The following is a 56410-nucleotide window of genomic DNA, read 5'->3' as shown; positions in this document are numbered from 1 at the left end:
CGGTTATGCCATGCTGGGCACCGTCATCAGTGCCGATCTGGACGTGGTGGGACAATTACCACCCAATCAGCGCCTTGCATTCAGCGCCGTTGACATGGATGAAGCCTTGCAGGCCAGACAGCAGGGGCAGGCAGCGCTGGAGCGTCTGCGAGCGGCACTGCAAGGCTGAGTGTCAGGCAGGCTGCGCCGCCTGCATCACCTGGTTGCGCCCTGCCTTTTTGGCCGCATACAAGGCCTGGTCGGCGTGGCGGTAAAGCTCGGTAAACGACATGCCCGGCTGCCATACCGCCAGCCCCATGCTGACGCTGTAAGGAATGCTGCCGCCCAGTGAAACCGCCGGTATTTCAGCAGCACGCAAGCGCAGGTTTTCCGCCATGGCCAGCGCTTGCGCCGGCTGCGTTTGTGGCAGCAACAGGGCAAATTCTTCGCCCCCCATGCGGCCGGTCACATCTGTTGGCCGCATGCCCTGACGCAACGACTCGCTGAATGTCAGCAACACCTGATCCCCTGCCTGATGGCCATGCCGGTCGTTGATCTGCTTGAAATGGTCCAGGTCCATCAATACCAAACACAATGGCAAGTTGCTGCCCTCAGCCTGCTGCAACAGCTGCATGCTGCGGCTTTCAAAACACTGACGGGTATTGAGTCCGGTCATGCCGTCGTGTTCCGCCCGCCAGGTGGCATCACGCAACAGGTACTCCTGCACCATGGCTACTGCCAGCATCGACAAGCCGGGCACCAGCGCCGCAGTCAGGCTCATGGAAAACACATTGGGTACGGTGGTGGCAAACAGGTCGCTGATATTGCCGAAGCCGCCACCGTAATAAACAGCACGCCCCAGATGCAGCAATGACGTCACGACACTACAGGCCGCACCCAGCCAGTACACCGTGGCGCGATGGCTGGCAATGCGGTGGCGGAACAACAGCCAGGCCGTGGCGGCAAACACGATGCTGATACCACCCGAGGCAATCACCACCCGCACCCGCATGCTGTCCAGCAGCAGGGTAAAGCCCAGCAAACCGGCGACACCGGCCAGCACCAGCAAGGCCAGTGGCCGGGTATGGCTGGGCCGGCCCAGAAAGCGCGCGCAACCGATGTAGAACATGCTGGCTGCCACCAGGCCAAGGCCATTGCTCAGCACCACACTGAAAATCAGCGGCAGCACCATGCGCAGGCCCAGCGCAGGCAGATAACCCAGCATGGCGGCATTGGCCAGCAGCCAGCTGCGGGTACCGGCGACGCCGGCTTTTTTCAATGACCACAGTTGTACGGTATTGCAGGCGCACAGCAATTCGGTGACCACAAAGACGGGTAACAGGATGGGAATGCTCTGAGTTACCGCCATTGAAATTCCAAACAGATAAAAATGATGTCAATGCTATGCCGTAGTGCACACCAGGCACAAGCGCATTTAAATTACAGCGCACATTTTCAAGCAATATGCGTACCTGGCAAACCGGGCGGACAAAAAAATGCCGGTAGTGGCTGCCAGACATAATGTGGCGGCCGCTACCGACATGGTGTTCTGCCCGTACTTAATGCTGATCCGGCTTTGCTACGCTGGCAGCATCTTCCCAGCCACCACCCAACGCCAGGAACAGATTGACCTGATCCTGTGCCAGCTGGCTTTCGGCCATGGCCACGGCCTGCTCGCCGCTGACCATGGTGCGATCAGCATCCAGACTGGTGAGATAAGGCGCGCGGCCCGCCTGGTACAAGCGGCGGTTTTGCGCCGCAGCTTCACGGGCATTGTCGCGCGCGCTGCGCAACAGCGTCAGGCGTTGCAAGTCCTTGGCATACAGGCTGAGGCTGGTTTCCACTTCGCGCAGGGCATTGAGCACCACGCCGTCAAAATGCGCCAGCGCCGCCGCATTGTCCGCCTTGGCTGCACGTACCCGCGCCATGCTGCCGCTGTCCGGAATGCTCCAGCTGATCAGCGGGCCAAAACCGAAGCGCTGGGTAGAGCGCTTGCCCAGGTCTTCGACAAAACCGGTAAAGCCAGCCGATGCACCCAGGGTGATGCTGGGATAAAGATCGGCCGTGGCCACCCCTATCATGGCGCTGGATTGCGCCAGACGGCGCTCGGCCTGCTTCACGTCCGGGCGGCGCGCCAGCAGCGCCCTGCCATCGCCCACCGGAATGGGCTGGGTCAGCTGCGGCTCTTGCGCGCAGGCCAGTGCGGCAGCGGGCAAGGCTTCAGCCGGTGCCTTGCCCAGCAGCATGGCCAGCCGGTAGCGCGCGGCATCCCGCTGCGCCTGGTAGGCTGGCAGCGCGGCATTCACGCTGTCGCGCTGCGCCTGTGCCCGCAGCACATCGGTGGCGGTCATCCGCCCTGCACTGGCCAGACGACGTGTCAGTTCCAGCTGCTTTTGCTGCAGGCCCAACTGTTGCTGTACCACCTGATAACCATGGTTGGCAGAGCAAATCTGCACATAGCTGCGTACGGTTTCGGCGGTAACGGTAATAGCTGCCAGGTCGCGCGCCGCCGCCACGGCCTCGCTATTGGCTTCTGCCGCCTGTTCGCCACGCTTGAGCTTGCCAAACAAATCCAGCTGGTAAGCCACACGAATGCCTTCGTCCCCCAGATTGGTCACCGGCAGCGGCTCTTCCAGCAGCATGCTCTGGCCCGATATGCGGGCGCGCTCGGCGGACGCCGACATCGCCGCATGCGGGCCGGCTTCGGCATTGACTTCACTGGCTACCGCCAGCGCCTTTTGCAGATTGGCACTGGCCACGCGCAAATCGGTATTGGCGGCCCGGGCCTGTTCCACCAACTGGTTCAGCACCGGGTCGTGATACAGCTGCCACCAGCGGCCGGCCACCGCCTGTGCGCTCGCCAGCTGGCCATCGGCATTGGCAAAACGGCCTTGTGCCGCCGGGCGCTGCATGGCGGCCTGCTCGGGCAGGCGGTAATCCGGGCCTACCGTGGTGCAGCCAGCCAGCACCGAGAGTACCAGCAGGCTGACGGGATAAAAGCGTTTCACTGCTGGCCTCCCTTGCTGGACACCACGGCCACGGTGGCGGTACGACCGGCAATCATGCGGAAGTCGGCCGGAATTTCATCCAGCGTCACCCGTACCGGAATGCGCTGCGCCAGCCGCACCCAGTTGAAAGTGGGATTGACGTTGGGCAGCAGGCTGGCACCGTTGCTGCGGTCGCGGTCTTCAATACCGGCGGCAATGCTTTGCACATGACCGCGCAGCTTGTGCGACTGACCCATGATCTGGATTTCCACCGGCTGGTTCACTTGCACACGGTCCAGCTTGGTTTCTTCAAAGTAACCGTCCACATGGAAGGAATGCGCATCCACCATGGACAGCACGGGCTTGCCGGTGCTGACATAGTCACCCACGCGCGGGGTGCGGTCGTTCAGGTAACCATCCACCGGGCTGCTCACCTCGGTGCGTTGCAGGTTCAGCCGGGCGACATCCAGCGCGGCACTGGCGGCGGCGACATTGGCTTCGTCCTGCTGCACGCGGGCATCACTCTGTTCGACGTTTTCACGCGCCACCAGGTCGCTCAGGCTGTGATTGCGCGCAGCTTCGCGCTTTGCCTGTGCCAGTGCCGCCTTTTGCAGCACCAGTGCCGCTTCGGCCTGTTTCAGCGCCAGCGTGTAGCGGGCATGGTCGATGACAAACAGCACCTGCCCCCGTTTGACCAGCTGGTTGTCATGTACCCGCACCTCGGTAATCAGCCCGGAGACATCCGGCGCAATCTGCACCACATCGGCACGTACATGGCCATCCCGTGTCCACGGTGCATTGGTGTAGTAATCCCACAAGTAGCGCCCCACCAGCACTGCAGCCACTACCGCAATCAGCGTCAGGGCCACCGGGCCCGCTTTTCCTGCCAGCTTTTTCATCATTACCATCCGCGAGTCAGCACGACGAATCCGCCGAGCACAATTACATACAAGGCCACGTTCAGTAGCGAACGGTGCCATACCAGTTTGTAGAAACCCAGCTGTCCCAGCACGGCGCGCAGCACGGCGGTGACGCCAAAGGCCAGCACCATCAGGATCAGCAGGCTGGGGAAATACACCCCGTAGATTTCGATTTCACCAATCACGGTGCAAGCTCTCCATGTTCCAGGGGCAAGGGGGCTGCCGGGGCAAAACTGCCGGCAGCGGGAAACAGGGTGATGCGCAATTCCACCAGCGCGTTAAGCACGGTCAGCACGGCGTGACTGCTGCGCTGGCCGCTGCCCAGTACCTGCCGCAGCGCGGCATCAATGTGTTGCAGCAGGCGGTCATCCGTCCGGGGGGCATGGCGCATGGCCAGCGCCTGACGGTAATGCACGGCCACATCGTCCAGCACCTTCTGCACACCGGCCCCGGCGCTATCCGGCAGCTTGTTTTCATCCCGTTGCAGGTGCAACACGCTGAAGCCGGTACGCAGTTCGCTGAACACCAATGGCAGCTGGTCATGCCCGTTGGCTGCCAGGCGGGGAATCAGCTGGCCCAGCCGGTCCAGCATGCGGGCAGTCAGTTGCGGGTAGTCACCCAGACCACGACCTGATGCCATGCGCGCCAGGTCGTGCCAGCTGGCGCGGCGCAGGCGGCGGATGGCCAGTTCGATGCCGAAGGGGCGGACCAGCAGGCTGAACAGCAGGGCGAAGGACACCCCCACCACAGTGGCGACGTTGCCGTTGAAGAAGGCGGTGAAGTCGGTATCGTAAGCGCCTTGCAGGCTGAGGAAGGTGGCGGTGTTCACCGTCAGCATCATGGCAATCATGGTGAATTGCGGCCGGGTGAACAGCGTGCCCACCAGCAAGAACGGGATGGCCAGCATGGCTACCAGCATCTCAAAGGTATAGGCAGCCGGAATCACCATGAACAACAGCACCGTGGTCAGCACGATGCTGACCAGCGCCCAGATCAGGAAGGTGCGCATCATCGGCGCGGGCTCATCCAGCGCAGCAAAGAAGCAGGAGGCAATGGCCGCCATGATGACCGCACCGGAACCATCGGTCCAACCCAGCTGTATCCACAGCTGCGAAGCAATGAAGATGGCCGCCGAGGCTTGCAGCGAGGAAAACGCCACCATGCCGTAGTCGAAATGGCGGGCGGTGCCACCTACCGGCCAGTGACGGTAGGCCGGTTTCCAGCTGAAAGTGGGGTGTTCTTCGGCCAGCAACTGCTGCAGCAGGCGGCAGTCCAGCCACAGGTTGATCAGCGACTGCAAACGCGCCAGCGCATGGGCCAGCAACAGCGACTGCCAGTCATCGCCACTGGCCATCTCCTGCTTGAGGCTGGCGAGGTCGCGCTGCAAACCCGGCACCGCCTTGCGGCATGCCTCCAGCCGGGGTTCGGCCATCCACTCGGCCACCCGCTGCATCAACACGCGCAAGCCTTCCGGCACACTTTCCCCCTGCTGCACCAGCGCCTGCCGGGTTTCGGTCAGCGAGGACAGAATGGGCAGCAACATGCTCATGCGGCCACGCAGCTCGCGCGCGTTCTTCACCATGGCAAAGCTGGTGGTGTCGTAGGACAAGTGGGAGATGAACTGGTCCAGCGCCAGAATATCCGCTGCCAGCTTGTGACGGCTGGCATGCATGGCCATCGGCTTGTCCTGTCCGCTCGTGGCACCATCCGGCAAGGCCAGCAATTCCCCGGCCCAGCTGCGGGCGTCCTGCATCCAGCTGTCGATCCTTGCCGAAATGATGGGAGCCACCTTGCCCGGCCACAGCAAGGCAGAGACAACACTGGCACAGACAATACCCAGCAGGATTTCCTCGCTGCGCGCCAGCGCCACATCAAAAATGCTTTCCGGGTTGTTCAGCGTCGGCAGTGCAATCATCGGCAAGGTGTAGGCCGACAGCATGAACAGATAGCTGCGCGGAGTGCGATCCAGCAGGGAAATGCTGAGCAGGCTGCCGGTCCACAAAGCCACGACCAGGCTGAGCAAGGTGGGTGCATTGACAAACAGGGGCAGCAGGATGACGGCAGCAGACGCCCCCAGCAAGGTGCCGCCAATGCGGTAAACCGCCTTGGAGCGGGTGGCACCGGTCAGCGGGTGTGACACCACGTACACGGTGGCCATGGCCCAGTACGGGCGCGGAAGCTCCAGCGCCATGGCAATGTACAAGGCCAGCATGGCCGCCAGGAAGGCCTTGGCCGAAAACAGCCAGTCACGCCAACTGGGCAGCTTCATGCTCTTTCCTGACCGGCCAGTGCCGCCAGTTCAGCCACCAGTTCCGGGCGCTGGTAGGCCGCATCCACCGCGGCAAAGACTCGCAGGGTGGCTTGCAGGTCGTCCGGCGAAATGTCCTTGAATACCAGCGCACGCAAGCGCACCAGCTCCACTTCTATCTTGTCGGTCAATGCCCTGCCCGCCTCGGTAAACCACAGGGTGTTGGAGCGGCGGTCCACCTTGTCCTTTTCGCGCCTTACCAGGCCATCGGCAGCCAGCTGGTCTATCACCCGCACCAGTGACGGCCCTTCGATGCCGATCTCCTCTGCCAGGGCAATCTGGTTGATTCCTTCGCCCAGCCGGCCAATAAAGATAAGTGCGGTGGCACAAGGCGCGGTCAGGCCATGGCCGAATACCACGTCCTGCGAAATATGCCGCCATTTGCGCCCGGCCTGCATGATGGCGCTGGTAATGCCAAGGCGCAGTAAGTCCACATTGTCCATAATGATTTGCATGTAAATGATTTGATTGCTAATCAATTATAGAAACAGCCGGGCATGGCGAGCAAGCAATTTCTGCATGCCGGGCAAAAGTTCCGTATCAATGACTGCACTTTCGCCCTGGTCCGTGCTGGCAACAATGGAAAAAGCCCCGAAAACTCGGGGCTTTTTCCGAAAACCAGTATTGCAAAAAGGCAGAGCTACTTGGAACTTGGTCCAGCGCTCACCATCAGTCACGCCAGTGCTCATCACCACGCCAACCACGGTCATGCCAGCCGTGATCACGCCATTCACGCTCATGCCAATGGCGCTCGCGTGCGCGCCAGTCATCATGCCAGTAAGCGGCGGGCGGCGGGCCGTAGCGCACCGGTGCCACATAGGCCACCGGCTGATACACCACCGGTGCCGGCGGCGGCGCACGGAAACGGCGCTCTTCATCACGCTGGTAGGCCAGGGCCGTGCCTACACTGCCACCCACGGCACTACCGATAATGGCCCCATTACGACCACCGATAGACTGGCCAACGGCGGCACCGACCGCACCACCCACGGCACCACCCAGAATGGCAGAGGCATCTGCATGGGCCAGTGAGCTGATAGACAGCGCCAGCAGCGCCGGAACTAGGATTCGGGATTTCATGACTGGACCTCCAGTGCGTTGATACACACTCAGCTTATCCAGCCGCAGGTAACGGCGTGTAAAACAGTGTGAAGAAGCTTTGCAAAATCACCAGTCCGACAACTTTGCTCACATCTGGGCCAGGCGGTAAACATGCCCGGTTCCGCATCACATCGCACAGCCGCAACCATGCCAAACAGCTATAATGCGCATTTTCCGGCTGCACCCCACCATCATGCGTCACAGCTTCCCGCGTAAAATGCTGTTCCTGAGCAGCCTGGTCTTTGCCGCCCTGCTGTTTGGCACTTCCGGCTACATGCTGATCGAGGACTGGAGCTTTTCCGACAGTCTGTTCATGACGGTGATTACCCTGGCCACCATCGGCTATGGCGAAACGCACAACCTCTCACTGGAAGGCCGTTACTTCACCATAGCGCTGATCGTGTTCGGCACCGGCGTGGTGGGTTATGGCATTTCCTCGCTCACCCTGATGCTGTTTCAGGGCGACCTGCCGCTTTATCTGAGACGAAAGAAAATGGAAAAACTGATTGCCCGCATGCAGGGCCACACCATTATTTGCGGCCTCAGCCATACCGGCCGTTATGCGCTGGAAGAACTGCTCAGCACCCAGCACCAGATCGTGGTGATAGAACGGGACGAAGCCAATACCGGCATGCTGCAGGAGCTGGACGTGCCATTTATTGTTGGCGATGCGGCAGAAGACGAAAACCTGTGCGCGGCTGGCATCACCCGCGCGCACGCGCTGATTTCCTGTCTGAGTGCCGATGCAGAAAACGCCTTCGTGGTGGTGACGGCCAAAAGCCTGAACAGCAAGATTCTGGCCGTGGCCAAGGCGGAGAATGAAAGTTCGCGCAAGAAGCTGCTGGCCGTGGGGGCCGACAATGTGGTGATTCCATCCCACCTGGGCGGCATGAACATGGCCAATATCGTGGCCCACCCGGAAACCCTGCACTTCTTTGAACATCTGCACCACCGCTACCCGAATCAGTTCCGCGCGCAGGTGCATGTGCTGGACGAACGCTGGGAAGGCCTGCCGCTGGAGCGCTTCCTGAAAGAGGGCTTCGATGGCAAGGCCATGGTGATTGCACTGGAACGCAGCCCGGGCGAGGTGGAGTTCTCGCCCGGCCCGGAAATCATCATGCACAGCGGGGAATCATTGCTGCTGATCAGCACGCAGAACCCGGCCAGCTAAGCGCGCAGCGCAGGGTTCAGTGCGTGCCGTTGGCTGCGGCAGCGGCCTCACGCGCAGCAGCCGCTGAACGGTCCTGGGTAATGCCGGAATACAGCCATTGGCGGAAATGGTTCAGCGTCATCGGCTTGCCGAAATAAAAACCCTGCAACAACTGGAAACCCTTTACCGACAGGTAGTTCTGCTGTCCCTGGGTTTCCACGCCCTTGACGATCACCTGCACACCCAGCTGGCGCGAGGTGAGCAGCAAGCCATCCAGGATATTGGCCTTGAAACTGTCCTTGCCCAGGGCCGAGACATAGCCCTTTTCCACTTTCAGGTAATCAAAACCCCAGCGCCGCAGGTAATTGCGGTCGGCATGCCCCAGGCCAAAATCATCCAGCGCCAGCTTCACCCCCAACTGGCGCAAGTCCTGCACCACGCGGTGTGTGACCTGATGCTCGGGCAAGGGAAAGCGCTCGGAAACCTCGAGCACCAGCACGGCCTTCTTCTCGCGCAATACCGCCAGTAGCAGTTTGCAGTCTTCCACCAGGTCCGGCATGCCAAGGTGCTCGGCGGCGATATTCACCCCCACCATGAAACCCGGCGGCAGCGCCACCGGCTTGAGCTCCTTGCAGACCCGGCGTAGCAGGTAACGCGTCAGTGGCACGATCATGCCGGCATCTTCCGCCGCCGGTATGAACAGATCGGACCGCACCGCCCCTTGCACCGGATGACGCCAGCGCGCCAGTACTTCCACCCCGACACACTCGCCCGATTCGGCGGTGACAATCGGCTGGTAGTGGGTAAAGAATTCGCGATTGCGTATGCCCTGGGCAATCTCCCAGGAACTGGTGTTGCGTGCCAGCTTGCGCCGCATCAGCGCCCAACCGAGCACCACCCCGGCAGCCAGGGCCAGCAGCATGGTATCCAGCCGGTGCAGCAAGGAGCGCTGCAACACCGTCCCCCAGCTTTCCTGCACCACCACATCCAGCGCGCCACCGGACAGGCTTTGCCGATGCAGCAGGCCGCTATCCGGCACTGCACCCACCTCGGCCACGCCATCTGCCAGGCTCAGGTATCGCGTGCCCCACACCAGCCCCACCTGCACCCCGCGGGTCCGGGTTTGCAGTTGCTCCAGCAGCGGCACGGCATTCAATTCCAGCACACTGTGACCATTGGCATGATGTGTCAGCACCAGGCCGTAGCCGCCACCCGGCACCTGTTGCAGCGACAGCTGCTGGGCCGGTACTGCCTCGGTACGGGATGGATTCGCACTGCAACGGCGACCATCCGCCCATTCACGCATGGCATGGCGGGCATGCGGCACGGATTGCACAATGGCGGCCAGCCCTGCCGACGCTGCCATGCAGCCGGCTTCTGCAGGAATGCCATCCATGCGCGTCAGCGCCATTTCACCTTGCGTCAGCTGCAATTCCAGCTGGCGTGCCGCGGATTCGGCCTGCCACTGCAGCTCGGATTTTTCCTGCACGATGGTTGCCAGCAATGCCAGCAGCCAGCCCGACAACAGGCACAGCGACACCGCGACGGTGTAAATCACCGCCGGTCTGGCAGACAAAACATGGCGCGACCACCACACGCTCACCCGCTTAAGCATTCAATTAATCCAGTCACCATAGTGTTTACGCCCGGGCAAGCAGCACACATACCTGCCGTGCCGTTGCTCTGCTTAATAGTCATCATAGCTGCTAATCCCCCTAACCCAAGGCAGGAAGGCGGCAAGGATACCCGCGGAAGCCATGCCGGGAAAGCCTGTTTTGCCTGCATGGACGGCCGGCAAATAATGACAAACGCAAAGCGCAGTGTAACGCAGGAAAGAAGGCCTGTAGTGCATCTCGTACAATTCGCGCGCCAGATCACCTGCTCACACAGTCAGCACCGACAGGCCAGAATGCAAAAACCCGGCAGCGCCGGGTTCGGGATGATGCGGTCGGCCAGATCAGCCGTAGTGACAAACGTAGTGCAGGGTTTCCAGCACTTCAATCTGGAAAGAGCTGTCAGCCGGCACATTGAAGCTTTGACCGCCTTCGTAGCTGATGGCCTCGTTACTACCTGCCAGCGTAATGCGGCACTTGCCTTCCAGCAGTTCCATGATTTCCGGCGCACCGGTATTGAACAGCAGCTTGGACGGCAGAATCACCCCGACCGACTTGCTGGTGCCATCTGCCAGCGTGATACTGTGGCTGACACACTTGCCATCAAAGTAAACATTGGCGCGCTTGGCGACGCTGACGTTTTCAAACTGATCCATGATCATCCTTTGTGTGTGTTTTTGTTATCAACAATAAATTGATCGGCTAGGATACCGGATTCCTGTCTGGCGGCAAGATGCAAACCGCCAACTTTACACTTACCGAGCCAACCGATCCGGAGTGGACACTCATGAGCATTCTCCAGCGCGGCGGCATGCTGCTGGCAGCCATCATGCTAAGCGCCTGCACTACCATGGCAGACCGCCTGCAAGGCAGCATTACGCCACCTCCCGGCTATGGCTATGTCATTGCCTCCCTGACCGCCAAGGCCTTTGACCAGGATTCTGCCAACGTCGGCCTGCATATCCAGGACCAGAACGGTGACACCATCGCCAACAGCCGTGCCAGCATGAATACCGATACGGTTTTTGGTGAGGAAGGCATGAGCCCGGTGGATGGAAAACTGTTGTTGCTGGCCCTGCCACCCGGCCACTACCAGGCATCCGACGCCTGGGGCAACTGGATAGAGGAATCCGGCTGGGGCAGCCAGTGGCGCTCGGTCACCCTGCCCATCCATGCCGGCTTTGACGTCACGGCAGGAAGCAGCACCTATCTGGGGGAAGTGTTTCTGGACCTGTCGATGCGGCCGGAACTCCGGCTGAGCAATCAGCAAAAACGTGACTTCGGCCACATGCGTCGGGTATGGAAGGTAAACAATCTGTCCGACATCCAGATCAAGCCGCTGCAAAAAGACTCCGCCTTGCCGGCAGCGTCGGCTGCCAGCCATTGACTACCCCAAACGTGAGGTCCACAAGCGGGTGAGATAAGCCGGTTTCACTGCTGCGGTGGCTGCGGCCACCGGCTCCACCACCCGGTAGGCGGGTTGGCGACTGTCCCGCAGCAGGACATCGGCGTAAGGCGGGCCATCTACCTTGCGCAATGCTGCCACGCGCGGCTGGTTTGCCTTTTCCCCGCTATGGGTCACCACACCGATTTCATGACTGGCCAGCCGGACAAAACTGCCCGGCGGATAAATCCCCATTTCCTTGATCAGCAAGGACACCAGCGCTGGCGGAAACTGCCCCAGCTCGCCGCGAAACAGGCTGGCCATCACCTGGGACGGCAACAGCGCGGCATCGCTGTAAAACTGCTCGCACAGCAAGTCCACCAGCCCCAGCAAGCGGGCATCCGGGTGGATTTCATCCGCATGCAAACCGGCCGGATAACCCTGCCCGTCGTCCTGCTCGTGATGGGTTTGCACCAGCAGGTGCCAATGCTCATCCGTCACGCCAGCCTCTCGCAAAATGGCAGAACCCAATACCGGGTGGGCCACCATTTCCTCCTGCTGCGGCAAGCTCATGGGCTGACGCTGGCTGGCCAGCTGGTTCAGCAACTGGCTGATTGCCACATTCATCGACAGGCCGGCACCGACCAGGCTTTTCAGCCTTGCCGGCTCCATGCCCTGCCGTCGCCCCAGCAGCGCCAGCAAGGTCGCCACCCGGAAGCTGTGCGACTTGACCGGCAGCAGAAACAGTGACGCCAGCATGCCATCGCGAAAACGCTGGGTCAGTTGTATCAGCTCTTCAGCCATGTCCTCCAGCCTGCCGGCGAGCCCCGGCACGGCCAAGCCGTGCAACAGCACCGCTTCCAGCCGTCCGGCCATGAACCCTGCCTCCACCAGCGGGTTTTTCGGACTGCTGGCCGCGGCTTCGCGTTCACGCTGGGCGGCGCGGTCCAGCCGCTCCCGCTCCAGGCGCACCGCCACCTCTTCCACATCGCCATGCGCCACGTCCATCAGGCGTTCGCGCTGCTCGGGGGTCAGGACGTAATGACCCTTCTTCAGCAGCAAAAAGCCGTTCTTGGCATAAACATCGACCGGGACTTGCTCACCCACGCGCAAAAAACGGCCGGGCAGCTTGATTCTGGAAGGAGGCTGGGACATGGTGATGACTGGAAACACGAATCTGGACTACAGTTTAGTCAAATAGCCGCCGACACGCCGACAATACGCACGCCAAAGCAACTGGAGAGCGGCATTGTCGCCAAGCCCGTCACAAACCTCAAGCCCTGGGTGCCACCTCGGCACCCCACTCCGGAGGCAGCATTCCATGCATCGCTTTGACCCACCGCGTCGCAACTTTCTCAAAGAGGCACTGGCAACCGGCTTTGCCCTGGCCGTACAGCCGATATCCGCCGCCAGCATCATCACGGACAGCCACGATCTGGATACCGGGCTGGCCGGCATTGCACTGGATGACGGCATATTGCCGGCCTATTTTGCCAAGCCACGTGTACAGTCAGGCAAGCTGCCGGTGATGCTGGTGGTTCAGGAAATTTTTGGCGTGCACGAGCATATTCGCGATATCTGCCGCCGCCTGGCCAAACTGGGTTATCTCGCCATTGCGCCGGAGCTTTACTTCCGCCAGGGCAATCCGGCCGAAGCCAGCGACATCCCCACCATCATCAATACCATTGTCAGCAAGGTAGCTGATGCGCAGGTGCTGCAGGATCTGGACGCCACGCTCGCCTGGGCAAACCTGCATGGGGGCGATGCCAAACATGCAGCCATCACCGGTTTTTGCTGGGGCGGACGCATTACCTGGCTGTACGCCAGCCATAACCCGGATCTGAAAGCCGGGATTGCCTGGTATGGCAAGCTGACAGGCGAGCACGGCCCGCTGACGCCCAGTCAGCCGGTGGATATCGCCGCGAGCTTGAAAGTACCGGTGCTTGGACTGTACGGCGGCAAGGATGGCAGCATTCCGCAGGACAGCGTCAACAGCATGCGCCAGGCACTAGGCCAGGGGCACAGCCATTCGGAAATCGTGGTGTACCCCGATGCCGGACATGCCTTCAATGCCGATTACCGACCGTCCTACAATGCCGCCGCTGCGCAGGACGGCTGGAAGCGCATGCTGGACTGGCTGGCCAGTCATGACATGAAGACGCATTGAACCGCTTATTGCGCAGCCTGCTCCAGCATGCGGCGCACTACTTGATTGAAAGGATCAAGCCAGGCCCGCTCGAACTGATCGTCCGCCGCGTTCAGTTCGGCGGCAGCACGCAGCATGGAACGGCGCTGACCGCGGTGGGCGTGCTTGAGCATCACCGCTTCGAATGCATCCACCAAGGCCAGAATGCGTGCCCCCTGGCAGATTTCCCCCGCGACAAGACCATAAGGGTAGCCTTCGCCATCCGGCGTTTCATGGTGCTGCATCACCATCAGTGCGGCCTCCTCCCAGCCTGGCATGCGGCCCAACAGGCCAGCCACCCAGGCCGGGTGCAACACCATCAGCCGCCGCTCGTTGTCGCTGATGCTGCCGGTTTTCAGCCATAGTGCTTCTGGCAGGAACATCATGCCTACATCGTGCATGTAGATGGCCGCCTCCAGCTGCTCGGCATCCACCCAGTTGCCCGCCTGTCGATTCACCTCCAGCGCCAGCCTGAGATTGCGTTCGGTCCGGCCGACGAATTCCGGCATGCGCTGCTCCAGCTGCAAGGCCAGGGTACGAAACAGCAGCATGTCCTGCTGCCGCGTCAATACCTTGCTGGCACCGGATGTACTAGCCGCAGGGGCCTCGCTTTTGCCCTGTGCGCCTACCATCGCCGCCACTAGGCGCGCACAGCTGGCCGTGACAGAAGGCGCCGGCAGGGTTTCCAGCGAACGCAAGGCTTCCAGCAGGGTTTGCATCTGCACCCGGTCCACCTGTCGCGCACTGGCGATCTGCCCCATCACCAGTTCCAGCCGGTCCAGCACCAGCAATAACACATCGCCCATCACTTCCTGATACACCAGCTCGCCGCTGCGCAAACGCGCCAGCAGCCCCTCCAGCGCGTGAGCATAGGGCACGACAAACATCACCCGGCACAAACCGGCATCCCCCTTGATGGTGTGCATCAGGCGGAACAAATCGCCAATCAGCGTGGCAGACTGCGGATTCTGCCCCAACTGGGTGGCCAGGCTTTCAATCTGGGGGGCATAGTCGGACAACACATCGCGGAAATCCTGAAAGCCTTCCGGGTCCTCCCGCACAAATTCCAATTGCGCTTCATCACTCATGACGTGCTCGCTGTATGGCCTGATGTCATTGCACTATAAATCATTCATTTGCAGGAAGTACCTGCAAATCCTTGCCCCCGGACAAACGTGGCGGCGTATCATGAGCGCTTTCCCAAACCAACACGAAACCCCTTGCCGTGACTACCCCGTTCAGCATCTTGCAAAAACAGATCGACTTCATTCTGGAAATCGACAAGCTCAAATCGGTCTTGCGCAAGACCAAGCCGGTGGGGCTTGATCGCTATGAAAACTCTGCCGAACACAGCTGGCAGGTTGCCTTGCTCGCGCTCACCATGGCGGAACATGCACCGGTGAAGCTGGACCTGGACAAGGTCATCCGCATGTTGCTGATCCACGACCTGGGCGAAATCGATACCGGTGATGTGATTGTCTACGCCGCCACCGACAATGCCGAGCGCGAAGCCGAAGAACTGGCAGCCATGCGCCGTATCTGCGGCTTGCTGCCAGAACCGCAGGCTGCCGGGCTGGTGGAGCTGTGGCAGGAGTTCGAAGCGCGCCAGAGCGCCGAAGCCTGCTTTGCTCGGGCAATGGACCGGCTGATGCCCATCCTGCTCAACCTGAACCGTCAAGGCCAGAGCTGGCGTGAAAACGGGGTCAGCAAGCAACAAGTGGTGTCCATGGCAGCCAGCAAGGTCAGCGATGGCTGCCCGCTGGCCGGCGAATGGCTGCTGCAGGCACTGGACCGGGCAGAAGCGCAAGGGTTTTTCGGCGCCTGAGACAGTATCATGCCGACGAAAACCATTTCCAAAACAATGTCTTTGGCATGACCGGCTTGGTGGACAGGGTCAGGATGTGCAGAAAATGCTTGCCAACCCGCACAACAATGGGCAGTATGCCTGCCTGCAGGATGCTCAAGTTGTGGATGTGTAGTTGTCGTAGTGGCATTTAGTCCGTACCTCAGTCGCCATTTCCCTTGAACTTCATGCGTTTTATCAACTTGCTCGTTTTGAGGATAAACAAAATGGCAACCGGTACCGTTAAGTGGTTCAACGACTCCAAAGGTTTTGGCTTCATCACTCCGGATGAAGGTGGCGATGACGTATTCGCTCACTTCTCCCAGATCAATGCCAAAGGCTTCCGCACCCTGGCCGAAAACCAGCGCGTAAGCTTCGACATCGTCGATGGCCCGAAAGGCAAACAAGCCTCCAACATCCAGCCGCTGTAATCTTTTTTAAAGATTACCCGCTGATAAAAACCCGGACTCGTCCGGGTTTTTTTGCTTTTGCGGCAGCCTGCCGCCCCCATACCCTTTGCCCTGCGGAATCAGCACCATGCAAACGCCAAGCCACGAAGAAGCCATTGCCAGCACCCGCCTATGGCTGGAAAAAGCCGTCATCGGCCTGAATCTCTGTCCTTTTGCCAAGTCGGTTTACGTCAAGAACCAGGTTCGTATCGTTGTCAGCGATGCCACCGAACCGGCTCAACTGGCAGAAGAGCTGGCGCGCGAACTGCAGTTGCTGGCCGAAACCAGCCCCGAAGAAACCGACACAACCCTGCTGATTCATCCTTATGTGCTGCAGCGCTTTCTGGATTTCAACGAGTTTCAGGACATCGCCGACGCCATTGTGGCCGAGCTTGATCTGGACGGCGTCTTGCAGGTAGCCAGCTTCCATCCCAAGTTCCAGTTTGAAGGCACCGGCATCAACGACATCAGCAACTATACCAACCGCTCGCCCTGGCCTACCCTGCACCTGATTCGCGAAGCCAGTATCGATCGTGCAGTGGAAGCCTTCCCGGAAGCGGAAGCCATCTTCGAGAAGAACATCGACACCGTCACCCAACTGGGTGTGGATGGCTGGCAGGCACTGTTTGCCACCAAATCCTGAAGCCGACAATTCTTGCCTGACATCAGGCAACAGGGTAAAACAAGGCCTCATCCCCGCTTAATGCAAGGCATGCCCCACCATGCAGATGCTGCGTTTTACCCTGCCCTTGCTGGCCGGCTTGCTACTGACCGCATGCAGTAGCGAGCCAATCAAAAAGCCGGTAAAGGGTGAAGATTTCAACTCGGCAGAACTGGGCCAGACAGCCAGCAACCGCATGGCCAACCTGGCCATGCGCGACAATCTGGCCAGCCTGCAAACCTTGCTGGACAAACTCTACCGGCGCAACCCCGCCCAGTGGCGCAAAGGCGGCCATGACAGCCGCGAGACGGCCGTGCGCCAGATCATGCAGGCTATCCGGCTGAATCAGCCTCTGCCGCAACTGGGCAAAGTACGTTCCACTGCCGCACTCACCACCGCATTTGACCCGCAATTCGCTGGCGACCGCGCCGGCACCCTGGTGTTTGGTCTGGGCAGCATGCTGGTGGATGTCTACGGTGGCCGCACCGAGCTGTACCTGGTCCATGGCCTGAATGCCCAGCAACTGGAGAACGCTGCCTACAACGTGGAGGTGGCAGCCTGGCTGCTTGGACACCGTCAAAATGCCGATGGCAGCCCGATGTTGCTGGCCAATGAAATCAACCCGCAACAGCGCAATCTGTCATTCGAACGGGAAATGTCCAAGATCATGGCCAGACTGGAACTGCTTGCCGAAGTGTCCGATGAGAAGGTCCGTCGCAGCGCCATCGATTTTGGCCAATCCCTGCTGGCCGCACCGCTGCTGCAATTCATCCCGGTACAGGCCGCCACATCGGCAGTCCCCGCCCCCTGAATACCCGAGATGCAAAAAGCCCGCGGCAATCTGCCAGCGGGCTCTTTTTTGTATGTCGCGGTACTTGGCGCGACTAAGCACAGCGCAATATCCCTGGGGCAAGGCGCAACGCCGCAACAGGATTTTTTGCGCGGCGCTTATTGCTGATCCGGATACTTGCCGGTCTTGTCCTGGTAAAACGCGCGTATCCTGGGCATGTCCGCCTCGATATCACCGCAGGGATAAAACACCGGACCAAAACCGCACTCCTTGCGGGCATAGTCCATATAGGCCAGTACCACCGGCACCTGTGCGCCACAGGCAATGTGATAAAAGCCGGTTTTCCATTCTTTTACCCGCTGGCGGGTTCCTTCCGGCGGAATGGCCACTACCAGCTTGTCGGAGCGCTGGTAAACCTCCACCATCTGCTGCACCAGCGAGTTGCTGCGACTGCGCCGCACCGGAATGCCACCCAACCAGCGCATGATCGGCCCCATCGGCCCCCAGAACAGCGTGTGCTTGCCCATCCAGTACAGCTTGGCGCGCAAGGCAAAGCAAACGCCCAGCGTCAGCGGGAAATCCCAGTTGCTGGTATGCGGTGCGGCAATCAGTACATATTTGGGCAGATCGGGAAATTGTCCTGCAATGCGCCAGCCGCGCAGACGCAACAGAAAAATGGACAAGGCGCGCATCAGGTCGCGCAGGATTGGCGTGTCGAAAATGGTGTAGTGCATGAATCCGGCAAGCGGCAGCACCAGTGCAGGACGGCCGGCAGGCCTCCTGTCAGAGGCCTGCCTTGACGTTGGAAAAAACGGACTGTACCGGATATGGCCAAACGGGTAAATCACAATCACGCAAGCATTTACCCGACAGGCCAATGACTTGGCTGGCTGCCCTCTGCAGGCATCAACCGCGCTGGAGGATTTCCTTCAGGTCTTTTTGCACATCCCAGTAAGTGACATCTGCATCGTAAACCCCCAGGCAAGTGGGTTTGGCGAGATATCGCTGGGCGTTGCGGCTATCCATGGAGCAGAACAACAAGCGTTCTTTCTCCCAGATCACGATGCACTGGCCTTTTTTGGAAAGGCGGTCAATCAGGGTGCTGATCTGCTCGCTGATCACCCGTGCCGATAGATTGCTGGCTGGCTTGCCAGGTTTGGACAGTTCTGTTTTCATCTCTTCGGACAATCTTTTCAGGGTTGTTCAATGACGACTCACCCGACGTATTATCCTCAGCGCCAAAACAATACCTATCAGAAGTTTCGGAAAGATAGCCAGAACCTTTAACCGAAACACTGCCCTACCCCGTATTCAACAAACCGTCAGCCCACGTGCCGCAAAAACCGTTCGCGCTGCGTCCACTGCCGCAGCCGTAGGTGTTGGCGTCGCCGCCAGCGGATAGTGCAGCCCGAGCTGCGCCCACTTGTCAGCCCCCATCTGATGAAAGGGCAGCACTTCCACACGTTGCACGATGCTGCCAAGACTGGCTGCGTAATCTGCCAGGCGGGCGATATCATCGGCACCATCTGTCAGTCCCGGCACCAGTACATATCGCAGCCATATCGGCTTGCCCAGCCGTTTCAGCCGCTGGGCAAAATCCAGCGTCGGCTGCAAGGCCTGGCCGGTAATTTCCAGATAGCGCTGCGGGTCGCTGTGCTTGATGTCCAGCAACACCAGATCGACCTGGTCAAACCAGGCATCATCCACATTGGCATGCAGAAAGCCCTGGGTATCCAGCGCGGTGTGCAGGCCGTAGCGCTGCTTGATGGCGGTGAATAGCGCACCGACGAATTCCGCCTGCATCAGCGGCTCGCCACCGGATACAGTCACGCCTCCGGCAAATTTGAGAAAGCCGGCATAAGGGGCGATTTCCGCCACTGCCTGCTCCATCGTCAGCTGGCGACCGGCATGCAGCTTCCAGGTATCCGGGTTGTGGCAGTACTGGCAGCGAAACTGGCAGCCGGACATGAAATAGACAAAGCGCATGCCCGGCCCATCCACTCCGGCACCGCTTTCGGTGGAGTGGACATAGCCGGTCAACTCACCCTGACTGAGCGGGGCATGCACCACATGCTGCTGGGTCATGAATACTCCTGATGAAAAAACCGCCCGTCAGCATCTGCCGGCGGGCGGGTGGATGGACAAACCGCGACGGGCTTACAGGCTGCCGTGGAAGGTACGGTTGATCACATCCAGTTGCTGTTCACGCGTCAGTTTGACGAAGTTCACCGCATAGCCGGACACGCGGATGGTGAGCTGCGGGTACAGCTCCGGGTGCTCCATCGCGTCCAGCAGGGTTTCACGGCGGAACACGTTCACATTCACATGGAAACCGCCGGCTGCGGCAAAGCCGTCCAGACAATGCGACAGATTGGCAACGCGATCCTGTGCGGTATGGCCCAGCGCATCCGGCGTGGCCGATGCGGTCCAGCTGATGCCATCCAGCGCCGCGGCATACGGCAGCTTGGCCACCGAGGCTCCGGCCGCAACAAAGCCATGCACGTCCCGACCGTTCATCGGATTGGCACCCGGCGCAAACGGCTCGCCAGCACGACGCCCGCACGGCGTGTTACCGGTTTTCTTGCCATACACCACATTGGAGGTGATGGTGAGTACCGACTGGGTGGGCGTGGCATTACGGTAGAAATGCGGCTGGGCCTTGATCTTGTTCATGAAGGTTTCAGTCAGCCACACCGCCATGCTGTCCACCCGGTCGTCGTTATTGCCATAGGCCGGGTAGTCGCCCTCAATGCGGTAGTCCACCGCCAGACCGTCTTCATTGCGGATGACATGTACGCGCGCATGCTTGATGGCCGACAGCGAATCCGCTGCCACCGACAGCCCGGCAATGCCGCAGGCCATGGTGCGCAGGATGTCACGGTCGTGCAGCGCCATTTCGATGCGCTCGTATGCGTATTTGTCGTGCATGTAATGGATGCAGTTGAGCGCCTTCACGTAAGTGGCAGCCAGCCAGTCCATCATCTTGTCGAACCTGGCCATCACCGTGTCAAAGTCCAGCACATCATCGGTAATCGGCTCGAAACCATGCGCTACCACGGCACCGCTCTTTTCATCGCGACCACCGTTGATGGCATACAGCATGGCCTTGGCCAGGTTGGCGCGGGCACCAAAGAACTGCATCTGCTTGCCGATACGCATGGCCGACACGCAGCAGGCAATGCCGTAATCGTCGCCCCAGTAAGGCCGCATCAGGTCGTCGTTTTCGTACTGGATGGAGCTGGTGTCGATGGACACCTTGGCGCAGAAGTCCTTGAAACCCTGCGGCAATGCGGTAGACCACAATACGGTAAGGTTGGGCTCTGGCGCCGGGCCCAGGTTGTACAGGGTATTGAGGAAGCGGAAGCTGTTCTTGCTGACCAGCGTGCGGCCATCCTCGCCCATGCCGCCAATGGATTCGGTCACCCAGGTAGGGTCGCCGGAGAACAGCTGGTCGTATTCCGGGGTGCGCAGGAAGCGCACGATGCGCAGCTTGATCACCAGATCATCAATCAGCTCCTGCGCCTGTGCCTCGGTCAGTACACCGGCGGCCAGATCACGCTCGATATAGATGTCGAGGAAGGTGGCAATGCGGCCCAGCGACATGGCAGCACCGTTCTGCTCCTTCACCGCAGCCAGATAGGCAAAGTAGGTCCATTGCACGGCTTCGCGCGCATTCACCGCCGGACGGCTGATGTCATAACCGTACTTGGCCGCCATTTCGCGCAGCTCGTCCAGCGCGCGGAATTGTTCGGACAGTTCTTCACGCTGACGCAGCACGTCTTCGGTGAACACCGCGTCGTCCAGTTCGTGGAAGGCTTGCTGGCGTTCCTTGCGCAGGAAATCGGTCCCGTAGAGGGCGACACGGCGATAGTCGCCGATGATGCGGCCACGGCCATAGGCATCCGGCAGACCGGTGATGATGCCGGATTTACGCGCGGCCAGAATTTCCGGGGTATAGGTATCGAACACACCCTGGTTATGGCTCTTGCGGTATTTGCTCCAGACTTCCTTGATCACCGGGTCCAGGGTAAAGCCATAGGCAGCCAGCCCGGCTTCCACCATGCGCAAACCACCGTTTGGCATGATGGCGCGCTTGAGCGGGGCATCGGTTTGCAGGCCGACAATCAGTTCCAGCTTGGGATCGATATAACCCGCATCGTGAGCAGTAATGGAAGTGCCACGGTCAGCCGACACATCCAGCACGCCCTTTTCCCGCTCCTGTTTCAGCAATTCGCCCAGCGCAGCCCACAAGGCCTGGGTACGCTCGGTAGCGCCAGCCAGGAACGTGGCATCGCCAGCATACGGTTGGTAATTGAGCTGGATGAAGTTGCGTACATCGACGCGGTTTTGCCAGTCACCGGCGGCAAAACTCCGCCAAGGGTCTGCCTGTACGGCTTGTTGAGCAATCGATTCCATGACTATCTCCTGAGTTGAAGCCCGAAATGTTCTCTATGGAAACAATACTACATTCGATATCGAAAATAAGAGCTTGATGCAGATCAAACTAGGACCGCACAAAGCACTCTGACAGGCTAATAGGGAAAATCCAGCCCCCGCCAGAGCGGCAAGACATCAGTCAACACACAGACAGACCTGTTGATAATCAACACCATAGCAGCAAAACAGGCAAAGTGCCTGCCTTGCCGCCGCCCCTGCCGTCTTTTGCCACCAAAGCCACAAGCACCGGCAGCAACCGCAAAGCGTCCCCGCGCACAGAATAAGGTCACTGCACAATGAACAGGCCAGAATGTTCGATTTCAAACATTCATGTTTTTCATAGTGAATGTTACTTACAGGTGATGCGCAACAATAAATGTAGTATTACTACAGTCAAAAAGGAACTCTTGCCGCCCCAGACACTCTGCCATCGTTCACAGAACCAGGAGCCATCATGATCCCGCACAGAAAAGTCATGGCCATGACAGGACTTTGTCTGCTGACTGCCTGTAGCCAGCAACAAAGCGAACAGGCACAGCAAGCGGCCTCAGCCGCCATCGGCGTAGCCCACAATAGCCTGCAAGCCAGCAGCGCACCCCTTGCAGCACTGCGCCAGCAGGCAAGCAATGTGACGGCAGAAGCCAAGCAGCACGCTGCAACACTGCTCACGGAGAACCCGGCACTGGGCAATGCCGTGGCCATCCTGAAACAGGCGTCAGACAAGGTGGATGCCAAGCAGCAATGGCAGGCGCTGGAAAACAAGACAGGAAAGTACCCGGCCGACATCGGTCTGTACCAGACCGGCGTGGTGGCGGAGGCGTTGCGGCAACTGCTGGGCAGCAAATTTGCCGTGTTCCAGCAGAATATGCAGGTCAGCGGCCCGCTAAGCCGGGACCAGCTGCTCTATGTCAGTGGCAACAAGCCGCACGAAGGCGGCAGCGAGATGGCCTACCTGCTGCTGGACCCAGCCAGCAGGCAGCTGGAAGTCGGCCTCATCGAACAAGGAAAACTGACGGTGTATCGAAGCGGCCCGGCCCTGTATCGCCCGGCGGAAATCACCACCATGCTGAGCAATATCGATGGTCAGCCCTGACAACGACTGGCAGTGCTAGCGTGCCAGCCCGCGGGGCCACAGTCGGCCGGTGTCCTGCATATACTGGCGATAGGCATCACCCAGCCACTGTAGCAACAGGCCCTCCTCCCGCCTTACACTGCGCCCATAGCTGAACAGCAGAGCAAGCACACCGCCGCTGCCCGCCAAGCCATCCTGCACCAGCAGGAACTGGGCCAGCGCCGCCAGCCACAAGGCCGCATACAGTGGATGGCGAATACGCTGATAAACCCCGCCCGGCCATGGCTTGCGCTGTGCATTACCCGACAGCACATCAAGCTGACTACGCCAGAACAGCCAGCATGCATACGCCAGCATCAGGCAGCCCACCGGTCCGGCCAGTGGTGACAGTGCCAGCGAAAACCGGTGCGGCCAGCCCGGGAGCGAGGCCAGCAAGGGCAGGATCACCATGCCAAGCAGCACAGGCCAGCGCAGGATGCACTGCCCCACCAGCAGGTGACTGCTACGCCGCAGCAATGGCCGGTATGCAAACCGCGTCAGCACCATTACCCCCACTCCGCATAGCTGAACGATTGCCCACGACATGACATCACCTCGCTCATTTGTTAATGACAATCATTATCATTAACATGCACAATCATCGCAAGCAGATTTTATGGGATCAAATCCCCCCTCTGGGCTGATCGCACGGCAAGGGCGACTTTGCGACAGGCTCTTGCTATTGTTGCTGGCAGCATCCGGCTTGTGCCGTTGCGTCCCGGAGAAAACCCATGCATGTCCGTCACCTGCTTATCCTTGCCTGCCTGATGCTGCCCCTGTCGGCGCAAGCTGCTGAACGCTGCCCTCAGGCTGCCCCACCCGGCATGCACGTCCTGCCCGGCCTGTGCGCCGAAATCATTGCCAGCGGCCTGAAAATGCCGCGTGGACTTGCCATTCTTTCGGATGGCAAGCTGCTGCTGACCGAAATGACACGCTGGGATGCCCCGCAAGGTCGGCTGCTGCAACTGGAAGCCAGGAACGGCAGCTGGCAGCAGACTGTGCTGCTAAAAGGCCTGGACCGTCCGCACGGCGTGGTGCAAGGACCGGATGGCAAGATTTACGTGGGTGAAGTGGGGCGCATCATCCGCTTTGACCTGGCAACGCCACAACAACGCGAAACCGTCATCAGCCTGCCACTACGCCAGCGTCACCCGCTCACTACCTTTGCCCTGGCCGGCAACGGCGATCTCTACGTCAATATCGGCAGCTCATCCGACAATTGCGAAACCGCATCGCCAGCCGAACAGGCAAGCGGACGCTGCCCCGAAAGTGAGCAGGACCGGGCCGGCGTGGTGTGGCGCTATCACATCGATAACAATGGCAAGGTCAGCGATCTGGGCGTATTCGCCCGTGGCCTGCGCAACAGCATGGCACTGGGCGTGCATCCGCGCAGTGGCATCCTGCTGCAGGCAGAAAACAGCCGCGACGCCATCCAGCTGAAACTGCAGTTGCCCAACGACAATGAACTGCCACACGACGAGCTGAATCTGCTGCAAGCCGGCAAGCACTATGGCTGGCCCTTTTGCTACGACAAACAGGTAGCGGCACCGGAGTTTCCCGCCTACGACTGCAGTCAAACCACTCCCCCCTACCGCCTGTTACCTGCACATGCCGCCCCATTGGGACTGACCTGGTGGCTGGGGCCCAAGGCCGCGCCACGCTTTGCCGGCTGGCTGATTGTCGGATTTCATGGCTATCGCCAGCATGGCCACCGCCTGATGGCCTACCCGACCGACCGCCAGGGCCTGCCCACCGGCCAGGGTCTGGAACTGATCGGCAACTGGAAAGACAACAAAGGCCCCGGCGGCCCGGTTGAAATCCGCGCCGGTGCCGACGGCGCACTCTACATGACCGAAGACCGCCACGGCCAGTTGATCCGCCTGTATGCAAGGCCCTGAGCGGCAAGCTGCTTTTCCCCGGGCGGCAAAGCCCATATCATCGCTACATCCAACCTGCCACGGCCTGCCATGACCCAGCACCAGCAACAACAATGGACTGCCCTGCTCTCCACCCAGCGCTTCAAGGTGGTGCAAGGGGAAATCAAACCCACCCGTACCCCGGCTACCGATGAAGGCAGCGCAGGCTTGCGCAGCGACTTTCATATCGACCACGACCGGGTGGTGTTTTCCAGCGCCTTCCGCCGTCTGGGCCGCAAGACCCAGGTGCACCCGCTGGCCCAGAACGACCACACCCACAACCGGCTGACGCACAGCGTGGAAGTGGCCAGCGTGGGCCGCAGTCTGGGTAACCGGGTGGGGGTGATGATGCAGCACGCCGGGGTCATGCCGCCCGGTTACAGCCCCTTCGATATTGGCGCGGTGGTTCAGGTGGCCTGCCTGGCGCACGACATCGGCAACCCGCCGTTTGGCCATACCGGCGAAGATGCGCTGCGCGACTGGTTCCGCGATGCGCGCAATGCGCATTTCCTCACCACACTGGATGCCGCCCAGCTGCGCGACGTGCAAACCTACGAAGGCAATGCTCACGGCCTGCGCATGCTGGCCACACTGGAAATGTACAGCCACGAAGGCGGCATGCGCCTGACTGCCGCGGCACTGGGTGCGCTGATCAAGTATCCGTGGACATCAGATGCACCCAAGGCGCTTGCGCGCGACAAGTTCAACATCTATCGCACCGAACTGCCCTACTTCGAGCGCATTGCCACCGAGCTGCAATTACCGCGCAAGGGAGAACTGGAGTGGAGCCGCCATCCGCTGTCTTACCTGATGGAAGCGGCCGATGACATTTGCTATGCCATTCTTGACTTGGAAGATGCAGTCGAAATCGGCATTCTGGATGTACGGGAATTCGAAGGCCTGTTCGCCCGCTTTACCGAATACGAAAAGGTGTGGAATCTGCACGACGTGAAGCAGAAATGCGCCACCTTGCGCGGCATTGCCATTGGCCGCTGCGTGGCCGAAGTGGCGCAAAAATTCATGCTGCACCACAACGCATTGCTGGCCGGGGAATTCCCGGCCAAGGACCTGATCAACCTGACGGATGCCGAGGTGCAGGAAGCGCTGATTCAGGCCAAGGAGCTGGCCAGTAACAAGGTGTACCGCCATCGCACCAAGCTGGTGACCGAACTGGCCTCCTATCCCTGCGTCGCCACCATTCTGGATGTGCTGGTGCCAGCGGTACATGCCTATATCACCCGTGGTGCAGAACAGCTGACGCCGCGCCAGCATCTGGCCATGGGGCTGCTGGAACAACACATCAAGCCAGAGGACAGCCTGTATCAGGCCTATATGAAAGTACTGGATTTTGTTGGCGGCATGACCGACAACTACGCCGCCAACCTGGCACGCGAAATCTCCGGTGTCGGCATTCTGTAATTTCCACCCCCGCTCAACCATCCGGACACCCACATGCCCACCACCCGTTTTTGCCTGATCCGCCACGGTGAAACCGACTGGAACCGCGAGCGCCGCCTGCAAGGCCATCTGGATATCCCGCTCAATGCCCGCGGCCTGCAGCAGGCCGAACAGCTGGCCCACGCACTGGCGCAACAACAGCTGGAATTCAGCGCGCTGCATGTCAGCGAACTCACCCGCGCCCGCCAGACCGCCAGCGCCATCAGCCGTCGGCTCGGCCTGCCATTGCAAACCCATGCCGCGCTGAAAGAACGGCATTACGGTGCTTTTCAGGGACATACTTTCGAAGAAGCACGACAGCACATCCCCCACGTCTACCGGCTGCATCAGGAGCGGGATGTCCACTTCGATCTGCAAGGTGGTGAAAGCCTGCACGGCTTTCAGCAGCGCATCATGCAATACATGCAGCAACTGGCGGAACACTATGCGGGAAAGCAGATTCTGGTAGTAAGCCATGGCGGCGTGCTGGAAATGGTGCACCGTACCGCCAGCGGCAAGGGACTGAGCGGCGCACGCGACTTTCCCATTCCGAATGCCGCGCTCAACTGGATTCGCTATCGGGATGGCGAGTGGGAAATTGAAAAATGGGCAGACCAGTCCCATCTGGACAGCAGTCTGGACGAGCTGTAAGCCCGGCACTGACAGATTGCCCCACCTGCCGCGACCAATACAAAAACCACCCGAGGAATGATCATGGACAAGCCAAGCTCCATCAGCGACGCCGACTGGCGCGCCCGGCTCAGCCCGGAACAATACCGCGTTGCCCGTCAGGGCGGCACCGAACGCCCGTTCAGCGGCGAACATTACCTGCGCACCGAGCGCGGCGATTACCATTGCATTTGCTGTGGCAGCCTGCTGTTTCACTCGGATACCAAGTTTGATGCAGGCTGCGGCTGGCCCAGTTTCTGGGCGGAAGCTGCCGGCGAACGCATCAAGCGCCTGCGCGACACCTCGCACGGCATGATCCGGGTGGAAGTGCGCTGCGCCAACTGCGACGCCCACCTGGGCCATGTATTCCCGGATGGGCCGGAACCCACCGGCGAGCGCTATTGCATCAACTCGGTGTGCCTGAGCTTCAAGCCTGCGGAATGATGGACTTATCAGGCCAAGGCCGTGTTTGAAACAGCGCCCTGGCTGATTTGTACCCGGTTGCGACCGGTGTTTTTGGCTTGATAAAGCGCCTGGTCGGCCCGGCGGCATAGCTGATCGAAGCTTTCGCCACCCTGCCAGGCAGCCACACCGATACTGATGCTGTAGCGGCACTCACCAAACCGGCTGCTCACCGGCCGCTGCTGGGCATGCAAACGCAGCCGCTCTGCCACCAGCCAGGCAGCTTCAATTGGGGTATCCGGCAGCAGGACGGCAAACTCCTCCCCCCCCAGCCGTCCCAGTGCATCAAGGCTGCGCAAGTGTCCGCGCACCATCTCGGTAAATGCACACAGCACTTCGTCACCAGCAGCATGGCCAAAGGTGTCATTGATGTTCTTGAAGTGGTCCAGGTCGATCAGCAGCAACACCAGTGGCCGGCGGTTAGCCGCCGCTTGCAGGATCAATTGCTGACCGGTGGCAAACAGATGCTTGCGTGACAGCGCACCGGTCATGAAATCACGATTGGCCGCATCTTCGGCTTGCGTTTGCAGCGACTCATGCAGCATCAGCACGGCCGCCATGGACAGGGCCGGCATGATGGCAGCTCCCAGGCACAGCAGGATGATGTTCCAGCCACTGGCCAGCATGATGCTGGTAGGCACCGGATGCAGTTGGTAAAAATAGATGGCACGCACGACCTGCGTCACCGCCAGCAGGCAGGACAGGCCAGTGAGCAAACGATAATGAACACTGCTGCGGTGACCGCGATAATGCGACACCATCAACCATGCCGTTGCCAGGCACACCAGCGCGGCATAAATGGAAATGGCCATCACCCGCATGGGCAGGCTGTTATCGACATAGCGCCAGTAAGTCACGCCCAGCACTTGCAGAATTGCCCCGCCAAGCAACAGGCGCCAGCGCGGCGGCCGACCCAGGAAAGAGGCGCAGCCGGCATAGTACATGGCCAGGGACAAGGCCTGAACGCCATTGGCCACTACAATGGAAATGCTGTCCGGCACCATGCCGCGCAAGCCAAGCAAAGGCAGATAGATGACAACCGCACAATTGGCCACCAGCCACTGCCAGACCCCGGGCAGGCCGCTACGCCGCAGCGAAGCAAACGCCATGCACAGCGCCATGCTCAGCAATTCGGTGGTCAGGAAGATCGGTGCCAGCACCAGTGTGGGGTCGATAGTCATCAAATGGATTAGTGTGCCAACATCTGCCGCTCTGGTGGCACGGGACGCCGCCGAGGCAGGATACAATCCAGCTTTATACCAAAAATGACAGCTGACAGCAGCATTTAAAACAAATATTCACATTCAGACGGCATGCGGGCACAATCCGTACAACACATGCCACGTGCAGGCCATGCCATGCCCCCGACTGCAGATTCAACAAGCAAACGCGTCCATTGCCTGGATTGCCAGCACTACCATATCAGCCATGATGTCCGCTTTCCTTACGCCTGCCGCGCACTGAAGATCAAGAGCAAGCGCCAGCCCTGCCAGGATGTGCTGGAGGCTTCCAGCCAGCCTTGTCTTTACCGGCGACAGAAAACCGCAGCCAAGCCTTGAAAGGCGGCGCCCGCGTCTCCATTTGACTATGCTGATTCCGGTTTTCCTTTTCCCAGCCCTTGCTGCGCATTACCATGCATGACCAAGGAAGATCACCGGCAGCAAACCTGCGCCGTTTGCCACATACATCACGGATTAACAGCGGCTGGTGCCGGGCCTATCCTACTGACCAAAGTAAGTAGGGGGACAGTGCCAGCCATCTAAGATAAAGGCCAAAGCCACCATGAGCAAAACGGATTCCAACGCCAACACCCCAGACAGCGTTTCTTCCCGCATACGCTATCGTTTGCAGAATGCCGGCGTGCGCTTTCACGCCAACGACAATATTGCCGACTTCATCAAGGACGATGAGCTGGACCTGCTGCAACAAGAAGTGGCAGAGAAAATGCAGGGCGTGCTGGAAAGCCTGGTGATTGACACGGTAAACGACCACAACACGCAGGACACCGCCCGTCGCGTGGCCAAGATGTTCGTACGTGAAGTGTTTCGCGGTCGCTATGTGGCCAGCCCGCCCAATACCGAATTCCCGAATATCGAACAGCTCAACGAGCTGATGATTGTCGGCCCCATCACCGTGCGCAGTGCCTGCTCGCATCACCTGTGCCCCATTATGGGCCGGGTATGGGTGGGGGTGATGCCGAACGAACACTCCAATCTGATCGGCCTGTCCAAATACGCCCGCCTGATTGACTGGGTGATGACCCGCCCGCAAATCCAGGAAGAAGCAGTGATGCAGATTGCCGACCTGCTGATGGACAAGCTGCAACCGGATGGCCTGGCCATTGTCATGGAAGCGGATCACTTCTGCATGCACTGGCGTGGCGTGAAGGACAACAACTCCAAGATGACCAACAGCGTGATGCGCGGCTCCTTCCTGCGCGACGCCAATCTGCGCCGGGAATTCCTGTCGCTGATGCACAGAGGAAACTGACATGCTCGTTCGCCTGATTTATGCCAGCCGCAGTGCCACCCCCATCACCAGTGAACTGGTACGACAGATTCTGGATGCTGCACACCAGCACAATACCGAACGCGGCATTACCGGTGTGCTGTGTTATGGGGACGGTGTGTTCGTACAGGCGCTGGAAGGCGGGCGTGCCGAAGTGAACGCCCTGTACCAGCAGATTTGCCGCGACAACCGGCATCACGATGTCACGCTGCTGACCTACGAAGAAGTCGACCAGCGCGAATTTGCCTGCTGGTCGATGGCACAGGCACCGCTGGACAAGAAAAATGCCGCCTTGTTGCTGCGGCATTCATCCAGCCCGGTGCTGGACCCCTTCCGCCTCAGCGGCCAGACCACCAGCCGTTTGCTGAGCGAACTGGGCAACTCCGGCGGACTGCGCTCCAAAGGCTGATCCGCAACAGGTAGCGGACCTAGCAGTCCGCTACTGCCAGCGGCAGGGTGATGCTGACACACAGCCCGCCCTGCGGCAGATTACTGGCGCGAATCCTGCCCTGATGGGTGTGCACGATACGTTGCGCCATAGCCAAGCCCAGGCCGTAGCCTCCCGGCTGGCTGTTTTGCTCGCTGCGGAAAAAAGGCTCGAAGATGGTTTCCAGTTCGTGCTCCGGCACACCAGGGCCACAGTCACTCACTTCGATGTTGACCTCGTTTTCTGTGCGTCTCACCGCCAGCGACACCGCACTACCCTTGCGCGTATGGTGAATGGCGTTGCGGATGACATTCTCCAGCGCACGGGACAGCAATTCCGGCTGCATCATCACCTCGGCCATATCACATTGCAGTAGCACGATGCTGCAGTCGTTGGCCTGCGCCTCGAACTCGGCATCCGGAATCAATTCTTCCAGCACAAAGTCGAGCGGCAAGCGTTCCGGCGGATGCTGCGCGCCCTCGGCATCCAGCCTGGCCAATGCCAGCACCTCGCCCACCAGGGTATCCATGCGGCCGGATTCGCGCTCGATGCGCCCCAGCCATGTTTCCAGTTGATCCGGCTGCTGGCGCGCCAGATCAATGGCGGCATTCAGCCTGGCCAGCGGCGAGCGCAATTCGTGCGAAACATCATGAAACAGGCGACGCTGACCGATGATCAGCTGCTTGAGCCGCTTGGCCAGACTGTCAAAATCACGGCCCAGATCGGCCAGCTCGTCACGCCGCCCCCCCATCTTGCCTGCCAAATTGACATCCATCTCGCCCTTGGCCACCGACTGGAACGCTTCACTCATCAGGTGAATCGGCTTGGACAGATAACGCGCCAGAATGGCACCAAACAGCAAACTGGCCAGCAAGGCTGCGAAAATCGGTACCAATGGCACCGGACCAGGCTCTTCCGGTGGACGTCCCGGCATGCCAGGAGGCTGGCCGGGACGGCCTTCAGGCGGTGGCCCCGGTGGCAACAACACCAGCCGGTAGTGCGTGCCATCGGCCAGGCTGACTTCCCTTGCCGGACGATGATTGAACAGATCCGGCCCAGGCGCGGCGCGCCCCAGCAATTCATGCCCCTGATCATCCAGAATGTACAGATAATCACGACCACGCGATTTCATGCCCTCCAGCTGCTGGCGCAAGCCGGCAGGGCCTTCATGACGCAGCAAGGCGGCGGCCATGTCCAGCACCGTCCCGTCCATCGGGTGATGCTGTTCAATGGCAGCCGCCGTTTCGCTGCGGTGCTTGAACCAGAAAACCGCCCCCACGCCAACCACGGTGCAGATTTGCGCCAGCCATAGTATGAGGAACAGCTTCCAGAACAAGCGTCCCATCTCAGGCCTTGATGAACTGGTAACCGCGGCGGACCACGGTCTGGATGCAGATACGGCCCGGCGCAACCCGCGCCAGCTTCTGGCGAATGCTGCTCATGTGCACGTCGACACTGCGATCGAAGCGTGCCAGCGGCCGTCCCAAGGCCTGCTTGGACAGGATATCCTTGCCGACCGGCTGACCGGCATTGCGCACCAGCAGCTCCAGCAAGCTGTATTCGGTGCTGGTGAGTTCCAGCACGGTGTCACCCCATTGCGCCCGGCGCTCGCCCGGCCACATGGTGAGTGGGCCTTCACGCAGCATGTCTATTTCGTGCGCAGGCTGTGCCTGATTGCCGATGCGGCGCAGGATGGCACGTATGCGGGCCAGCAGTTCGCGTGGCGTGCAGGGCTTGGGGACATAGTCATCTGCACCCAATTCCAGACCCAGCACCCGGTCGGTATCGTCGCCACGGGCGGTGAGCATCAGGATGGGCAGCATGCTGTGCTCGCGCACCCGGCGCAGCACCTCCACTCCGCTGATGCCGGGCATCATCACGTCCAGCACCATCAGGTCAAACTGCCCTGACAGCGCCTGCACCACGGCACTGGTGCCATCGCTCACCTTGTGCACCTCACACGCCTCACGCTCCAGATAGCTACCCAGCATGTCGGCCAACTCAATATCGTCATCCACCAGCAGTATTCGCATTTTCCATCCTGATTATTCTGTCGCCCCCCTCTCCCGGAGGCTTTCGGCAGACATGATCCACATCACGACACGGCGCGGGTGAAGTTTTACCGCCATTTACACCGCTTGATGGCGCTTTACACCGGGCTAACCGTTATTAACAGTACAAGCGCGCATCATGCATGACGGTAGCCGCTTGCTTGCCCTGCCCGGGTCCCTCTCTCATCTGCGGCGGCTACCACCCTTTACAGCGGCAGAATTTGCCTGCCTGCCGGACAAAAACGCCGGCAAGTCACTGTAAGCCATGGATTCCGGTCATCTCTGCAGCACGCTGCCCAGGCGGTGGCGGCAATTATTTCCGCCACTACCACCAGGAAAACAGCGCAATCAGGCGCAACCTTAGCAGAATGCCGGCGCTTTTCCGCACGCCCCCACATTCGCTAACATTTCCTAACATTTATTTACGTCTTTACCGTTATTTACTGGCCTGGAACTTGCCTGTTACCCGGCATCGCGCCCGCCTGCAGCCATTGGGCATGACTGGCGACTGCGCACCGCTCACGCACTCGGATCAGGAGCCATCATCATGAGCATCTCGGGCATCAGCAGCAGCACTTCCATTTACGGGCTCACCAGCAGCCAGTCCTCCGGCAGTACCTCCGGCACCGGCGAAACCCGTCACCATGGCAAACACCGTGGCAGCGGTAGCGACGCCTTCATGCAAAGCGTGGAGCAGGCATTAAGCCAACTGGGCATCACCCTGCAAGCGCCGACCAGCAGCAGTGCCAGCAGCAGCAACACGAATAGCAACAGCAATAGCGCACTTGCCAGCCTGCAAGCCCCTCCGCCGCCACCGCCGGATGACGATGGGGACGACGACAGCGTCAGCAGCACGGGCAGCACGCAAAACCCCAGACAGGCCATGCACACTTTCATGCACGACCTGTTTGCCGCGTTGAAGTCCAGCAGCAATAGCGATAGCAGCAGTGACAGCAGCACGGCCAGCACTTCCACTTATGGCAATGCGGAAAGCCAGTTGCAAAGCCTGATTCAGCAGCTATCCAGTGGCACGTCCAGCAATTCCGGCACCTTGAGCACCCTGCAGAACGACTTCAACAATCTGCTCTCCAGCGTGCAAGGCAGCAGCAGTACCAGCGCCAGTGACTCCAGTACCTCCGGCAGCAGCACTTCGGCCAATCTGCAATCCTTCCTGACTGCACTGCTGCAAAACCTGCAAAACAGCCAGACCAACCAGTATGCATCTTCGGTAGGCAGCCTGATCAGCACCCAGGGCTAAGCGGCCTTACGGCAGCGCCGCGACATGGTGTTGCAGGCGCTGCTGCAGGAATTCGCGCAGACGCACCACCAGCGGCGACAGCATCATCCGGTGCGGGCATACCAGATAGAGAGGAGCCCGCTCGGTCTGGTATTCCGGCAGCAAGGCCTTCAAGGTACCGGCCCGCAGATCGTCCATCACATCCAGTCTGGACTTGTAGGCAATACCAAGCCCGGCCAGTGCCCAACGACGCACGATTTCCCCGTCGTCGCTCTTGAACCGTCCATCCACCGGCACACTGACCCACTCTCCCTGATGGCCAAAGCGCCAGCGCTCGTGCAAGGCATCCCCCAGCACGAAACGCAGGCAGGCATGCGCGGACAGGTCTTCGGGTTTGAGCGGATGGCCATGACGGGCCAGGTAGTCCGGTGCAGCACACAGCACGCGGCGGTTATCCGGCAGCAAGGGTAGTGCCACCAGGCTGGAATCTTCAGGTACGCCATAGCGCAAGGCCAGATCCACCGGCATGCGGTACAAATCGGCCAGCCGGTCACTGATATGCAGTTGCAAGCGTACGGCGGGGTGCTCGGCCAGAAACTCATCCAGCCACGGGCGCAGCCGTTGCCGGCCAATATCGGATGGCATGGACAGGCTGAGCAGCCCTTGCAGCGCCTCCCTGCCGGCAGCCAATGCCTGGGCACCCGCCTGCAAGGCTTCCAGCGCCACCGTGGCATGTGCCAGATAACGCTCTCCGTCAGCAGTCAGCCGCAGGCTGCGGGTGGAACGCACCAACAGACGACAGCCCAGTTCCTGCTCCAGACGCTTGAGTGCTGCACTGGCCACCGCCGGGCTGATATCCAGCGCGCGTGCAGCGGCAGACAAGCTGCCCAGCTGCGCGGTTTGCAGCAGAATCTGCACATCCTCCAGCCTGACCATGCATCCCCCGGAAAAATTCAGAATCAAACACCGCACACAGCGGACTGCCAGCCCGCCCGGCAACGGCCCGGACAGCCTGAAGCAGGTTCAGGGCAGAAAGGATTTCATATTGTATTTCTGCACCAGCTGCTGGTAAGCAGCACTCTGACGGTAACGGCGCAGCGCATCCACATAAGCGTCTATCCGCCCGGTCGGCATGGCCTTGCGGGAAAAACCAAGATAGAAATCCCCTATCAGCCAGTGCGGCTGACGCAGGGCCACCACCTGGGAGGACAAGCCCGGCATGGCCACTTCCAGCGACTGCAGTGAAGTACCATAAGCCACGGCAATGTCGATGCGCCCGGCCAGCAGCTTGGAAAACACTTCTTCCTTGGAGCTGGCATTCATGTCGATCTTCCAGCACTTCTGCATGGCATCCTGCACGGTCTGCCCATAGAAATAATTGCTGGCCGCGGCCATGCGAAACCCGGCATAACGGCAGGGGTCATGGCTGTCGGGAAAGCGCTGCTGCTGGTTGCGGCGGACAAACAGGCCGGCATATTGCCGGTGCTGGATGGCTGCCGGCAGGAACACCGCGAAGCGTTCACGCTCCGCCGTGCGGGCCAGATAACTCAGCGCATCCACCTGCCCCAGCTGCAAGCTGCGCAAAGCGCGTTGCCAGGGCATGGGCTTGTAAATCACATGCCAGCCCAGCCGTGTAGCCACCTGGTCGATTTCTTCCAGATGAAAGCCACCATGGGCCTTGCCATCCCCCTGCACATACTCAAAGGGATGGTTGTCCGACTCCTCGACGGCGACGACAAAATCCTGGCCCAGGGCAACGCCGCTGGCGCACAAGCCAGTCAGCAGCAGCAACAGGCAAACGCAGGCCTGTACGGCCTTACTGTGCCTCATGACAGAAAAATTCCGCTCAGCCCGCCGTTCCGCCCACTGTCAGGCCGCCATCGATGCGCAAGGTGGGCTGCCCCACGCCCACCGGCACGCTCTGACCTTCCTTGCCGCAGACGCCCACACCCTGATCCAGCGCCATGTCGTTACCGATCATGGAAACATGGCCCAGTACATCCGGCCCGTTACCGATCAGCGTAGCGCCCTTGACCGGATAGGTGAGCTTGCCGTTTTCGATACGCCAGGCTTCCGAAGCGGAAAACACGAACTTGCCGCTGGTGATGTCCACCTGACCACCACCAAAATTGGCGGCATACAGGCCGTCCTTCACCGAGGCGATGATCTCTGCCGGGTCATGCTGGCCACCCAGCATGTAGGTGTTGGTCATGCGCGGCATCGGGATATGCGCATAGGACTCGCGCCGGCCATTGCCGGTGGGTGCCACCTGCATCAGCCGGGCATTCATGGCGTCCTGCATATAGCCCTTGAGGATGCCGTCCTCGATCAGCACGGTACGGTTGGTCTGGTTGCCTTCGTCGTCAATGGCCAGCGAACCACGACGGCCATCCAGCGTGCCGTCATCCACCACCGTCACGCCCGGAGCAGCCACACGCTGACCCAGTTTGCCGGAGAATGCCGATGTGCCCTTGCGGTTGAAGTCGCCCTCAAGGCCATGACCAATGGCTTCATGCAGCAACACCCCAGGCCAGCCGGAGCCCAGCACCACGGTCATTTGCCCGGCAGGTGCCGGACGTGCCTCCAGATTGATCAGGGCCTGATCCACCGCCTGACGCACATATTGCTCCACCAGTGCATCGTCAAAGCGGGTCAGGTCGAAACGGCCACCGCCGCCGCCAGAACCCTGCTCGCGCCGGCCGTTGTGCTCGACGATCACGTGGACCGACAGCCGCACTAGCGGACGCACATCGGCAGCGCGTACGCCATCATGGCGGGCCACGTACACCACATCGTATTCCGAGGCGACGCCGGCCATCACTTGCAACACGCGCGGGTCCATGGCGCGGGCCAGTTTTTCCACCTTTTCCAGCAAGGCCACCTTGGCTGCGGCCTCCAGGCTGTAACACGGGTCGATGGCCGGATAAAGGTCACGCGCGCGCTGCGGCGACTGGCGGCCGGCACTGCCATCCCCACCGGCCAGACCGATGGCGCGGACCGCATCAGCGGCGCGGGTAATGGCATCCACTCCGATATCATCGGAATAGGCAAAGGCTGTCTTGTCGCCTGCCACCGCCCGCACGCCCACACCCTGATCGATGCTGAAACTGCCGGATTTGACAATGCCCTCCTCCAGGCTCCAGCCCTCGCTGCGGGTGTACTGGAAATAGAGGTCGGCGTAATCCACGGCATGCTGGCGCATGCGGGAGAAGGTTTTTTCGATCACGGACTCATCCACGCCAAAAGGCGAGAGCAGCAGTTGATCGGCAATGGTGAAAGCGTCTTGCATGGTGGGTCTTTCTGTCAAAGCACACGGTGCGCCAGCGCGGGCAGGCCGCTACGCACCGATTGCAGCAATGCGGGGTCGAGTTCGGCCAGCACGACACCTTCGCCGCTGGCCTGTTGCGCCAGAATGCGCCCCCAGGGATCGATAATCATGGATTGGCCATGGGTCTTGCGGCCATTCTCGTGGGTCCCCCCCTGGCCAGAGGCAATCACGAAGCACTGGTTTTCAATGGCGCGTGCTCGCATCAGCACCTCCCAGTGGGCTTCGCCGGTGGTGGCCGTGAATGCGGCGGGCAATATCATCACGTCAAACGGCGCAAGCTTGCGGAAAAGCTCGGGAAAGCGCAAATCGTAACAAATGCCGCAGGCAACTTCTGCCAGCCCAATATCCACCTTTACCGGCTCATGTCCGGCAACAATGCTGTCCGACTCGCAATAGCGCTCGCCATTACCGGTATAGCCAAACAGATGGATCTTGTCGTAGCGGGCCTGCACCACGCCATCGGGGTCGAACACCAGCGTGGTGTTGAATACCTTGCCTGCTTCGGGGCTCTGCAACGGAATGGTGCCGGCGGCCAGCCACACCTTGTTGTCACGCGCCATCGCGGCCAGGGCAGTCTGCAAGGGGCCACTGCCCATTTCTTCGCAGATGGCTACCTTGTCGCCATCTTTTCTGCCCATCAGGCAAAAATATTCCGGCAGCACCACAAAAGCCGCTCCTACGGCAGCGGCCTTGGCCACCAGCGCTGCGGCACGGGCCAGATTGGCTGCCACATCGGTACCGGACACCATCTGCACGGCAGCTGCTATAAATTTCTGTTTCATGGTGTGATGATCCGCTTGCTGTTTCTCAAAGGTTCCACGGCCCGTTTCTCCACCTTCGGGTTGGCAAAGGAACCGGTCAGGTCGTACTCGACCGACAAAATCTTGCCGACCGGATCTTGGAATACTTTCTGTGCCGCCAGTGCTGCCACACCCACCACGGGGTTGAGCAGTGCTGCACCCGCAGCCAGCGCCACGCTCTCGGCCAGATGGGGCTGTACCTTGATGTGGACATCCTGGGTTTCGCTGGCCAGGTTCACCTGCCCGCTGAGGAAGACATCCGCTGCCGGCCCTTTCAGGTGCACATTATCAGAAACGAATACACCCTTGCTGATGCGGGCATCTCCGGTAATGGAGTCAAAGGCAAAACCGTCACTGAATACATCGGTGAAATCCAGCTTCACCCGGCGGGTAAGCGATTGCAGGCTCAACACCCCGAGCAGACGGGCTGCACCCGGGTCCACCTTGGCAAAGCGGCCGTTCTTCAAAGACAGGGTCATGTCCCCGGACAGCTGTTTGACACTGAGATCGAACAAGCCGCCCGGCCAACGCATATTGCCCGCCAGCGTGCCTTCGCCCTTGCGGAAAGTGTCCTGCAAGCCCACGCGGGCCAGCAGTTTGCCTACATCGGTACTGTCTACCCGGTAACGGGCATCCACTTCCTTGCCATCCTCGCTGCGCCGCACCCGGACGCTACCCTGCAAACTGCCTTCGGCCGCATCCAGCCGCAAGGGATTGAGCAACCAGTCACGCCCTTCGCGACGCGCCCGCACATCCAGCTTACCCACCGAGCGGTTCTGGTACACTAGGTCGCCCACATGGATATCCAGTGCCGGCCAGTCGCCCTTGTCCGACATCGTGTTGTCGCCATCCGCCGCACTGCCTTTTTCCGGCGGATTGAGCAGCGCATATGCCAGATTGGCGCGCAGCAGGCCGTTTCCTTCCGGCAAGTATTCAATATTGCCACTCATTTCATGCGCCCGGACATCCAGCGACCAGCCGTGGCGAATCCGCCGGTTGCCAAGGCTGGCAGTCACCTTGTGCAGACTGCCAGCCCAGCTGTCCAGCTGCGGTGTTTCCAGATCAATCTGCAAAGGCAGGTCAATCTGCAAGGACTTGCCCGCAGTTGCCGCATTGCCATGCAAACCGGAAGGCCCGGCAATGGCATCCACCCAGGCGGGCAAATCCACCTTCGGCGCAGCCAGACGCAATAACAAGCCCTCATCCGGTTGCTTGCCCACCGGGCGACCGGAGGCAATTACCCCGGTTTTCAGATTGCCGTGCTCATCCAGCAACAGGCTGCCGCTGGCCACGGTGCCGACATCCAGATCCAGCCGTACCGGCTGTTGTGCCGTCTTGCCAGGCGTCACCCGCAATGACAACGGCAGCACGTCCGCCGCCGGTTTGCCTGCCGGAGCCGGGGCCAGAATGCTGACGCCCTGCAAGCCGGACTGCACCGTCAGGTTCTCCAACCCTTTTTGCACGGCAAACTGGATGCCGAACGGCGCATGACCACTGACGTAAGGGGACAGCACCGGCAGATAGCGGTCCAGCGCCAGCTTGCTGTCGGCCTCGCCACGGATATCAAAATTCATGCGTCCGGCCGCTGTACTGGCTGCCTTCAATACAAAGGCTCCGCCCAGCGCCTTGAATGCCACGCCACTGGATTCCACTCCATGTTCGGTAAAGGTCAGCGTGCCTTGCGCCTGCGACAGCGGCGGAATCGGCAGCGTCCGGAAACCCAGCTGATTGCCGGACAGCAGGATATCGCCACGCACCTTGGGCGTTTCATGACCCGAGAGAGGAATACCCAGCTTGAGATTGAGCGCAGCGTTGCCACCAGCTTGCAGATTGCCGGTAAAGCCATCCAGCCAGCCGTCCACCGGACTGGCAGTAGTGAACTTCAACATGCTGGCCAGCGGCCCTTGCGCCCGCCCTTGCACCGTCAGCACCGGCGGGGTGGCACCCAGATTGTCTATGCCCACCTGCACGGCTGACAAAGGCACACCCAGCGTGCTGGCTGAACGGGCGGCAATCAGCATTTTTTCGTTATGGAAACCCAGATCGGCCTGAATGTTGTCGATGGTGGGCCAGCCTTTTTCATACAGCAGCTTGCCCTGCTCCACCTTGGCGTCCACGCTGAACTGCCCGCCCTTGCCACCGGCAAAGGGGAAGTCGGCCAGATCGCCTTTCAGAATCATGCGCACATCACGCGCAGTACCACCCAGCAAGGCCTGCTTCAGCCAGCGCAGGGTATCCTCTCCCACCGCATGCGGCAGATAGGCCGGCACCCGTTCAGCCGCCACCTGATCCACACTGGCGGTGAAGTCCACCACGCCGGGGCCGCTTTCACCGTGGTGATAATGGCCGCCAAACCGCCCCGTCAGGTCGGCATTGGCAAAACTGACATCCTGAAAATCGACATCGGTTTGCTTGCCCTGGTTTTTCCAGTCCACGCGGGCATTGAGCCGGTCAAAATTCAGCAGCTGCGGAAACACCACCGGATAATTCAGCGTGGCATGACGGCTATCCAGTTGCAGGCTGCCGCCCTGCTCGCCAAAACGCAGTGAGCCACTGACACCGCTGATACCCGGTACCGTGGCAAAGGCCTGCCAGGCCAGCGAATCAAAACGGGTGGCCACCGTATATTGACGCGGCGACTGCAGCGGCCCGGTCCAGCCTAGCGACAGGTTTTTCAGCTGGCCGCTGGGTGCAAAGCGGGAAAACAGCGAATTGCCATCCCCTCCCAGCGCACGGATGAACGGCGTCAGATGGGCCACATTGACATTATCCAGCGTCAACTGGCCATGCCCTTGCTCGCCCGGCAACCAGTCGCCACGAATACTGGAATTGTCGAAAGCCAGCCCACTGGAACTGGCAAGGGTCAGATTGGACGCATTGATGACATACGCCCCCTTGGCCGAGCGTTCCAGCTGCAACTTGCCGCTGATCACAGGCAGAACCAGTGTGTGGGCATCCCGCGGGGTATAGGCGGCATTGTGAATGCTGACATCGGCCTGCAAGCTGTTGATATGGCCGTCGGAAAAATCAGCCTCCAGCGTGCCACTGCCCTCGCCACGATTCACCAGACCGACTTTTTCCATATAGCGCGACAACATGCCGGCCTGCGCGCCATTGAGCCGCACCCGCGCATTACCCGACCAGTCACGCCACTGGCTGAAATCATTGCCACGCCAGGACAATTCCATGTCAAAGCCTTTGCCCAGCGTCACCACCGGCCGGCCGGACAGCGTCAGGCGGTGGCCCAGCAGGGTTTTGCCCAGGACCAGCTGGCCACCTTGCAAGTCCAGCCGTGGCAGGCCGAACATTTTGTCTTCCCAGCTGATATGCGCCTGGCTGATTTCAATACGGCGCTGGCGCAGCAGCCAGTTGGCGGAGGGCTCGCTCCCGGCAGCTTCCGGGCGGGCCGGACTGGCCGACAAGTCAAAACCGTTGAGCAGGATGTGACCATCGACATTGCGCACCAGCGCCACACTGGGCCCCTGGATCACAATGCTGGAAAACAGAGGTTGCCAGGACAATAGCGACAACCAGGAAGGCAGCACCGTCACCTGTTGCAAGGTCAGCGCATCGCCGCTCACCGGGTTGGCAATGCGCAGCCCGCCCAGTTGCAGCTGCGGAGCCATGTCCTGCCACTGCCACTGCCCGGACAGGGCGGCAATGCTGACCTGCCGCCCGCTGGCTTCGGACAGGCTGTGTTCCAGCTGCGGGCGAAACTGCTCCAGCCGGGGCAGAAACCACCAGTTGAACACGGAAAATGCGCTGCCGATCATCAGGATTGCCAGCACCAGCAACAGGCCGGCGATGCGCAGGACTCTGCGCAGCAAGCGGATGACGTGGATTCTGGCAAGCAGATACAGGGGCTTTTCCAAATGAGCTAAACCGATACAATGAAGTGTTATCAGGACCAACCAGCGAGTGCAGCGCCATTATGCCAGCAAACCCGGAGCATGCCATTGCCCAGAGCCGTGCCTTTTCACTTTATCTGGACCGCCTGCTGACGGCACGGCCAGAGCAACTGGCGTTGTTGCAAGCACGCCTGCTGCATCCGTTTGATGCTGCCGAAATGGCAGGCTTTGCACCGTGGGACGCACTGGACAGCCCGGAAGACATGAGCGCCGCTCTGCGACGGCTGCGCCAGGCGGTGATGGCCCGGCTGATCACCCGGGACCATAACGGGCTGGCCAGCCTCGACGAAGTGGTCAGCACCATCAGCCAACTGGCCGAATTTGCCGTTCAGCAGTCACTGGCTTCAGCCTGTCGCGCCTTGCCGCAATACGGCCAGCCCATTGGCGAGGACAGCGGGGAAGTCCAGCAACTCATCGTCATCGGCATGGGCAAGCTGGGTGGTGGCGAGCTGAATGTATCGTCCGACATCGACCTGATCTTCATCTACCCCGAAGGCGGCGAAACCAGTGGCCCGCGCAAGATCAGCAATCACGAATACTTCAGTCAGGTCGGCAAGCGCATCATCAGCCTGATCAACGATGTCACCCTGGACGGCCAGGTATTCCGCGTCGACATGCGGCTGCGACCGTATGGCGATTCCGGCCCGCTGGTGATGAGCTTCCCGGCGCTGGAAAACTACCTGCTCACCCAGGGCCGGGAATGGGAGCGCTACGCCTGGATCAAGGCCAAGGCACTGACCGGCGATGTGGCCGGCCTCGCTGACATGGTGCGTCCCTTTGTCTATCGCAAGTATCTGGATTACAACGCCTACGGTGCCATGCGCGAGCTGCACGCCCAGATCCGCCGCGAAGTGGCCCGGCGCGACATGGCCGACAACATCAAGCTGGGGCCGGGCGGCATCCGCGAGGTGGAATTCATCGCACAGGTGTTCCAGCTGATTCGCGGCGGCCGCGACAAAACCCTGCAACTGCGCAGCACCCGCGCCACGCTGGACCGGCTGGCCGAATTGCGCCTGCTGGAACCGGCCGCCGTGGCCGAGCTGCAAGAAGCCTATGCCTTCCTGCGCAATCTGGAACATCGCCTGCAATACCTGGACGACCAGCAGACCCAAACCCTGCCCGGCAGTGAAGAAAACCAGATCAAGATTGCCCACAGCATGGGCTATCAGAACTGGCCCGCCTTCCTGGATGCGCTCAACACCGAACGGCGCAAGGTAACGCGTCACTTCGAGCAGGTTTTCATCCTGCCCACCGAAACCGCGCCGGACCATCCACTGTCCTGCCTGTGGAATGACATTGGCGAACAAGACCCCTCCCCCCAGCTCACCACCCTGGGGTTTGACGATGTGCCCGGCGTCACCGGGCAGTTGCGTGCACTGGCACAAAGCCAGCGCTACCAGCAGATTCCACTGGCGGGTCGCAAGAAATTTGATGCACTGATGCCTCCCTTGATCGAGGTATCCACCCACTTCCCCAATCCGGCAGCCACCCTGTCGCGCATCATCGGGCTGATGGAAGCCATCAGCCGACGCGCGTCCTACCTGGCCCTGCTCACCGAATACCCGCAAACCCTGCAACGCCTGGCCACACTGTGCTCGGCCAGCGCCTGGGTATCCACCTACCTGACGCGCCACCCCATCTTGCTGGACGAACTGCTGGATGCCCGCGTGCTGTACGCGACGCCCGACTGGCCTACGCTCGCGGCCCAGCTGGAACAGCAAATGCAGCAATCCGACGGCGACATCGAAGCCAAGATGGACACCCTGCGCCACTTCCAGCACGCCCAGGCTTTCCGCCTGGTGGCACAGGACATTGCCGGCATGTGGACGGTGGAAGCCCTGTCCGACCAGCTGTCCATGCTGGCCGACACCGTGCTGGATGCCACGCTGCGCCACGCCTGGCGCGACATTCCCAGCCGCCATACCGATACACCGTGCTTTGCCATCATTGGTTACGGCAAGCTGGGCGGCAAGGAGCTGGGCTACGCCTCGGATCTGGACATCATCTTCCTCTACGACGACGAACACCCGGACGCCACCGAGCTTTACTCGCGCCTGGCACGCAAGATGTCCACCTGGCTGACCAGCGCCACCAGTGCCGGCATCCTGTACGACATCGACCTGCGCCTGCGCCCCAATGGCGCCAGCGGCCTCCTGGTCAGCTCGCTGCAGGCCTTCCGCAACTATCAGGAAAAACAAGCCTGGGTATGGGAGCACCAGGCACTGACCCGCGCCCGTTACGTCGCCGGCGACAGCACCATCGGCAAGGGTTTTGAAACGATACGTCACGATGTACTCACCCTGCAGCGAGACCACGACACCCTGCGCAGCGAAGTGCTTGGCATGCGCCAGCGCATGCTGGAAAGCCACCCGCCACACGAGCACGACGTCAAACATGCGCGCGGCGGCATCATCGACATCGAATTCATCGTGCAGTACCTGATTCTGGCCCATGCCCGCCAGCTGCCGGCCTTCACCGGCAATACCGGCAATATTGCCCTGCTGGCGGTGGCTGCCGAGGCCGGGCTGGTGAGTCACGCGCTGGCCGAACAGGGTCGCAGCGCCTACCGCTACTACCGCAAACTGCAGCATGCGGCACGACTGAACGAAAGCAGCAAGGTGGAAGTCAACGACACACTGCGCCAGCACTACCAGCAAACCCAGGCGCTGTGGCTACAGGTTTTTGGCGCAGACAGCCTGACCTGACCGGGTTTTTCACCGGTGACGGTTCACAACGGCAACACTGGCGGTATAATCGCCTGCTAACAAAACACAATGACGGAGAGCTCCAAGATGTCGATGGCAGATCGTGACGGATTCATCTGGTATGACGGCAAACTGGTTGACTGGCGCGATGCCACCACCCACGTACTGACCCACACCCTGCATTACGGCATGGGCGTGTTTGAAGGCGTGCGCGCTTACGAAACCCCCAAGGGCCCGGCCATTTTCCGCCTGCAGGATCACACCGACCGCCTGTTCCGCTCCGCCAAGATCCTGGGCATGAACCTGCCCTTCAGCAAGGACGAGATCAACCAGGCTCATCTGGACGTGGTGAAAGCCAACAAGCTGTCCTCCTGCTACTTCCGCCCGATGGCCTTCTACGGCTCGGGCAAACTGGGTGTCGCACCCAAAAAAGATGATGTGCAAGTCATCGTGGCTGCATGGCCGTGGGGTGCCTACCTGGGTGAAGAAGGCCTGGAAAAAGGCATCCGCGTGAAGACATCCTCCTTCACCCGTCATCATGTCAACATCACCATGTGCAAGGCCAAGGCCAACGGCAACTACATGAACTCCATCCTCGCCAACAACGAGGCCACGGCAGACGGCTATGACGAAGCCCTGCTGCTGGACGTGGACGGTTTCGTGGCAGAAGGCTCGGGCGAGAACATCTTCATCGTGCGCAAGGGCAAGCTCTACACCCCGGACCTCACCTCCGCCCTGGAAGGCATCACCCGCGACACCGTGGTGCAGATTGCCCAGGAGCAAGGCCTGGAAATCATTGAAAAACGCATCACCCGCGACGAAGTCTACAGCGCCGACGAAGCCTTCTTCACCGGTACTGCCGCCGAAGTCACCCCGATCCGCGAACTGGATCGCCGTGCCATCGGCGAAGGCACGCGCGGCCCGATCACCGCAGCCATCCAGCAAAAGTACTTCAATATCGTGAAGGGCCTGGATGCCGAACACGAACACTGGCTGACCTACGTCAAGTAAACACACCCAAGCAGCAAGGGCCGGCGCTGCCGGCCTGACAAGGAAAGACAATGGCTGAACTCAAAGAAAATACCCGTCGCGTCATCGAAGTCACCGCGAAGGACCTGCCCCTGCACTGCCCGATGCCGGACATGGTGGCATGGAACTCCCACCCGCGCGTTTTCCTGCCGGTACACAAAACCGGTGAAGCACTGTGCCCCTACTGTGGCACCCAGTACAAGCTGGTTGGCCCGGTCGGACACCACCACTAAGCCCAGGCCTGGCCGACGGCATGCGAAAGGTGCGGGCTTCCGCACCTTTTTCGCTTGCCCGCTCACCAAATCAACGCCAGCTTGCTGCCACCCGCCCCCAGGCTGGCGCTGATTTGGAAGCGGAACCCTTCATGAAGAAAAAAATACTGGTCATCGGCCCCTCGTGGGTGGGCGACAGCGTCATGGCCCAGCCTCTTTACCAGCGGCTGCACCAGCGCCACCCCGGCCTGGAACTGCATGTATTTGCCCCGGCCTGGACTCTTCCCCTGCTAGCACGCATGCCGGAAGTAGCCAAAGCACACCTCAACCCTTTCGGCCACGGCGCACTGCGCTTGCGCGAACGCTGGGAAACCGCCCGCAAGCTCAAGGCCGAAGGCTTCGATCAGGCCATCGTGCTGCCCAACTCCATCAAATCGGCCCTGATTCCCTTCTTTGCCGGCATACCGCTACGCACTGGCTTTATTGGCGAATCACGCTACTGGATACTCAACGACACCCGCGAACTGGACGAGCAGGAACTGCCCATGATGGTGGAGCGCTTCTGCGCGCTGGCCGAGGAGCGCAACACCTCCTTGCCTCGCCCAATCGACCATCCGGCACTGGTCACCAATCCGCAAAGCCAGCTGGAAACCGCCCGTCGCCTGCAACTGGACACCAGCCGCCCGATTGTCGCCTTCTGCCCGGGTGCAGAATACGGCCCGGCCAAACGCTGGCCGGCCCGCCATTTTGCCGAACTGGCCAAGCGTTTTGCTGCTGCCGGCTTTGCCGTCTGGCTGTTCGGCTCGGGCAAGGACAAGGAAATCGGCGATGACATCGCCCGCCTGGCCGATGACACAGCCACCAATCTGTGCGGCAGCACCGGGCTGGAGGAAGCCATCGACCTGATGGGCCTGACCCGGCTTGCCGTCTGCAACGACTCCGGCCTGATGCACGTAGCGGCCGCCCTTGGCAAACCGCTGGTTGCGCTGTACGGCTCCTCCAGCCCGGACTTCACTCCCCCGCTGTCGGATCAGGCAGCGGTAGTCAGTCTCAATCTGGACTGCAGCCCCTGCTTCGAACGCAAGTGTCCCTACCAGCACACCAACTGTCTGGAACAACTGGGCCCGGACCTGGCATGGCAGGCTGCACAACGTTTTCTGCCCGAACTGGGCAAGACCACCATTCAACTGACCCGTAGTACATAGGCTGAACCATGAGCGCACAAGACAAGAACAATCAGCCCGAGGAAAACAGCCGCCGCATGGAACTGGTGCGGGCTGCTGCCAAACTGTTTCGCGACCAAGGCTACGAACGCACTACCGTGCGTGACCTGGGCAATGCGGTGGGCCTGCAATCGGGCAGTCTGTTTTATCACTTCCGTACCAAGGAAGAAATCTTGGTGGCCGTCATGGCGCTGGGCATCACCGCCACCACCGAGCAACTGAGCGAAGCCATTGCCCGCGCCCGCAGCCCGCGCGACAAGCTGTCCGCCCTGTTCCATGTTCATCTGAATTCGCTGCTGGGTGATAACCAGGCCGCTTTGGAGGTGATGCTGTACGAATGGCGCAGTGTCTCTGCTGCGGCAAAACCCGGCCTGATCGTGCTGCGCGACCGCTACGAGGCACTATGGCAAGAAGTACTGGACGAAGCTGCTGCAGCCGGGCTGGTCAAGCAGGATACCCGCCTGCTGCGCCGCACCCTGCTGGGCAGCCTGCATTGGTCGGTGCAGTGGTACAAGTCCGAGGGCGAACTGAGTGTGGATGCACTGGCGGAACGCATGCTGGCATTGGTACTGTTGAAGTAATCACACACTTCAGGCCCGGCCTGGTGATTTATCAGCAAACCCTGGACAATTTGTTCTAAAATCACAGAGTTAGCCCATTCATCAGGAGTTGCGCCATGGACAGCATCTCTCGCCTGCAAAGCAGCAGTGCCAGCACCACGGCCAGCCTGTTGCAGCAGAGCCGCAACAGTCGCGCAGCCAGCACCAGCCAGGCCACGGAAGACAGCAGCAGTTCGGCATCCACCCGTAACGAAAGCACTACGCAACAGCTGCAAGCCAGCGGCAGCAGCCAGCAAGCGGTCGTCAGCAAACCTTCCCGGCAAAGCCAGAACCGCTTCCAGATCGAACAGGCGCTGGCAAGCCAGCTGACATCCAGCCAGGCCACCAGCGTCAGCACTGACAGCACGCGTACCGTGAATGCCAGCCGGGCCAGCAGTGAATCGGACAGTACCGCCAGCAGCACCTCGGCAGCAGCCGTCAGCAGCCGCAGCCGCCAAATCACGGCCAGCAGCAATCGCAACGGCGAGCGCAGCAGTAACGACAGCAATGCCACTGCCAGCAGCCAGTCCGCTCCGGTTCGCAATCAGGCACAGCAGACGCTGGAAAACCAGAAGAACAGCGGCCAGATTGCCGTCGCGCAGTATCAGAGCAACCAGTCCCTGCTGGAGAGCTCTACTCAGGCCAGCAGCCGCCGGGTCAGCGAACAGGCCTGAACTGTCCGCCAATTAGATTGATACAAAAAAGAGTACAAGGGTCCGTTCCCTTGTACTCTTTTTTAATTTCGGTTCGGCTATCTGACACCATGCTCTGCGGCCAGTGCCCTGGCTTTCAGCAAACCCGCCTGATCTCCCTGTTGTCCGGCAAGCGCATACCAGCGCACGGCCTCTCGCCAGTCTTCCTTCAGCCCCAGTCCATGCTCGTACTGGCTGGCCAGCAAATACTGCGCCCCTACATCGCCCTGCTCTGCCGCCGCCCGATACCAGCGCGCTGCACGGCCATAGTCCTGTGGCGCACCTCGGCCAAGGTAATACTGCGTGGCCACGCTCACCTGCGCATCCCGGTGCCCCTGCCTGGCTGCCGCCTCAAACAGGCGCGTCGCCTGTTGCAGGTCACGCGGCAAGCCATCACCACTTTCATATACCTGGCCCAGCACAAACTGGGCTGAAGACAGCTGCGCGTCCACCGCCTTTTGCAACCACTTCAAGGCCAGCTCGCGATTGCGCGGCACGCCCTCACCACGCCAGTACAGCATGGCCAGATCATATTGCGCCACCCTGTCGCCTCGCTCGGCTCCCGCCTTGAACATGGCAAAAGCAGCGGCATAGTCTCCGGACTGATAACTGGACCATCCGGGCAATGGCGGCGGCGTCCCAGCGACCGCAATGACAGGCAAGAGCAACACGCACAGCAGCAGGGAATAACTTTTTCCGGGATTCATATGCCACCTCCTGCTGATTGGTCGTGACGACAGTGCATTTCTTACAGGCGTAAAAAAAGCGGCATGCGCCGCTTTTCCAGTCAGGCCTGCTCAGGCCCGTACATCAATGCTTTGTCCCAGATGGGCCGGGTTCGATGCCTGGGTGATTTGCGTGCCTGTATCGCTGGCACCCTGCACCAGCGACAGTACCGACTGGCCTTCGGCCTGCAGTGATTTTTTCAGGGCGAACACCTGAGTGGCCGATGAAACATTCTGTCCGCTTACTTGACTTATTCCGTCCATGCCCCCACCTCCGCACTCATTACACGATTTAACAAGTCCAGTTTAGACCGCATGCGCCATTCTGTCATGGCAAAGCTGCTAAAATGACTGTTCAACGACCTAAAACAGGAACAACACGATGAGCAACACCCGTCACAGCCCCCTCCTGATCCTTGGTTCCGGTCCTGCTGGCTACACCGCCGCCGTTTACGCAGCACGTGCCAACCTCAAACCGGTGCTGATTACCGGCCTGGCACAAGGTGGCCAACTGATGACCACCACCGAAGTGGACAACTGGCCTGCCGATGCCAGCGGCGTGATGGGCCCGGAACTGATGCAGCGTTTCCAGCAACATGCCGAACGCTTTGGCACCGAAATGATCTTCGATCATATCCACACCACCCACCTGAATGAAAAGCCGATCCGCCTGGTTGGTGACGCAGGTGAATACACCTGCGACGCGCTCATCATTGCCACCGGTGCATCTGCCAAATACCTGGGTCTGCCGTCCGAGCAGGCTTTTGCCGGCAAGGGCGTGTCCGCCTGCGCCACTTGCGATGGCTTCTTCTATCGCAATCAGGATGTTGCCGTGGTTGGTGGCGGCAATACCGCCGTGGAAGAGGCACTGTACCTGGCCAATATCGCCAAGCATGTCACGCTGATTCACCGTCGCGACAGCTTCCGTGCCGAAAAGATCATGATCGACAAGCTGATGTCGCGCGTGGCCGAAGGCAAGATCACCCTGAAGCTGAATGCCAATCTGGATGAAGTACTGGGCGACGACAGCGGCGTTACCGGTGCCCGCCTGAAATTCAATGACGGCAGCACCGAAGACATCAAGCTGATGGGTGTGTTCATCGCCATCGGCCACCAGCCCAATACCGACATTTTCAAGGGCCAGCTGGAAATGGATGCCACCGGCTACCTGATCACCCGTGGCGGCCGCGAAGGCAATGCCACCCTGACCAGCGTGGATGGCGTGTTTGCCGCCGGTGACGTGCAGGACCACATCTACCGTCAAGCCGTGACCAGCGCAGCCTCCGGTTGCCAGGCAGCACTGGATGCAGAACGCTATCTGGACAGCCTGAAGTAATATCTTGAAGGCCTTCAAGGATACATTGAAGGAAATCCGCCGGCAGGGGCGTCTGCGTGACACCCCTGCCGCGCCGGTGTCTGTCCCTGCTCCGCCACCCGAACCTGATTTCAAGCAGCTGTTCAGCGATGTCAAACCGCTGAAATGCCAGCCGCGTCATATCCCTCAGCACAAGAAACCCAGCCCTCACCCGCGTCATCGCCACGGTCAGCACGCCCTGTCACACCAGGCCGAAATGGAGATGTTGCGCCACATGACAGGCCTGTTCGAGCCGCAAGACAGCCTGGTGCAGTACTCCCGCCCCGGCATGCCCAGCCAGACGCTCAAGCGTTTGCGCAATGGCCACTGGCCGGTTGCCTGCCAGCTGGATCTGCACGGCATGGACCGCTATCAGGCGCAGGATGCTCTGGCCCTGTTCCTGCACCGCGCGCGACACCGCGGGCCCTGCTTGCGCATCATCCACGGCAAGGGATTTGGCTCCAATGGCCAGCCGGTACTGAAAAAGCTGGTGCGCACCTGGCTGAGTCACCATCCGGAAGTACTGGCTTTCTGCCAGGCCAATGAAACCATGGGTGGGGAAGGTGCGCTGCTGGTGCTGATACGACGTGGTCATCAGGCGGAAAGCGGTTCAGAATAAGGATGACAACAGTCAGAAATTTCCGCTAAGCTCAAAGCAAGGCGGTTGTATTCCCACCCACCACCACCGTCAGGAGTCTTGCATGTCAGGCACACCCTGCCCCGACTTCACCCTGCCCGGCACCGCCGGCACCACCTTTTCTCTTTCCGCTGCGTCCAAGCCGCTGGTGATCTACTTCTACCCCAAGGACAACACCCCGGGCTGCACCAACGAAACCATGGATTTCCGCGACCTGCACGCCCAGTTTGCCGCTGCCGGCGTCAGCATTGTCGGCATCTCGCGTGACAGCATCAAATCGCATGAAAACTTCAAGGCCAAGCTGGAATTGCCGTTTGAATTGCTATCCGATGCGGAAGAAACCGTTTGTACCCTGTTTGACGTCATCAAAATGAAAAACATGTACGGCAAACAGGTAAGAGGCATCGAGCGCAGCACCTTCGTGATCGATGCCGCTGGCGTGATCGTGCGTGAATGGCGCAAAGTGAAAGTGCCCGGTCATGCTGCTGAAGTTCTTGCCTTTGTAAACACTCTCTAACGCAGTGCCCCGGTCTGCCGACCGGGCTCTGCATCGCCAAGGGGTCCATCATGGTAAGCCGTAAGAAAAGCAAAACCACCAAGCTGTTCGTTCTGGACACCAATGTATTGCTGCACGACCCTACCAGTTTGTACCGCTTCGAAGAGCATGATGTTTTCATCCCCATCATCACGCTGGAGGAGCTGGACGCCCACAAGAGCGGCATGTCGGAAGTGGCGCGCAATGCCCGCCAGACCAGCCGCTTTCTGGACGATATTGTCAGCGGATGTGAAAACAAGATCGAAGCCGGCATCACGCTGAAAAATGCCAGTCGTGATGCCGCCACCGGCAAGCTGATCCTGCAGACCCAGGCCATTCACAGCGTACTGCCCGCCTCACTGCCCGTGGGCAAGGCTGATAACCAGATCCTCGGCATCGTGATGGCCCTCAAGGAGCTCTATCCCGAGCGCTCGGTCATCCTGGTCTCCAAGGACATCAACATGCGCATCAAGGCCCGCGCGCTGGGCCTGGATGCCGAAGACTACTTCAACGACAAAGTGCTGCAGGATTCCGACCTGCTGTATACCGGCACCCGTGAAATCGACGAAACATTCTGGGAGCGCAACGGCAAGGACATGAAGTCCTGGCAGGAACAAGGCCGCAGCTTTTACCAGGTCAAGGGGCAGGATGTTCCCAATCTGCTGATCAACCAGATGCTGTGGCAGGAAGGCCCGCAGCCTTTGCAGGCGCGTGTGGTGAAGGTGGAAGGCAAGAGTGCCGTCATCCAGACCCTGAAGGACTACAGCCACCACAAAAACAATGTGTGGGGCATTACCGCGCGCAACCGGGAACAGAACTTCGCGCTGAACCTGCTGATGGACCCCGAGGTGGACTTCATCACCTTGCTCGGCCAGGCCGGTACCGGCAAAACCCTGTTAACCCTCGCTGCCGGCCTTGCCATGACGCTGGAACAAAAGCTGTATTCGGAAATCATCATGACCCGCGTCACCGTGCCGGTAGGTGAAGACATCGGCTTTTTGCCGGGCACGGAAGAGGAAAAGATGGCCCCGTGGATGGGTGCGCTGGAAGACAACCTTGACGTGCTGAACAAGAGCGATGACGACGGCGGCGACTGGGGCCGTGCCGCCACCCGCGACCTGGTGCGCTCGCGCATCAAGGTAAAGTCGCTCAACTTCATGCGTGGCCGTACCTTCCTCAACAAATACCTGATCATCGACGAGGCGCAAAACCTGACGCCCAAGCAGATGAAGACACTGATCACTCGTGCAGGTCCGGGAACCAAGGTAGTCTGTCTGGGTAATATTTCGCAAATCGACACGCCCTACCTGACTGAAGGCAGTTCCGGCCTCACCTACGTGGTGGACCGCTTCAAGGGTTGGGAACATTCCGGCCATATCACCCTGCAACGCGGGGAACGTTCACGACTGGCAGACCATGCCGGAGAGGTACTCTGATTCAATGCAACCACGCCTCGAACTGATTCATGGGGCAGCAACAGGGACGGCGCGCCAAGCGCCGCCCCTTTTGTTTGTCCACGGCGCATTCTGTGCCGCATGGTGCTGGCAGGAAACCTTCCTGCCCTGGTTTGCCCGCCTGGGCTATGACTGCTGGGCGCTCAGCCTGGAAGGCCATGGCGACAGCGACGGGCGACAGTATCTGGCCGCCATCAGCATAGATGACTATGTGCGTAACCTTGCTTCCGCCATCAAACGCATCAAGCGTACGCCCATCGTGATCGGGCATTCAATGGGCGGCTTCGTGCTGCAGCAATACCTGATCCGTCATCGCCTGCCGGCTGCCGCTTTTCTGGCATCGGTCCCGCCGACCGGTCTGGCCAGCTCCAGCCTGCGTCTTCTGACCCAGGCACCCGGTTTGTTGCTGAACCTGAACCTGTATCAGCAAGGCAGCTACAACCCGGCCCAAAGCGAATTGCGCGACCTGCTGCTCTCTGCCGACGCACCGGACAGCACCACCGACCTGCTGGTACAGCGCTGTCAACTGGAAAGCCAGCGGGCGGTGATGGACATGACCCTGGTCAACCCCCTCGGGATAGCGGCCATCCCGCCCTTGCCCGCCCTGGTGCTGGGAGCAGCCGAGGACATGCTGATTTCGCCGCAGGATGTGGTGGCCACCGCCGAACGGCTGGATGTGAACGCGGAAATCCTGCCACACATGGGGCACATGATGATGCTGGATACCCGCTGGGAACGCACGGCAGAGCGTTTGCAACAATGGCTGGAGGACTTGCCTGCCGAAGTGCTTGCCAGCGCAGACAGCCACGTTGCTGCCTGATCGGGAAGCAAAAAAGCCGCTGGAATCCAGCGGCTTCAGGCTGTAGACAAAGTGATCTGGTGCGATTGCACTGGCCTCGGCACAGCCGGGCCTTTCGACTCACTGATTGATTCCGCAGCCTTCCCGTCTATTCCCAATCCCCCCGCCCTTGCCCTGCTGGTCAAAGAAGGGAGCCTCGCGTTCCTTTCAGAAAGTGAGAAGGGGTTGTAAAAAATATAAAGCCGCTGGAATCCAGCGGCTTATTTGTTTGACAATACTCGTCAGTGTTGATGATCAATCGTGTCGCTTGGGCTGCCACAGCACGTCGGGCTGGCCCAGCGCCTTGTTGAGGTGCCGCGCCAGAATGAACAGGGCATCGGACAGGCGGTTGAGGTACTGACGTGCCGACTGTGAAATCTCCCCTTCCCTTGCTGCCGCCACCACGGTGCGCTCGGCGCGTCGGCAGACGGAACGGGCCTGATGCGCAAGGCCTGCCGGTCGCGAACCACCGGGCAGGATGAATTCCTTGAGCATGGGCAGGTCCGCATTCATCTGTGCCACCCACTCTTCCAGCGCGGCCACATGCTCTGGCTTGAGCGCTGCATAACCCGGCACCGCCAGTTCGGAACCCAGATCAAACAGATCATGTTGCACCGTCGACAGACGGTCCACCACATCGGCTGGCAGGCTTTCGGCCAGCAATACCCCCAGTACCGAATTCAGTTCATCCACATCGCCCAGCGCCTGCACCCGCAAGCTGTCCTTGGCCACGCGGCTGCCATCACCAAGGCCGGTGCTGCCATCATCCCCGGTACGGGTGACAATACGTGAAAGCCGATGCCCCATCAGTCCTGCTCCTTGTTCGGGCCATGGTGGCCCTGCTGCTCGCGCCCGAGGGCCAGAATGGCCTGGCGCAGGCTCTCCTTCAATGTTTCACCAAACAACATGTCGTAGTCTTCCTTCAATTGCTGCATCACCCCGGACAGCATGTTCTTGGCCTGCAATTCCAGCGCATCCTGCAGCCACAGCGACAGCTCCACCTTCATGCGTGGCAGCAGTTTTTCATACATGGCATCCACCAGGGCACGCTCGTCCACCACGGCCACGGTCTCTTCCTTGCGGGCTGCCGGGTTCATCAGGGCCGCCGCTGCCGCCGCGGTGGTCACCGCGGCGACACTCAGTACCTCCACCGACTTGCCAGCTTCCGGTGCTGCCGTGCTGGCTGCGACTTCCGTCTGTGGCATGGCAGCAGCAAAACTGGCCCCGGTCAGCGTTTCCAGCGAGGCTGGCGGCATTGGCTCCGGGCTATTGTCAGGCAAGGGAGCCGTGACATCGGCAAGTGGCTCGGCCACGGATGGATCAGCCGGTTCGGCATCCGTCAGCACCGGCAGCTCCAGCTCGGCCTCCGGCACTACGGGGGTGGGCAATGTCTTGGCGCTGGCTGCTTGTGGCGCGGCTTCGCGTTCGCTGGCAAAGGGCGACTCGGCAAACAAGCCTTGTACCGGGGTGCTGATACCTGTGGCTGGCGGCGCAACTTCGATTGCGTCGACAGAGGGCACGTGGCTGGCCGCCGCAGACGGCAAGTCCGCCTCCTCGTCCAATACCGGCAATACTGGCGATGACGTTACTGGCGCGCTGGCTGCGACAGGCTGCAAGGCATCAGACTCATTCGGCAAGCTAAGCTCGGTTTCATTCTCGCGATCAACATCACCCAAACCCGGCCAGCTTTCCTCCTCATCCAGCACGGGCAGGTCCTGCGTCAGCAATACCGGCGCATCCTGTCCTGACTCTGCATCATGCTCAGGCACTGCATGCACGACAACTTCAGGTTCGTCCGACAGCAACAACTCGGTTTCACTGTCGCGATCGACATCACCCAGCCCAGGCCAGCTTTCCTCTTCATCCAGCACGGGCAGGTGCTGCGCTGTCAATTCGGGCGATTGAACCGCTGCGGCTACCGGCGCCAGGTCATCCAGACCGGCATCCTGCAGCAAGGCAGATGCGGCCTGAATATCGTTATCGTCTTGCAAACCAGCACTGACATCATGCGACAGGGAATCGTCACCCAGCCCCGGCCAATCCTGGTCGATCAACGTAGCGGGCTGCATGGTGGGCAAGGTCGCCATGGCTTCCATCAACTCCGCTTCGCTCAGCGATGTAAATGACTTCTGCTCACGCACTGCTTCGGTCTGCGGGGGTTGGTTCAGGGCATCCTGCTGTGCCAGGGTTTGCTCAGCTGCGCGTAATACTTCATCCAGCGATGCGGGTGTGGCATCCACCAGCGCCTGCGCACGGGCCAGCAACTCACTGGCTGAAGGGGTTTCCTCTTCCAGCCGCCCGATACCCCCGCCCAGCACGCCAGCGGGCAGGCTATCCAGGGAAATGGACAGCCCGGCTGGCAGGATTGGAGCCTGATCAGGCTGCACCGGGGGCTGCGCATCAACCACCTGCACATGCGGTGCTGTTTCTGCTGGGGCTACTGGCTCGCCGGGTGCAGTGGCAAAGTCAGGCGGAGCGGCCACAACCGGGGCCGCTTGTTCCGCCATGCTGTTCCAGTCGATATCCAGTTCGTCCGACAGATCGGGAATCTGTAGTTCTTCCTCCACCTCGGGCAGAGCTTGAACAGACACTGCCTCAGGTGCACTCACGGCGGATGGAGCTGGTGTGGCTACTGGCTGGACAGGCAGATTCTCATCCAGCGCATCAGTCAGCGCCGGAATCTCCAGTGCGTCCTCCACCACCGGCAGCGGCTGAACCACCACAGCCTCAGGTGCATGCATGGCTG

At 60.4% G+C, this 56410-nt stretch carries 56 protein-coding genes and 1 pseudogene (1 of these 57 cut by a window edge); 28 read left to right on the top strand and 29 right to left on the bottom strand.

Annotated features, from left to right (window positions below; all coding sequences use genetic code 11):
* A protein-coding gene (locus ACE3SE_RS02015; protein WP_374553602.1) for a 5-oxoprolinase subunit C family protein crosses the window boundary here: on the top strand, positions 1–169 show its 3' portion. Its footprint begins 809 nt before the window's first position; the window shows 169 of its 978 coding nt (coding positions 810–978); its start codon lies off the left edge, out of view; the stop codon is at positions 167–169.
* A 3-nt stretch (positions 170–172) separates the two neighbouring features.
* On the opposite strand, the gene ACE3SE_RS02010 is transcribed toward ACE3SE_RS02015, so the two are convergent.
* The 8 genes from ACE3SE_RS02010 to ACE3SE_RS01975 all read right to left on the bottom strand — a co-directional run bounded on the left by ACE3SE_RS02010 (position 173) and on the right by ACE3SE_RS01975 (position 7274).
* Entirely contained in the window at positions 173–1348 is a 1176-nt protein-coding gene (locus ACE3SE_RS02010) for a GGDEF domain-containing protein (RefSeq protein ID WP_374553600.1), read from the bottom strand.
* A gap of 190 nt (positions 1349–1538) precedes the next feature.
* Complete coding sequence (locus tag ACE3SE_RS02005) at positions 1539–2987, bottom strand: efflux transporter outer membrane subunit (protein ID WP_374553599.1); 1449 nt, start codon at positions 2985–2987, stop codon at positions 1539–1541.
* Positions 2984–3868, bottom strand: coding sequence for an efflux RND transporter periplasmic adaptor subunit (locus ACE3SE_RS02000; RefSeq protein ID WP_231588783.1), 885 nt, complete (start codon positions 3866–3868; stop codon positions 2984–2986). Before ACE3SE_RS02000 ends, ACE3SE_RS02005 begins: the two co-directional genes overlap by 4 nt.
* Positions 3868–4071 carry a DUF1656 domain-containing protein gene (locus tag ACE3SE_RS01995; protein WP_045845065.1) on the bottom strand — a complete coding sequence of 68 codons (204 nt, stop codon included), beginning with the start codon at positions 4069–4071 and terminating at the stop codon, positions 3868–3870. Before ACE3SE_RS01995 ends, ACE3SE_RS02000 begins: the two co-directional genes overlap by 1 nt.
* A complete protein-coding gene (locus tag ACE3SE_RS01990) occupies positions 4068–6155 on the bottom strand; it encodes an FUSC family protein (protein ID WP_374553596.1) in 2088 nt (695 codons plus the stop codon). Before ACE3SE_RS01990 ends, ACE3SE_RS01995 begins: the two co-directional genes overlap by 4 nt.
* Positions 6152–6649, bottom strand: a complete 498-nt coding sequence (locus ACE3SE_RS01985) for a MarR family winged helix-turn-helix transcriptional regulator (protein ID WP_231588784.1) — start codon at positions 6647–6649, stop codon at positions 6152–6154. Before ACE3SE_RS01985 ends, ACE3SE_RS01990 begins: the two co-directional genes overlap by 4 nt.
* A 24-nt stretch (positions 6650–6673) precedes the next feature.
* Positions 6674–6883: a hypothetical protein gene (locus tag ACE3SE_RS01980; protein WP_374553595.1), complete on the bottom strand. Its 210-nt coding sequence runs from the start codon at positions 6881–6883 to the stop codon at positions 6674–6676.
* The gene (locus ACE3SE_RS01975; protein ID WP_045845067.1) at positions 6864–7274 is read right to left on the bottom strand and encodes a glycine zipper domain-containing protein; all 411 of its coding nucleotides are present in this window, start codon (positions 7272–7274) and stop codon (positions 6864–6866) included. The genes ACE3SE_RS01980 and ACE3SE_RS01975 overlap by 20 nt, the downstream gene beginning before the upstream one ends.
* Positions 7275–7458: 184 nt before the next feature.
* Between ACE3SE_RS01975 and ACE3SE_RS01970 the strand changes: the two genes are divergently transcribed.
* A complete protein-coding gene (locus tag ACE3SE_RS01970; protein ID WP_231588785.1) occupies positions 7459–8466 on the top strand; it encodes a potassium channel family protein in 1008 nt (335 codons plus the stop codon).
* 16 nt (positions 8467–8482) lie between these two features.
* Here the strand turns inward: ACE3SE_RS01970 and ACE3SE_RS01965 are convergent, their stop codons facing one another.
* Positions 8483–10060 (bottom strand): EAL domain-containing protein, encoded by a 1578-nt coding sequence (locus tag ACE3SE_RS01965; protein ID WP_374553592.1) that lies wholly within the window; start codon positions 10058–10060, stop codon positions 8483–8485.
* Positions 10061–10402: 342 nt separating this feature from the next.
* Positions 10403–10714 (bottom strand): pyrimidine/purine nucleoside phosphorylase, encoded by a 312-nt coding sequence (ppnP, locus tag ACE3SE_RS01960; protein WP_062786251.1) that lies wholly within the window; start codon positions 10712–10714, stop codon positions 10403–10405.
* Positions 10715–10845: 131 nt separating this feature from the next.
* On the opposite strand from ppnP, the gene ACE3SE_RS01955 reads away from it, so the two are divergent.
* The gene (locus tag ACE3SE_RS01955) at positions 10846–11445 is read left to right on the top strand and encodes a hypothetical protein (RefSeq protein WP_374553590.1); all 600 of its coding nucleotides are present in this window, start codon (positions 10846–10848) and stop codon (positions 11443–11445) included.
* On the opposite strand, the gene ACE3SE_RS01950 is transcribed toward ACE3SE_RS01955, so the two are convergent.
* The gene (locus ACE3SE_RS01950; protein WP_045845070.1) at positions 11446–12597 is read right to left on the bottom strand and encodes an HD-GYP domain-containing protein; all 1152 of its coding nucleotides are present in this window, start codon (positions 12595–12597) and stop codon (positions 11446–11448) included. It abuts the gene before it with no gap.
* Positions 12598–12763: 166 nt separating this feature from the next.
* Here ACE3SE_RS01950 and ACE3SE_RS01945 point away from each other — a divergent pair, with 166 nt between their 5' ends.
* Positions 12764–13609 (top strand): dienelactone hydrolase family protein, encoded by an 846-nt coding sequence (locus ACE3SE_RS01945; protein ID WP_374553588.1) that lies wholly within the window; start codon positions 12764–12766, stop codon positions 13607–13609.
* Positions 13610–13614: 5 nt separating this feature from the next.
* Here the strand turns inward: ACE3SE_RS01945 and ACE3SE_RS01940 are convergent, their stop codons facing one another.
* Positions 13615–14715: an HD-GYP domain-containing protein gene (locus tag ACE3SE_RS01940; protein WP_374553586.1), complete on the bottom strand. Its 1101-nt coding sequence runs from the start codon at positions 14713–14715 to the stop codon at positions 13615–13617.
* A gap of 137 nt (positions 14716–14852) precedes the next feature.
* Between ACE3SE_RS01940 and ACE3SE_RS01935 the strand changes: the two genes are divergently transcribed.
* The 4 genes from ACE3SE_RS01935 (at position 14853) to ACE3SE_RS01920 (ending at position 17391) form a co-directional block, all read left to right on the top strand.
* Positions 14853–15452, top strand: a complete 600-nt coding sequence (locus ACE3SE_RS01935; protein WP_374553584.1) for an HD domain-containing protein — start codon at positions 14853–14855, stop codon at positions 15450–15452.
* Positions 15453–15697: 245 nt separating this feature from the next.
* Complete coding sequence (locus tag ACE3SE_RS01930; RefSeq protein ID WP_045845074.1) at positions 15698–15901, top strand: cold-shock protein; 204 nt, start codon at positions 15698–15700, stop codon at positions 15899–15901.
* Positions 15902–16007: 106 nt separating this feature from the next.
* A complete protein-coding gene (locus ACE3SE_RS01925) occupies positions 16008–16562 on the top strand; it encodes a DUF1415 domain-containing protein (protein WP_045845075.1) in 555 nt (184 codons plus the stop codon).
* 79 nt (positions 16563–16641) lie between these two features.
* Entirely contained in the window at positions 16642–17391 is a 750-nt protein-coding gene (locus ACE3SE_RS01920) for a hypothetical protein (protein ID WP_045845076.1), read from the top strand.
* Positions 17392–17528: 137 nt separating this feature from the next.
* Here ACE3SE_RS01920 and ACE3SE_RS01915 read toward each other — a convergent pair whose 3' ends face one another.
* The 4 genes from ACE3SE_RS01915 to pflB all read right to left on the bottom strand — a co-directional run bounded on the left by ACE3SE_RS01915 (position 17529) and on the right by pflB (position 21786).
* Positions 17529–18104, bottom strand: coding sequence for a lysophospholipid acyltransferase family protein (locus tag ACE3SE_RS01915; protein WP_131359459.1), 576 nt, complete (start codon positions 18102–18104; stop codon positions 17529–17531).
* A 172-nt stretch (positions 18105–18276) separates the two neighbouring features.
* Positions 18277–18546, bottom strand: coding sequence for a hypothetical protein (locus tag ACE3SE_RS01910; RefSeq protein ID WP_045845077.1), 270 nt, complete (start codon positions 18544–18546; stop codon positions 18277–18279).
* 135 nt (positions 18547–18681) lie between these two features.
* Positions 18682–19455 (bottom strand): pyruvate formate-lyase-activating protein, encoded by a 774-nt coding sequence (gene pflA, locus ACE3SE_RS01905; RefSeq protein WP_374553581.1) that lies wholly within the window; start codon positions 19453–19455, stop codon positions 18682–18684.
* A gap of 72 nt (positions 19456–19527) precedes the next feature.
* Entirely contained in the window at positions 19528–21786 is a 2259-nt protein-coding gene (pflB, locus tag ACE3SE_RS01900) for a formate C-acetyltransferase (protein ID WP_374553579.1), read from the bottom strand.
* 475 nt (positions 21787–22261) lie between these two features.
* On the opposite strand from pflB, the gene ACE3SE_RS01895 reads away from it, so the two are divergent.
* Complete coding sequence (locus ACE3SE_RS01895; protein ID WP_156156874.1) at positions 22262–22900, top strand: hypothetical protein; 639 nt, start codon at positions 22262–22264, stop codon at positions 22898–22900.
* Positions 22901–22915: 15 nt separating this feature from the next.
* Here the strand turns inward: ACE3SE_RS01895 and ACE3SE_RS01890 are convergent, their stop codons facing one another.
* Positions 22916–23464 (bottom strand): hypothetical protein, encoded by a 549-nt coding sequence (locus ACE3SE_RS01890; protein ID WP_131359451.1) that lies wholly within the window; start codon positions 23462–23464, stop codon positions 22916–22918.
* A gap of 185 nt (positions 23465–23649) precedes the next feature.
* On the opposite strand from ACE3SE_RS01890, the gene ACE3SE_RS01885 reads away from it, so the two are divergent.
* The 4 genes from ACE3SE_RS01885 to msrB all read left to right on the top strand — a co-directional run bounded on the left by ACE3SE_RS01885 (position 23650) and on the right by msrB (position 27384).
* Positions 23650–24816, top strand: a complete 1167-nt coding sequence (locus tag ACE3SE_RS01885) for a PQQ-dependent sugar dehydrogenase (RefSeq protein WP_374553577.1) — start codon at positions 23650–23652, stop codon at positions 24814–24816.
* Between the two features lie 69 nt (positions 24817–24885).
* Positions 24886–26253, top strand: coding sequence for a deoxyguanosinetriphosphate triphosphohydrolase (locus ACE3SE_RS01880; protein ID WP_045845080.1), 1368 nt, complete (start codon positions 24886–24888; stop codon positions 26251–26253).
* Between the two features lie 33 nt (positions 26254–26286).
* Positions 26287–26922, top strand: a complete 636-nt coding sequence (locus ACE3SE_RS01875; RefSeq protein WP_062785903.1) for a histidine phosphatase family protein — start codon at positions 26287–26289, stop codon at positions 26920–26922.
* Between the two features lie 63 nt (positions 26923–26985).
* Complete coding sequence (gene msrB / locus ACE3SE_RS01870) at positions 26986–27384, top strand: peptide-methionine (R)-S-oxide reductase MsrB (RefSeq protein WP_374553575.1); 399 nt, start codon at positions 26986–26988, stop codon at positions 27382–27384.
* A gap of 8 nt (positions 27385–27392) precedes the next feature.
* On the opposite strand, the gene ACE3SE_RS01865 is transcribed toward msrB, so the two are convergent.
* Entirely contained in the window at positions 27393–28583 is a 1191-nt protein-coding gene (locus tag ACE3SE_RS01865; protein ID WP_374553573.1) for a GGDEF domain-containing protein, read from the bottom strand.
* Positions 28584–28760: 177 nt separating this feature from the next.
* Here ACE3SE_RS01865 and ACE3SE_RS01860 point away from each other — a divergent pair, with 177 nt between their 5' ends.
* The 3 genes from ACE3SE_RS01860 (at position 28761) to ACE3SE_RS01850 (ending at position 30319) form a co-directional block, all read left to right on the top strand.
* On the top strand, positions 28761–28961 hold the full coding sequence (locus tag ACE3SE_RS01860; RefSeq protein ID WP_374553572.1) for a hypothetical protein: 201 nt from the start codon (positions 28761–28763) through the stop codon (positions 28959–28961).
* Between the two features lie 223 nt (positions 28962–29184).
* A complete protein-coding gene (gene folE / locus ACE3SE_RS01855) occupies positions 29185–29892 on the top strand; it encodes a GTP cyclohydrolase I (protein WP_045845083.1) in 708 nt (235 codons plus the stop codon).
* Between the two features lies 1 nt (position 29893).
* Positions 29894–30319 (top strand): BLUF domain-containing protein, encoded by a 426-nt coding sequence (locus tag ACE3SE_RS01850; RefSeq protein ID WP_374553570.1) that lies wholly within the window; start codon positions 29894–29896, stop codon positions 30317–30319.
* A 19-nt stretch (positions 30320–30338) separates the two neighbouring features.
* On the opposite strand, the gene ACE3SE_RS01845 is transcribed toward ACE3SE_RS01850, so the two are convergent.
* Positions 30339–31682, bottom strand: coding sequence for an ATP-binding protein (locus ACE3SE_RS01845; protein WP_374553568.1), 1344 nt, complete (start codon positions 31680–31682; stop codon positions 30339–30341).
* Between the two features lies 1 nt (position 31683).
* Positions 31684–32370 carry a response regulator transcription factor gene (locus ACE3SE_RS01840; RefSeq protein WP_045845086.1) on the bottom strand — a complete coding sequence of 229 codons (687 nt, stop codon included), beginning with the start codon at positions 32368–32370 and terminating at the stop codon, positions 31684–31686.
* Positions 32371–32935: 565 nt separating this feature from the next.
* Here ACE3SE_RS01840 and ACE3SE_RS01835 point away from each other — a divergent pair.
* Complete coding sequence (locus ACE3SE_RS01835; RefSeq protein ID WP_374553566.1) at positions 32936–33646, top strand: hypothetical protein; 711 nt, start codon at positions 32936–32938, stop codon at positions 33644–33646.
* Positions 33647–33652: 6 nt separating this feature from the next.
* On the opposite strand, the gene ACE3SE_RS01830 is transcribed toward ACE3SE_RS01835, so the two are convergent.
* The 5 genes and pseudogenes from ACE3SE_RS01830 to ACE3SE_RS01810 all read right to left on the bottom strand — a co-directional run bounded on the left by ACE3SE_RS01830 (position 33653) and on the right by ACE3SE_RS01810 (position 41625).
* Entirely contained in the window at positions 33653–34561 is a 909-nt protein-coding gene (locus ACE3SE_RS01830; protein ID WP_374553564.1) for a LysR family transcriptional regulator, read from the bottom strand.
* 87 nt (positions 34562–34648) lie between these two features.
* Complete coding sequence (locus tag ACE3SE_RS01825; protein WP_374553563.1) at positions 34649–35455, bottom strand: substrate-binding periplasmic protein; 807 nt, start codon at positions 35453–35455, stop codon at positions 34649–34651.
* 16 nt (positions 35456–35471) lie between these two features.
* Positions 35472–36830 (bottom strand): annotated as a pseudogene (tldD, locus tag ACE3SE_RS01820) (metalloprotease TldD); the annotation flags it as partial.
* Positions 36831–36928: 98 nt separating this feature from the next.
* Entirely contained in the window at positions 36929–37735 is an 807-nt protein-coding gene (locus ACE3SE_RS01815) for a carbon-nitrogen hydrolase family protein (protein ID WP_374553561.1), read from the bottom strand.
* A complete protein-coding gene (locus ACE3SE_RS01810; RefSeq protein WP_374553560.1) occupies positions 37732–41625 on the bottom strand; it encodes a YhdP family protein in 3894 nt (1297 codons plus the stop codon). The genes ACE3SE_RS01815 and ACE3SE_RS01810 overlap by 4 nt, the downstream gene beginning before the upstream one ends.
* A 59-nt stretch (positions 41626–41684) precedes the next feature.
* On the opposite strand from ACE3SE_RS01810, the gene glnE reads away from it, so the two are divergent.
* From glnE to ACE3SE_RS01780, 6 genes are all read left to right on the top strand, one after another.
* Positions 41685–44366: a bifunctional [glutamate--ammonia ligase]-adenylyl-L-tyrosine phosphorylase/[glutamate--ammonia-ligase] adenylyltransferase gene (gene glnE / locus ACE3SE_RS01805; RefSeq protein ID WP_374553558.1), complete on the top strand. Its 2682-nt coding sequence runs from the start codon at positions 41685–41687 to the stop codon at positions 44364–44366.
* A gap of 87 nt (positions 44367–44453) precedes the next feature.
* A complete protein-coding gene (locus ACE3SE_RS01800) occupies positions 44454–45377 on the top strand; it encodes a branched-chain amino acid transaminase (RefSeq protein WP_082086304.1) in 924 nt (307 codons plus the stop codon).
* Between the two features lie 50 nt (positions 45378–45427).
* A complete protein-coding gene (locus tag ACE3SE_RS01795; RefSeq protein ID WP_045845093.1) occupies positions 45428–45628 on the top strand; it encodes a zinc-finger domain-containing protein in 201 nt (66 codons plus the stop codon).
* 131 nt (positions 45629–45759) lie between these two features.
* Complete coding sequence (gene waaF, locus ACE3SE_RS01790; RefSeq protein ID WP_374553555.1) at positions 45760–46812, top strand: lipopolysaccharide heptosyltransferase II; 1053 nt, start codon at positions 45760–45762, stop codon at positions 46810–46812.
* Positions 46813–46820: 8 nt separating this feature from the next.
* Positions 46821–47411: a TetR/AcrR family transcriptional regulator gene (locus tag ACE3SE_RS01785; protein WP_045845094.1), complete on the top strand. Its 591-nt coding sequence runs from the start codon at positions 46821–46823 to the stop codon at positions 47409–47411.
* A 95-nt stretch (positions 47412–47506) separates the two neighbouring features.
* Complete coding sequence (locus ACE3SE_RS01780; protein WP_374553553.1) at positions 47507–48103, top strand: hypothetical protein; 597 nt, start codon at positions 47507–47509, stop codon at positions 48101–48103.
* Between the two features lie 77 nt (positions 48104–48180).
* On the opposite strand, the gene ACE3SE_RS01775 is transcribed toward ACE3SE_RS01780, so the two are convergent.
* Both ACE3SE_RS01775 and ACE3SE_RS01770 read right to left on the bottom strand, forming a co-directional pair.
* A complete protein-coding gene (locus ACE3SE_RS01775) occupies positions 48181–48828 on the bottom strand; it encodes a tetratricopeptide repeat protein (protein WP_045845096.1) in 648 nt (215 codons plus the stop codon).
* A gap of 90 nt (positions 48829–48918) precedes the next feature.
* A complete protein-coding gene (locus ACE3SE_RS01770) occupies positions 48919–49110 on the bottom strand; it encodes a putative motility protein (RefSeq protein WP_374553550.1) in 192 nt (63 codons plus the stop codon).
* 118 nt (positions 49111–49228) lie between these two features.
* Here ACE3SE_RS01770 and trxB point away from each other — a divergent pair, with 118 nt between their 5' ends.
* From trxB to ACE3SE_RS01745, 5 genes are all read left to right on the top strand, one after another.
* Complete coding sequence (gene trxB, locus ACE3SE_RS01765) at positions 49229–50182, top strand: thioredoxin-disulfide reductase (RefSeq protein ID WP_062789245.1); 954 nt, start codon at positions 49229–49231, stop codon at positions 50180–50182.
* Positions 50183–50186: 4 nt separating this feature from the next.
* Positions 50187–50819, top strand: a complete 633-nt coding sequence (locus ACE3SE_RS01760; RefSeq protein WP_374553548.1) for a Smr/MutS family protein — start codon at positions 50187–50189, stop codon at positions 50817–50819.
* 82 nt (positions 50820–50901) lie between these two features.
* The gene (locus ACE3SE_RS01755; protein ID WP_374553546.1) at positions 50902–51354 is read left to right on the top strand and encodes a peroxiredoxin; all 453 of its coding nucleotides are present in this window, start codon (positions 50902–50904) and stop codon (positions 51352–51354) included.
* A gap of 50 nt (positions 51355–51404) precedes the next feature.
* The gene (locus tag ACE3SE_RS01750; RefSeq protein ID WP_045845100.1) at positions 51405–52808 is read left to right on the top strand and encodes a PhoH family protein; all 1404 of its coding nucleotides are present in this window, start codon (positions 51405–51407) and stop codon (positions 52806–52808) included.
* 4 nt (positions 52809–52812) lie between these two features.
* Positions 52813–53646 carry an alpha/beta hydrolase gene (locus ACE3SE_RS01745; RefSeq protein ID WP_131359413.1) on the top strand — a complete coding sequence of 278 codons (834 nt, stop codon included), beginning with the start codon at positions 52813–52815 and terminating at the stop codon, positions 53644–53646.
* A 273-nt stretch (positions 53647–53919) separates the two neighbouring features.
* Here ACE3SE_RS01745 and ACE3SE_RS01740 read toward each other — a convergent pair whose 3' ends face one another.
* Positions 53920–54471 carry a cob(I)yrinic acid a,c-diamide adenosyltransferase gene (locus ACE3SE_RS01740; RefSeq protein ID WP_374553544.1) on the bottom strand — a complete coding sequence of 184 codons (552 nt, stop codon included), beginning with the start codon at positions 54469–54471 and terminating at the stop codon, positions 53920–53922.
* A partial coding sequence (locus ACE3SE_RS01735; protein WP_374553543.1) for a hypothetical protein occupies positions 54471–56410 on the bottom strand: 1940 nt, incomplete at its 5' end. The genes ACE3SE_RS01740 and ACE3SE_RS01735, both read right to left, overlap by 1 nt.

Origin of the sequence: Aquitalea pelogenes (assembly GCF_041914625.1) — a bacterium.
In the GTDB taxonomy this organism is placed as follows: Bacteria; Pseudomonadota; Gammaproteobacteria; order Burkholderiales; family Chromobacteriaceae; genus Aquitalea; species Aquitalea pelogenes.
The sequence above is the reverse complement of the archived record's forward strand: the minus strand, read 5'-3'. Positions and strand labels throughout refer to the sequence as shown.

Coding starts and splice junctions, on each gene's coding strand:
- ACE3SE_RS02010 (WP_374553600.1), bottom strand. CDS start 1,348: ATGGCGGTAACTCAGAGCATTCCCATCCTGTTACCCGTCTTTGTGGTC.
- ACE3SE_RS02000 (WP_231588783.1), bottom strand. CDS start 3,868: ATGATGAAAAAGCTGGCAGGAAAAGCGGGCCCGGTGGCCCTGACGCTG.
- ACE3SE_RS01990 (WP_374553596.1), bottom strand. CDS start 6,155: ATGAAGCTGCCCAGTTGGCGTGACTGGCTGTTTTCGGCCAAGGCCTTC.
- ACE3SE_RS01985 (WP_231588784.1), bottom strand. CDS start 6,649: ATGCAAATCATTATGGACAATGTGGACTTACTGCGCCTTGGCATTACC.
- ACE3SE_RS01980 (WP_374553595.1), bottom strand. CDS start 6,883: ATGAGCACTGGCGTGACTGATGGTGAGCGCTGGACCAAGTTCCAAGTA.
- ACE3SE_RS01975 (WP_045845067.1), bottom strand. CDS start 7,274: ATGAAATCCCGAATCCTAGTTCCGGCGCTGCTGGCGCTGTCTATCAGC.
- ACE3SE_RS01970 (WP_231588785.1), top strand. CDS start 7,459: ATGCGCATTTTCCGGCTGCACCCCACCATCATGCGTCACAGCTTCCCG.
- ACE3SE_RS01965 (WP_374553592.1), bottom strand. CDS start 10,060: ATGCTTAAGCGGGTGAGCGTGTGGTGGTCGCGCCATGTTTTGTCTGCC.
- ppnP (WP_062786251.1), bottom strand. CDS start 10,714: ATGGATCAGTTTGAAAACGTCAGCGTCGCCAAGCGCGCCAATGTTTAC.
- ACE3SE_RS01955 (WP_374553590.1), top strand. CDS start 10,846: ATGAGCATTCTCCAGCGCGGCGGCATGCTGCTGGCAGCCATCATGCTA.
- ACE3SE_RS01950 (WP_045845070.1), bottom strand. CDS start 12,597: ATGTCCCAGCCTCCTTCCAGAATCAAGCTGCCCGGCCGTTTTTTGCGC.
- ACE3SE_RS01945 (WP_374553588.1), top strand. CDS start 12,764: ATGCATCGCTTTGACCCACCGCGTCGCAACTTTCTCAAAGAGGCACTG.
- ACE3SE_RS01940 (WP_374553586.1), bottom strand. CDS start 14,715: ATGAGTGATGAAGCGCAATTGGAATTTGTGCGGGAGGACCCGGAAGGC.
- ACE3SE_RS01930 (WP_045845074.1), top strand. CDS start 15,698: ATGGCAACCGGTACCGTTAAGTGGTTCAACGACTCCAAAGGTTTTGGC.
- ACE3SE_RS01925 (WP_045845075.1), top strand. CDS start 16,008: ATGCAAACGCCAAGCCACGAAGAAGCCATTGCCAGCACCCGCCTATGG.
- ACE3SE_RS01920 (WP_045845076.1), top strand. CDS start 16,642: ATGCAGATGCTGCGTTTTACCCTGCCCTTGCTGGCCGGCTTGCTACTG.
- ACE3SE_RS01915 (WP_131359459.1), bottom strand. CDS start 18,104: ATGCACTACACCATTTTCGACACGCCAATCCTGCGCGACCTGATGCGC.
- ACE3SE_RS01910 (WP_045845077.1), bottom strand. CDS start 18,546: ATGAAAACAGAACTGTCCAAACCTGGCAAGCCAGCCAGCAATCTATCG.
- pflA (WP_374553581.1), bottom strand. CDS start 19,455: ATGACCCAGCAGCATGTGGTGCATGCCCCGCTCAGTCAGGGTGAGTTG.
- pflB (WP_374553579.1), bottom strand. CDS start 21,786: ATGGAATCGATTGCTCAACAAGCCGTACAGGCAGACCCTTGGCGGAGT.
- ACE3SE_RS01895 (WP_156156874.1), top strand. CDS start 22,262: ATGATCCCGCACAGAAAAGTCATGGCCATGACAGGACTTTGTCTGCTG.
- ACE3SE_RS01890 (WP_131359451.1), bottom strand. CDS start 23,464: ATGTCGTGGGCAATCGTTCAGCTATGCGGAGTGGGGGTAATGGTGCTG.
- ACE3SE_RS01885 (WP_374553577.1), top strand. CDS start 23,650: ATGCATGTCCGTCACCTGCTTATCCTTGCCTGCCTGATGCTGCCCCTG.
- ACE3SE_RS01880 (WP_045845080.1), top strand. CDS start 24,886: ATGACCCAGCACCAGCAACAACAATGGACTGCCCTGCTCTCCACCCAG.
- ACE3SE_RS01875 (WP_062785903.1), top strand. CDS start 26,287: ATGCCCACCACCCGTTTTTGCCTGATCCGCCACGGTGAAACCGACTGG.
- msrB (WP_374553575.1), top strand. CDS start 26,986: ATGGACAAGCCAAGCTCCATCAGCGACGCCGACTGGCGCGCCCGGCTC.
- ACE3SE_RS01865 (WP_374553573.1), bottom strand. CDS start 28,583: ATGACTATCGACCCCACACTGGTGCTGGCACCGATCTTCCTGACCACC.
- ACE3SE_RS01860 (WP_374553572.1), top strand. CDS start 28,761: ATGCCCCCGACTGCAGATTCAACAAGCAAACGCGTCCATTGCCTGGAT.
- folE (WP_045845083.1), top strand. CDS start 29,185: ATGAGCAAAACGGATTCCAACGCCAACACCCCAGACAGCGTTTCTTCC.
- ACE3SE_RS01850 (WP_374553570.1), top strand. CDS start 29,894: ATGCTCGTTCGCCTGATTTATGCCAGCCGCAGTGCCACCCCCATCACC.
- ACE3SE_RS01845 (WP_374553568.1), bottom strand. CDS start 31,682: ATGGGACGCTTGTTCTGGAAGCTGTTCCTCATACTATGGCTGGCGCAA.
- ACE3SE_RS01840 (WP_045845086.1), bottom strand. CDS start 32,370: ATGCGAATACTGCTGGTGGATGACGATATTGAGTTGGCCGACATGCTG.
- ACE3SE_RS01835 (WP_374553566.1), top strand. CDS start 32,936: ATGAGCATCTCGGGCATCAGCAGCAGCACTTCCATTTACGGGCTCACC.
- ACE3SE_RS01830 (WP_374553564.1), bottom strand. CDS start 34,561: ATGGTCAGGCTGGAGGATGTGCAGATTCTGCTGCAAACCGCGCAGCTG.
- ACE3SE_RS01825 (WP_374553563.1), bottom strand. CDS start 35,455: ATGAGGCACAGTAAGGCCGTACAGGCCTGCGTTTGCCTGTTGCTGCTG.
- ACE3SE_RS01815 (WP_374553561.1), bottom strand. CDS start 37,735: ATGAAACAGAAATTTATAGCAGCTGCCGTGCAGATGGTGTCCGGTACC.
- glnE (WP_374553558.1), top strand. CDS start 41,685: ATGCCAGCAAACCCGGAGCATGCCATTGCCCAGAGCCGTGCCTTTTCA.
- ACE3SE_RS01800 (WP_082086304.1), top strand. CDS start 44,454: ATGTCGATGGCAGATCGTGACGGATTCATCTGGTATGACGGCAAACTG.
- ACE3SE_RS01795 (WP_045845093.1), top strand. CDS start 45,428: ATGGCTGAACTCAAAGAAAATACCCGTCGCGTCATCGAAGTCACCGCG.
- waaF (WP_374553555.1), top strand. CDS start 45,760: ATGAAGAAAAAAATACTGGTCATCGGCCCCTCGTGGGTGGGCGACAGC.
- ACE3SE_RS01785 (WP_045845094.1), top strand. CDS start 46,821: ATGAGCGCACAAGACAAGAACAATCAGCCCGAGGAAAACAGCCGCCGC.
- ACE3SE_RS01780 (WP_374553553.1), top strand. CDS start 47,507: ATGGACAGCATCTCTCGCCTGCAAAGCAGCAGTGCCAGCACCACGGCC.
- ACE3SE_RS01775 (WP_045845096.1), bottom strand. CDS start 48,828: ATGAATCCCGGAAAAAGTTATTCCCTGCTGCTGTGCGTGTTGCTCTTG.
- ACE3SE_RS01770 (WP_374553550.1), bottom strand. CDS start 49,110: ATGGACGGAATAAGTCAAGTAAGCGGACAGAATGTTTCATCGGCCACT.
- trxB (WP_062789245.1), top strand. CDS start 49,229: ATGAGCAACACCCGTCACAGCCCCCTCCTGATCCTTGGTTCCGGTCCT.
- ACE3SE_RS01755 (WP_374553546.1), top strand. CDS start 50,902: ATGTCAGGCACACCCTGCCCCGACTTCACCCTGCCCGGCACCGCCGGC.
- ACE3SE_RS01750 (WP_045845100.1), top strand. CDS start 51,405: ATGGTAAGCCGTAAGAAAAGCAAAACCACCAAGCTGTTCGTTCTGGAC.
- ACE3SE_RS01745 (WP_131359413.1), top strand. CDS start 52,813: ATGCAACCACGCCTCGAACTGATTCATGGGGCAGCAACAGGGACGGCG.
- ACE3SE_RS01740 (WP_374553544.1), bottom strand. CDS start 54,471: ATGGGGCATCGGCTTTCACGTATTGTCACCCGTACCGGGGATGATGGC.